Source organism: Micromonospora sp. NPDC007271 (assembly GCF_040634005.1).
Classification (GTDB): Bacteria; Actinomycetota; Actinomycetes; order Mycobacteriales; family Micromonosporaceae; genus Micromonospora.
Map to the genome: position 1 here is coordinate 1 of NZ_JBEYER010000067.1, position 41,803 is coordinate 41,803.

The 41,803-nt window shown below is 73.9% G+C and carries 31 protein-coding genes, 1 tRNA gene and 2 pseudogenes; 24 read left to right on the forward strand and 10 right to left on the reverse strand.

Features of this window, described 5'->3' with window-relative positions; translation table 11 throughout:
- Together ABZ570_RS22560 and erm are read left to right on the forward strand one after the other, a co-directional pair.
- Positions 1-246 (forward strand): annotated as a pseudogene (locus tag ABZ570_RS22560) (gfo/Idh/MocA family oxidoreductase); the annotation flags it as partial.
- Positions 247-585: 339 nt separating this feature from the next.
- Positions 586-1,371, forward strand: a pseudogene (gene erm, locus ABZ570_RS22565) (ErmE/ErmH/ErmO/ErmR family 23S rRNA (adenine(2058)-N(6))-methyltransferase); the annotation flags it as partial.
- A gap of 28 nt (positions 1,372-1,399) precedes the next feature.
- Here erm and ABZ570_RS22570 read toward each other — a convergent pair.
- Complete coding sequence (locus ABZ570_RS22570) at positions 1,400-1,591, reverse strand: DUF2795 domain-containing protein (protein WP_358066868.1); 192 nt, start codon at positions 1,589-1,591, stop codon at positions 1,400-1,402.
- A 128-nt stretch (positions 1,592-1,719) separates the two neighbouring features.
- Here ABZ570_RS22570 and ABZ570_RS22575 point away from each other — a divergent pair, with 128 nt between their 5' ends.
- Positions 1,720-2,976 carry an erythromycin esterase family protein gene (locus ABZ570_RS22575; protein ID WP_358066871.1) on the forward strand — a complete coding sequence of 419 codons (1,257 nt, stop codon included), beginning with the start codon at positions 1,720-1,722 and terminating at the stop codon, positions 2,974-2,976.
- Between the two features lie 10 nt (positions 2,977-2,986).
- Here the strand turns inward: ABZ570_RS22575 and ABZ570_RS22580 are convergent, their stop codons facing one another.
- From ABZ570_RS22580 to ABZ570_RS22590, 3 genes are all read right to left on the reverse strand, one after another.
- Entirely contained in the window at positions 2,987-5,155 is a 2,169-nt protein-coding gene (locus ABZ570_RS22580; protein ID WP_358066874.1) for an MMPL family transporter, read from the reverse strand.
- A gap of 34 nt (positions 5,156-5,189) precedes the next feature.
- The gene (locus ABZ570_RS22585; RefSeq protein WP_358066877.1) at positions 5,190-5,735 is read right to left on the reverse strand and encodes a TetR family transcriptional regulator; all 546 of its coding nucleotides are present in this window, start codon (positions 5,733-5,735) and stop codon (positions 5,190-5,192) included.
- 98 nt (positions 5,736-5,833) lie between these two features.
- Entirely contained in the window at positions 5,834-7,234 is a 1,401-nt protein-coding gene (locus tag ABZ570_RS22590) for a PLP-dependent aminotransferase family protein (RefSeq protein ID WP_358066880.1), read from the reverse strand.
- Between the two features lie 53 nt (positions 7,235-7,287).
- Between ABZ570_RS22590 and ABZ570_RS22595 the strand changes: the two genes are divergently transcribed.
- From ABZ570_RS22595 to ligD, 3 genes are read left to right on the forward strand one after another with little or no spacing between them, the layout of a single operon-like run.
- Entirely contained in the window at positions 7,288-8,076 is a 789-nt protein-coding gene (locus ABZ570_RS22595) for an isocitrate lyase/phosphoenolpyruvate mutase family protein (RefSeq protein ID WP_358066883.1), read from the forward strand.
- Positions 8,070-8,552: a cupin domain-containing protein gene (locus ABZ570_RS22600; protein ID WP_358066886.1), complete on the forward strand. Its 483-nt coding sequence runs from the start codon at positions 8,070-8,072 to the stop codon at positions 8,550-8,552. Before ABZ570_RS22595 ends, ABZ570_RS22600 begins: the two co-directional genes overlap by 7 nt.
- 57 nt (positions 8,553-8,609) lie before the next feature.
- Positions 8,610-9,590 (forward strand): non-homologous end-joining DNA ligase, encoded by a 981-nt coding sequence (ligD, locus tag ABZ570_RS22605; RefSeq protein ID WP_358066889.1) that lies wholly within the window; start codon positions 8,610-8,612, stop codon positions 9,588-9,590.
- 184 nt (positions 9,591-9,774) lie between these two features.
- Here the strand turns inward: ligD and ABZ570_RS22610 are convergent.
- The 4 genes from ABZ570_RS22610 to ABZ570_RS22625 all read right to left on the reverse strand — a co-directional run bounded on the left by ABZ570_RS22610 (position 9,775) and on the right by ABZ570_RS22625 (position 12,309).
- Positions 9,775-9,846, reverse strand: a tRNA-Arg gene (locus ABZ570_RS22610).
- 74 nt (positions 9,847-9,920) lie between these two features.
- Positions 9,921-10,616, reverse strand: a complete 696-nt coding sequence (locus ABZ570_RS22615; RefSeq protein WP_358066953.1) for a winged helix-turn-helix domain-containing protein — start codon at positions 10,614-10,616, stop codon at positions 9,921-9,923.
- 189 nt (positions 10,617-10,805) lie between these two features.
- The gene (locus tag ABZ570_RS22620; RefSeq protein WP_358066892.1) at positions 10,806-11,474 is read right to left on the reverse strand and encodes a DUF305 domain-containing protein; all 669 of its coding nucleotides are present in this window, start codon (positions 11,472-11,474) and stop codon (positions 10,806-10,808) included.
- 10 nt (positions 11,475-11,484) lie between these two features.
- Positions 11,485-12,309 (reverse strand): DUF3105 domain-containing protein, encoded by an 825-nt coding sequence (locus tag ABZ570_RS22625; RefSeq protein WP_358066895.1) that lies wholly within the window; start codon positions 12,307-12,309, stop codon positions 11,485-11,487.
- Between the two features lie 97 nt (positions 12,310-12,406).
- Between ABZ570_RS22625 and argS the strand changes: the two genes are divergently transcribed.
- The 10 genes from argS (at position 12,407) to ABZ570_RS22675 (ending at position 30,815) form a co-directional block, all read left to right on the forward strand.
- Entirely contained in the window at positions 12,407-14,071 is a 1,665-nt protein-coding gene (gene argS / locus ABZ570_RS22630; RefSeq protein WP_358066898.1) for an arginine--tRNA ligase, read from the forward strand.
- A gap of 6 nt (positions 14,072-14,077) precedes the next feature.
- Positions 14,078-15,487, forward strand: coding sequence for a diaminopimelate decarboxylase (gene lysA, locus ABZ570_RS22635; protein WP_358066900.1), 1,410 nt, complete (start codon positions 14,078-14,080; stop codon positions 15,485-15,487).
- A complete protein-coding gene (locus tag ABZ570_RS22640; RefSeq protein ID WP_358066903.1) occupies positions 15,484-16,794 on the forward strand; it encodes a homoserine dehydrogenase in 1,311 nt (436 codons plus the stop codon). Before lysA ends, ABZ570_RS22640 begins: the two co-directional genes overlap by 4 nt.
- A gap of 114 nt (positions 16,795-16,908) precedes the next feature.
- The gene (gene thrC, locus ABZ570_RS22645) at positions 16,909-17,958 is read left to right on the forward strand and encodes a threonine synthase (protein ID WP_358066907.1); all 1,050 of its coding nucleotides are present in this window, start codon (positions 16,909-16,911) and stop codon (positions 17,956-17,958) included.
- A 197-nt stretch (positions 17,959-18,155) separates the two neighbouring features.
- A complete protein-coding gene (locus ABZ570_RS22650; protein WP_358066910.1) occupies positions 18,156-21,455 on the forward strand; it encodes an efflux RND transporter permease subunit in 3,300 nt (1,099 codons plus the stop codon).
- 162 nt (positions 21,456-21,617) lie between these two features.
- Positions 21,618-22,427 (forward strand): polysaccharide deacetylase family protein, encoded by an 810-nt coding sequence (locus ABZ570_RS22655; RefSeq protein ID WP_358066913.1) that lies wholly within the window; start codon positions 21,618-21,620, stop codon positions 22,425-22,427.
- Between the two features lie 21 nt (positions 22,428-22,448).
- Positions 22,449-23,693 carry an MFS transporter gene (locus ABZ570_RS22660; RefSeq protein WP_358066916.1) on the forward strand — a complete coding sequence of 415 codons (1,245 nt, stop codon included), beginning with the start codon at positions 22,449-22,451 and terminating at the stop codon, positions 23,691-23,693.
- Between the two features lie 237 nt (positions 23,694-23,930).
- Entirely contained in the window at positions 23,931-24,869 is a 939-nt protein-coding gene (thrB, locus tag ABZ570_RS22665; RefSeq protein ID WP_358066956.1) for a homoserine kinase, read from the forward strand.
- Between the two features lie 296 nt (positions 24,870-25,165).
- On the forward strand, positions 25,166-27,208 hold the full coding sequence (gene rho / locus ABZ570_RS22670; RefSeq protein ID WP_358066919.1) for a transcription termination factor Rho: 2,043 nt from the start codon (positions 25,166-25,168) through the stop codon (positions 27,206-27,208).
- Positions 27,209-27,350: 142 nt separating this feature from the next.
- Positions 27,351-30,815: a phosphodiester glycosidase family protein gene (locus ABZ570_RS22675; protein WP_358066922.1), complete on the forward strand. Its 3,465-nt coding sequence runs from the start codon at positions 27,351-27,353 to the stop codon at positions 30,813-30,815.
- Positions 30,816-30,860: 45 nt separating this feature from the next.
- On the opposite strand, the gene ABZ570_RS22680 is transcribed toward ABZ570_RS22675, so the two are convergent.
- Complete coding sequence (locus ABZ570_RS22680; protein ID WP_358066925.1) at positions 30,861-31,766, reverse strand: AAA family ATPase; 906 nt, start codon at positions 31,764-31,766, stop codon at positions 30,861-30,863.
- A gap of 257 nt (positions 31,767-32,023) precedes the next feature.
- Between ABZ570_RS22680 and rpmE the strand changes: the two genes are divergently transcribed.
- Together rpmE and prfA are read left to right on the forward strand one after the other, a co-directional pair.
- Complete coding sequence (gene rpmE, locus ABZ570_RS22685; protein WP_358066929.1) at positions 32,024-32,248, forward strand: 50S ribosomal protein L31; 225 nt, start codon at positions 32,024-32,026, stop codon at positions 32,246-32,248.
- Between the two features lie 115 nt (positions 32,249-32,363).
- On the forward strand, positions 32,364-33,452 hold the full coding sequence (gene prfA, locus ABZ570_RS22690; RefSeq protein WP_358066932.1) for a peptide chain release factor 1: 1,089 nt from the start codon (positions 32,364-32,366) through the stop codon (positions 33,450-33,452).
- 66 nt (positions 33,453-33,518) lie between these two features.
- Here the strand turns inward: prfA and ABZ570_RS22695 are convergent, their stop codons facing one another.
- Positions 33,519-35,072, reverse strand: a complete 1,554-nt coding sequence (locus ABZ570_RS22695; protein WP_358066935.1) for a GGDEF domain-containing protein — start codon at positions 35,070-35,072, stop codon at positions 33,519-33,521.
- Between the two features lie 130 nt (positions 35,073-35,202).
- Between ABZ570_RS22695 and prmC the strand changes: the two genes are divergently transcribed.
- The 6 genes from prmC (at position 35,203) to ABZ570_RS22725 (ending at position 41,473) form a co-directional block, all read left to right on the forward strand.
- The gene (gene prmC, locus ABZ570_RS22700; RefSeq protein ID WP_358066938.1) at positions 35,203-36,093 is read left to right on the forward strand and encodes a peptide chain release factor N(5)-glutamine methyltransferase; all 891 of its coding nucleotides are present in this window, start codon (positions 35,203-35,205) and stop codon (positions 36,091-36,093) included.
- Positions 36,093-36,734: an L-threonylcarbamoyladenylate synthase gene (locus ABZ570_RS22705; protein ID WP_358066959.1), complete on the forward strand. Its 642-nt coding sequence runs from the start codon at positions 36,093-36,095 to the stop codon at positions 36,732-36,734. The genes prmC and ABZ570_RS22705 overlap by 1 nt, the downstream gene beginning before the upstream one ends.
- Positions 36,735-37,346: a phosphotyrosine protein phosphatase gene (locus ABZ570_RS22710; RefSeq protein WP_358066941.1), complete on the forward strand. Its 612-nt coding sequence runs from the start codon at positions 36,735-36,737 to the stop codon at positions 37,344-37,346.
- A 171-nt stretch (positions 37,347-37,517) separates the two neighbouring features.
- Positions 37,518-39,632 (forward strand): transglycosylase domain-containing protein, encoded by a 2,115-nt coding sequence (locus ABZ570_RS22715; protein WP_358066945.1) that lies wholly within the window; start codon positions 37,518-37,520, stop codon positions 39,630-39,632.
- 127 nt (positions 39,633-39,759) lie between these two features.
- On the forward strand, positions 39,760-41,049 hold the full coding sequence (gene glyA / locus ABZ570_RS22720; protein ID WP_358066947.1) for a serine hydroxymethyltransferase: 1,290 nt from the start codon (positions 39,760-39,762) through the stop codon (positions 41,047-41,049).
- The gene (locus ABZ570_RS22725; protein WP_358066950.1) at positions 41,042-41,473 is read left to right on the forward strand and encodes a hypothetical protein; all 432 of its coding nucleotides are present in this window, start codon (positions 41,042-41,044) and stop codon (positions 41,471-41,473) included. Before glyA ends, ABZ570_RS22725 begins: the two co-directional genes overlap by 8 nt.
- The last annotated feature ends 330 nt before the right edge of the window (positions 41,474-41,803 follow it).

Genomic DNA, 41,803 nt, shown 5'->3' on the forward strand with positions numbered 1-41,803 from the left:
CTGGACGCGCCGGCCGAGGCGGTCACCCGGGATTTCGTCTTCTTCGGCGAGAACGGCACCGAGACCGTCCCGCCCGGCGACGGCAGCGCGCTCCAGGCGTTCGGCACCGCGATCGACCAGCTGCTGGAGGAGGTCGAGGCGGGCACCCGGGACCACCGCTGCGACGTACGGTTCGGCCGGGAGGTGGTGGCGGTGCTCGACGCCGCCGAGCGGGCCCGGGCCGAGGGCCGCACGATCGACCTCTGATCCCCGGGGCCGCTCGCCCCGAAATCCGTCGCCGGGTGGCGGGGTGGGGCGCTAGCCTGGCCGGCATGTTCGCGCACGCCCTGATCGACGTGGCCGTCACGCCGGCCGCGCGGGGCCTCCTCCTGGTCCCCCGTCCGCGAGTCCGGCGTCCGGCCCTGGCCGGCCGGGACGCCCACCGCGCCTGACCTGACCGTCCGCACCGCCGGCCCGTGACCGGGCCGGCCGCCTTGGCGTTCCGCCGACTTCCAGGGTCGTCCGAGTCCCGATTCCGCCCGGACAGGCCCGCTCCGCGCTGCCTGTCCGTACCGTCGCCGTTCGGGCGACAGACAGGACGATCTCGTGGCGCCCCGCCGATTCCGTACCACCGCACGCGACCGGTCCCGTCGCGTACTGTCCCAGAACTTCCTCGCCGACCCGGCCGCCGTCGCGCGGATGGTCCGGGCGGCCCGCCCCGGCCCGGACGACCTGCTGCTGGAGGTGGGCGCCGGGGACGGCCGGCTGACCCGGCCGCTCGCCGCCCGCTGTGGCCGGTTGATCGCGTACGAGGTCGATCCGGCCGTCCTGCCGGGGCTGGCCGCGGTCTGCGCGGACCTGCCGCGGGTCCAGGTCCGGCCGGTCGACTTCCTCGCCACCGCCCCGCCCGACGAGCCGTTCGCCGTGGTCGGCAACATCCCCTGGTCGTTGACCGCCGCCGTGATCCGGTGGTGCCTCGCCGCGCCCGGCCTGCGGTCGGCGACCCTGCTCACCCAGCTCGCGTACGCGCGCAAGCGCACCGGTGACCACGGGCGGTGGAGCCGGCTCACCGTGCTCACCTGGCCCGAACACCACTGGCGGCTGGCCGGCCGGGTGCCGCGTGCCGCGTTCCGCCCGGTGCCCGCCGTGGACGGGGGCATCCTGCGCATCGAACGCCGCCCGGAGCCGCTGCTGCCCCCGGCGGCGCTGCCCGCGTACCGGAGGATGGTGGAGCTCGGCTTCGGCGGGGGCGGCGGCTCGCTCGCGGCGTCGCTGCGCACCGCCCATCCGCGCGGCCGGGTCGACGGCGCGTTGCGGGCCGCCCGGCTCGATCCGCACACTCCGGTCGGGCTGGTCTGGCCCGAGCAGTGGCTGGTGCTGTTCCGGTTGCTCCACGCGGTCCACCCGAGGGCGGCGCGGATCAGGCCAGGGTGTCCAGCGCCGCATCCAGCTCGGCGGGGGAGTCGAACTGCTCCGCCGGCAGCGCCTTGAGCATCTGCAGCAGCTCGGTGCTGCCGCCGTTCTCCTGCCACCGGCGGACCAGATCCTCCCGGGAGACCGGGTAGTCGAGCCCGGCCAGGAACTCCTCCAACTGCACCCCGGTGACCCTCATACCGGCCGGCTACCCGCTCCGCCCGCCGGTAAGCAGGGGCCCCTTGTTATCGCCTGGCGTTAACAAGGGGCCCTTCCTTGCGCCCCGGCGGGCGGTTTGCCGGCGGGGGTCCGGGGGTAGCCGCGGGCATGCTGGTTCAGCGACTCGGCGCGCCGAGCGACTTCGATCCGCTGCTGGAACGCGTCCGGGACGCCCGGATCGTGATGATCGGGGAGGCGACGCACGGCAGCTACGACTACTACCGGCTGCGCGAGCAACTGACCCGGCGGCTCATCGCCGAGCAGGGCTTCGACTTCGTCGCGGTGGAGGGGGACTGGCCGGACTGCGACCGGGTGCACCGCTCGGTGGTGGGCGCCCCGGGCGGGCCGGCCGATCCGCAGCTCGCGCTGGAGGCCTTCGAACGCTGGCCCACCTGGATGTGGGCCAACGCCGAGGTGGCCCGCTTCGGCCGGTGGCTGCGGGCCTGGAACCTGGAACGCCCCGAGGGGGAGCGGGCCGGCTTCCACGGGCTGGACGTGTACAGCCTGTGGGAGTCGATGCAGGCCATCTTCGACTACCTGGGCGAGGAGGATCCGGCCTCGCTGGAGGCGGCGCAGGAGGCGTACCGCTGCTTCGAGCCGTACGGCAGACGGATCGAGGAGTACGGCAGTGCCAGCCGGTTCGTCTCGGCCCGGTGCGAGGAGGAGGTGGTCCGGCTCCTGACGCGTACCCGGGAACAGGCTGCCGCGGACGGCCCGGGCTGCTTCTCGGCCCGGCAGAACGCGGAGGTGGTGGCCGGCGCGGAGCGCTACTACCGGGCGATGGTCGGCGGCGGGCCGGAGTCGTGGAACGTCCGGGACACCCACATGGCCGACACGCTGGACCGGCTGCTCGACCGGTACGGCCCGGAGTCCCGGGGCATCGTCTGGGCGCACAACACCCACGTCGGCGACGCCCGAGCCACCGACATGGCGGCGGACGGGATGGTCAACATCGGCCAGCTGGCCCGGCAGCGGCACGGCCCGGACGCGGTGGCGCTGATCGGCTTCGGCAGCTACCGGGGCACGGTGATCGCCGCGCCGCGCTGGGGCTCCCCGGCGGAGACCATGGTGGTGCCGCCGGCCCGGGAGGGCTCGGTGGAGCGCCGGCTGCACGAGCTGATGCCGGAGCGGGCGGTGCTGGTCTTCGGTGGCCCGGACCAGCCGGAGTGGGTCACCGGGCAGGCGGACCACCGGGCCATCGGGGTGGTCTACGACCCGAGCTTCGAGTCCTGGGGCAACTACGTGCCGACGCGGCTGGGCGAGCGCTACGACGGCTTCATCTGGTGCGACGAGTCCACCGCCCTGCACCCGTTGCCGGCGCGTACCGCCCCCGGCGAGATGGAGACCTACCCGGCCGGCGTGTGAGCCCCTCCTCTCACACGCCGGCGGGTTCGCGGGCGGTGAGGTGGGCGCGCAGGCCCTCACCCTCGACGTCCACGTTCGGCAGGATCCGGTCCAGCCAGCGGGGGATCCACCAGGCGGCCTTGTCGAGCAGCGACATCACCGCCGGGACGATGGTCATCCGGACCACGAAGGCGTCGATGGCGACGCCGACCGCGAGGGCGAAGCCCATCGACTTGATCACCGGGTCGTGGAGGAAGACGAAGCCGCCGAACACCGAGATCATGATCAGCGCGGCGGCGGTGACCACCCGCGCCCCGTGCCCCATTCCGTTGATGGTGGCCTTCCGGGCGGTGTCGCCGTGCACGAAGTCCTCCCGCATCCGGGAGACCAGGAAGACCTCGTAGTCCATGGCCAGGCCGAACAGGATGCCGATGAGCAGGATCGGCAGGAAGCTGACCAGCGGGCCCGGCGTGTCCAGCCCGATCAGGCCGGCCAGGTGGCCCTGCTGGAACACCGCGACCGTGATGCCGAAGGTGGCCGCGACGGTGAGCAGGAAGCCCAGCGCCGCCTTCACCGGCACCAGCACCGAGCGGAACACCAGCATCAGCAGCAGCACCGACAGGCCGACCACCAGCAGCAGGTAGACCGGGAGCGCGTCGGAGAGCTTCTCCGACACGTCGATACCGATCGCGGTCGCGCCGGTCAGCAGCACGTCGGCGTTCCGGATGCCGCCGACGTGGTCGCGGATGTCGTGCACCAGCGTCTCGGTGGCCGCGTCGGTCGGGCCGGTCTTGGGGATGACCCCGAGCAGCGCGGTCCGACCGGACGGGTCGAACTGCGGCGGGGCCACGGCGAGCACCCCGTCCGTCTTTTGGACCAGCGCGGTGACCTGCGGTACGGCGGCCTGGGTGGCCTGCGGCGAGTCGGCGGTCACGACCACCGCGAGCCGCCCGGTGAAGCCGGCGTCGAAGCCCTCCTGCACCAGGTCGTTGTTGACCCGGGCCGGGGTGCCCTCGGCCGCGGTGGCGGCGTCCGGCAGGGCCAGGCGCATGTCCTGGGCGGGGAGCGCGAGCAGGCCGAGGCCGACCAGGCCGACCAGGATGACCGGGATCCGCAGCTTCGCCACCCAGCGGGCCCAGCGGAACCCGAAGTCCGAGCGGTCCTCCGCGACCCGGCTCGCCTCGGGACGGCGCAGCCGGCGGGGGAGCACCTTCCGGCTGGCGAAGCCGAGCAGCGCGGGGGCCAGGGTGATCGCCACCAGGACGGCGACGGTCACCGTGCCGGCGGCGGCCAGACCCATCACGGTGAGGAACGGGATGTTCACCACCGCCAGGCCGGCGAGCGCGATGACCACGGTGGCGCCGGCGAAGACCACGGCGGAGCCGGCGGTGCCGACCGCCCGGCCCACGGCCTCCTCGGGCGAGAGCCCGTCGCGCAGGTTCTGCCGGTGCCGCGAGGTGATGAAGAGCGAGTAGTCGATGCCGACCGCCAGGCCGAGCATCAGGGCCAGGATCGGCGCGGTGCCGGTCAACTCGACCGCGCCGCTGAGCGCGTACAGGCCGGCCATGCCGACGCCGACCCCGATCAGCGCGTTCAGCATGGTCATCCCGGCCGCGACCAGCGAACCGAAGGTGACGATCAGGACGAGCGCCGCGACCAGCACGCCGAGCGCCTCGGTCGAGCCGACCTCCGGCTCGGCGTTGAGCACCTCGCCGCCGGGGGCGACCTGCCACCCCTGCGCCTCGGCCCGCGTGCCCACCTGCTCGTACGCGGCGCGCTGCGCGTCGGTCACCTCGTCCGCCCGGCCGGCGAACTGCACCTGGATCAGCGCGTACCGGCCGTCCGGGCTGAGCGCCTGCACCTGGTACGGGTCGACCGCGCCGACCACGCCGGGCAGCGTGGCCGCCTCCTGGGTGACCTGCTTGACCACGGCCTGGCCCTCGGGGGTGCCGAGCTGGCCGGGCTGGGGCGCCTTGACGGCGATGGTGCCGGTGGCCCCGCTGGCCGCCGGGAAACGCTCGGCGAGCAGGTCGATCGCGCGCTGCGACTCGGTGCCGGGCATGCTGAAGTTGCTCGCCGTCGGGCCCTTCAGGGTGAGCGCGGCGGCGCCGAGGCCGACGAGTACGACGAGCCAGACGACGGCGACGAGGCGCCGCCGGCGAAACGATGCCCGGCCGAGCCGGTAGAGCAGGGTCGCCATGGAGCTTCCTTAGTCCTCAGGTTCGCGAACGGGATCAGGTGATGGGTTCGACGGCCCGCCGAACGACGGCGAGCAGCGCGGGCCGCAGTTCCTCGTCGGGTATGTCGATGAACTCGGCGCAGGTCTCGGCGATGCCGGCCAGCACGACCAGCGCGGCGATCCGCGCGGACGGACGATCGGAGTGGCCGGCGAACGCCGCGACCAGTCGCTCGGAGATCTGCTGGATGTGCGCGAAGGCCGGCTGCTGGAGCAGATCGGGGAACTCGCCGCGGAGCAGTGCGATCTCCCGGCGGAAGCGCACCGCCAGGTCGACGAAGCCCGTGGCGGCGACCTCCTGCGCGGCGGCGCCGGTGTGCCCGGCGATCCGCGCGTCGAGCGCCTCCAGGACTGCGATGGCGGGTGCCATCAGCTTGCTGAGCAGGGCTTCCTTGTTGGCGAAGTGGTAGAGCACGGTGGCCTTGGCACAGCCGACCTCGCGAGCGATGTCCTGGAGCGAGGTGCCCTTGTAGCCGGTGACGGCGAAGCGTCGCGCCGCGGCGGCGAGAATCTCGTCGTGGGTCTCGGGAAGCGACCGTGCCATGTCCTCCAGCATGCCTGACCGATCGGTCAGCACCTGACCGATCGGTCAGACTGGTGGCGTGGCCTTCGCCACAGCGTCCACTCGTCCGGCGGGGCGGGTCAGGCGCCCAGGTCGGCGAGGACCCGGGCCAGGAGATCCACCGCCGCCGGGTACGCGTGGGACGGCGGGTGGGCATACCCGACCACCAGGCCGGGCGGCTGGCCCTGCGGGTGGTGCCGGTGCCCGCCCAGCCCGCCGAGGGCGAGCCCGCGCGCGGCGGCCGCCGCCAGCACCTCCGCCTCGGACGGGCCGTCCGGCGGCAGGTGGACGGTGGCGTGCAGGCCCGCCGAGATCCCGCCCAGGCCGCACCGCCGGCCCAGCCGGTCCAGCAGCAGGTCCCGCCGCTGCCGGTAGCGCCGCCGGACGGTCCGGACCTGCCGGTCGTAGCCGTGGGTGGTGATCAGGTCAGCGAGGGCGAGCTGGCCGATCGTCTCGGTGTGCAGATCGAGATGGCGTTTGGCGTCCACCACCGGATCCACCAGCCGGGCCGGCAGCACCAGCCAGGCCAGCCGCAACGCCGGGCCGAGGGTCTTCGCCGCCGTGCCCACGTACGCGACCTGCTCCGGGGCGGTGCCCTGGACCGCCCCGACGGGCTGCCGGTCGTACCGGAACTCACCGTCGTAGTCGTCCTCGACGACCAGGCCGCCGGTGCTCCGGGCCCAGTCGGTCAGCGCGTGCCGGCGGGCCGGGTGCAGCGTGACCCCGGTCGGGAACTGGTGCGCCGGGGTGACCACCGCGGCACCCACCCCGGCGAGGCTCCCGGTGCCGAGCAGATCGGTGCGGGCGCCCCGGTCGTCCACCGGCAGCGGCAGTACGCGCCCACCGTGCCGGCGGACCACCTCGCGATGGAAGGCGAGCCCCGGATCCTCCATCGCCAGGCTCGGCGTACCCGCGTCCCGCAGCACGGTGGTGAGCAGCACCAGCGCCTGGACGTACCCGGTGGTGACGACGATCCGTTCCGGGTCGGCGAGCACACCCCGGGCCCGCCCCAGGTAGCCGGCGAGCGCGCTGCGCAGCTCGGGGCGGCCGCGCGGGTCGCCGTAGCCGTACGCCTCGGCGGGGGCGACGGCGAGCGCCCGCCGGGTGGCCCGCAGCCAGGCGGTGACCGGGAAGAGTCCGACGTCGGGGCTGCCGGGGCGCAGGTCGTACCGGAAGGGTGGCGGCCCGGGCGGCGGTGCGGCCGGCGGCGGCGCGACCCGGCGCAGCGGGCTGACCTCGGTGCCGGCGCCGACCCGGGCCACCAGCCAGCCCTCGGCGACCAGCTGGTCGTAGGCGGCGCTGACCGTGCCCCGGGACAGGCCCAGCTCGGCGGCGAGGGCGCGGGTGGCGGGCAACCGGGTCGACGGCGGCAGCCGGCCGTCGCGGACGGCGTCCCGCAGCGCCCGCTCCAGCCCGGCCCGCCGGCCGCCCCTCGCGTCCAGCTCCAGGTGCAGGTCGACGCCGAAATCGGCCCAGTCCATCGGCACGGAATTGGAGCTTAGGGCCGGACACCCCGCGCGGCGAGAATCGCCGGATGAGCGAACTGAGCCAGCAGGCCACCGCGCTGCGCGCGCTGCACCGCCCCGGAGATCCGCTGATCCTGCCCAACGCCTGGGATCCCGGGTCGGCTCGCGCCGTGGTCGCCGCCGGCTTCCCGGCCGTCGCGACCAGCAGCAGCGCGGTCGCCGCGGCGCTCGGCCACGCCGACGGCGAGGTCACCCCGGCGGCCGAGATGTTCGCCGCGGTCGCCCGGATCGCCGCCGCCGTGCCGGTCCCGGTCACCGCCGACCTGGAACGGGGGTACGGGTTGCGCCCGGCCGAGCTGGTCGACCGGCTGCTGGCCACCGGCGCGGTGGGGTGCAACATCGAGGACTCCGACCCGCGTACCCGCGAGCTGTGCGACGTGGAGGAACAGGCCGACCTGCTGGCTGCGATCCGGGCGGCGGCCCGCGAGGCCGGGGTGGACCTGGTGCTCAACGCCCGGGTGGACGTCCACCTGCGGGCGTACGGGCCGCCGGAGGGGCGGCTCGCCGAGGCGGTCCGCCGGGCCCGCCGCTACCGGGCGGCCGGGGCGGACTGCGTGTATCCGATCGTGCTGGCCGACCCGGCGGCGATCCGGGCCCTGGTGGCCGAGGTGGACGCCCCGGTCAACGTGTTCGCACGCCCAGGCGCGCCCGGCGTGGCCGATGTGACCGCCCTCGGTGTGGCCCGGATCAGCTTCGGCTCGGGGCTGTACGTGGCGGCCCGAGCCCGTACCGTCGAGATGCTCGCCGCGATCCGAGCGGGCGACGACGTGTTTCCGAACGGGCAGGAGGCATGGTGACCTACCCACCGCCGCGCTACTCCGGCGACCAGGGCGAGCAGACCGCCACCTACCGGCCGGCCGACCATCCCCCGGAGCTGGTCTATCCCACCGGCGGCTCGGCGCACTACCTGGCCACCGGTGCGTCGACAAACGGGCAGTTCGGGCTCTACCGCTGGGAGATGGGGCCGCAGCCGAGCGGGCCGGCACCGCACTTCCACCGGTCCATCTCGGAGTCGTTCTTCATCCTCTCCGGGACGGTGCGCATCTACGACGGCCGGCGATGGATCGACACCAGGCCCGGCGACTTCGTGCACGTCCCGGAGGGCGGCGTCCACGCGTTCCGCAACGAGTCCGGCGAACCGGCCTCGATGCTGCTGCACTTCGCCCCCGGCGCGCCCAGGGAGGGCTACTTCGAGGGCCTGCTGGACCTGGCCGGCAAGGCCGAGGAGGAACGGACGGAGTTCTTCCTGCGACACGACACGTTCTGGGTGTGACCCCGTGGCGGTCGTGTCGGGGTTGCCGGCGCCGCCCCGGCACGGGAAGGTGGGCTGATGGGTGCCGCTGACGAGACCCGGGCCGGAGTGTCCCTGACCAACCTGGACCAGCCGCTGTTCGACGGGGCCGGGGCCACCAAGCGCGACCTGGTCGACTACCTGGACGCCGTCCACGAGCGGATCCTCCCGGAGTTGCGGGACCGTCCGCTGTCCGTGGTCCGGGTGCGGCCCGGGCAGGACCCGTTCATGCAGAAGAACCTGCCGAAGTACACCCCGGACTGGGTGCGCCGCACCTCGGTCTGGGCGGAGGCGTCGCGCCGGCGGATCTCGTACGCCCTCTGCGACGACCGGCGGACGCTGCTCTGGTTCGCCAATCAGCGGGCGGTGGAGTTCCATCCGACGCTGGGTCGGGCGGGCCGGCCGGAGCACCCCACCCACCTGGTGCTCGACCTCGACCCGCCACCGGGCGACTCGTTCGGCCTGGCCGTCCGGGCCGCGCTGCTGGTCCGGCAGGCGCTCGCCGACGCCGGGCTGGCCGGGGCGGTGAAGACCAGCGGCGCCAAGGGCGTGCACGTGATCGTGCCGGTGGCGGCCGGGACCACCGCCGAGGAGGCGGCCGCCGCGACCCGGGCCCTGGCCGCCCACGCCGAACGGCTCGACCCGGCGCTGGCCACCACCGCCTTCATCGTGGAGGACCGGGGCGGCCGGGTGTTCGTCGACTCGACCCGGGCGTACGGGGCGACGGTGGTGGCCGCGTACAGCCCCCGGGTGCGGCCCGGCACGCCGGTGTCGTACCCGGTGGGCTGGGACGACCTGGAGTCGGTGACGCCCGCCGACTTCACGGTGCGGACGGTGCCCGCGCTGGTCGCCGACCGGGACCCGTGGGGGGCGGCGCTGCCCGACCCGCAGCGGCTCCCGGCCGACCTGGTCGCCGAGGGGCGGACCATCCCGGTGGCCCGGGTGCAGGCGATGCACGAGGGCAAACGCCGCGCGAAGGCCCGCCGCGAGGCCGGCCCCGAGCCGAGCCACCCGCGGTGACGGTCTCCAGCACGGCCGCGCCGCCATCCCCCACCGACCCGAGCACGCCGACGTCGGAGCCGACGCTCACGGCGCCGCCGACGATGGACACGCTGCGAGCGCTGCGGCGAGGCCGGCTGCACGATTAAGGCCGCTGACCGGGTTCTCCCTGGTCAGCGGCCTTACGTGTTGCTTATCGGTGGTGTGCCCCCGGCAGGATTCGAACCTGCGCCCCCGCCTCCGGAGGGCGGTGCTCTATCCCCTGAGCTACGGGGGCTCAGCGACCCGAGAAGAGTAGCAAACCCGCCTCCGGATCACCCAATCGGCACCCCGTGCCGATCCTCGCGCCGCTCAGGCGGCGGTCAGCGGACGGCCGCAGCTGGGGAGCGGATGCAGCACCATACGCCGGGGGAGGCGGCGCGGCCACTCGTTGCGGGGCCACGAGCCGTCGACGATCAGGTGCACGGTACGTTCCTCGGCGCCGCTGAGCCGGAGGACGAAGTCGCGGGGCAGGGGCGGGTCCACCGAGGGCGTGGTGATCATGAAGCGCACCCGACCCCGGGACGAGACCGCCGAGATCGCGTCGGCCGCCGGCATGGTGCCGCGCAGGCGGACCCGGCCGATCCAGTAGACCTCCGCGGCGTGCTCCTGCGCGGCCCGCGTGATCGAGGGGTACTCGGTGCGTACCCAGCGTTCGACCGCGCCCACGCAGAGCCCGCAGGCCCGCTCCCGGGGCTCCCGCGGGCCCAACCCCCAGGCCCGCAGGTACGCCCCGACCGCGCCGGCGTCCATCGTCAGGCCGAACCGGCGCTGGATGAGGGTGGTCAGGCTCTGTCGCGTCCAGAGCTCCTCGTCCAGGCCGAACTCGTCGGGGTGGACGCCCCGCAGCACGTCGATCAGTTCGAGTTCCTGTTCGCGGCTGAGCGCTCCCGGCTCGCCCGGCCGCTGTCCGCGACGGGCGGCTGCCACCGCCCCGTCACCGCCGATGGTGTGGCGTCGGCACCAACTGGTCACCGACCGCCCTGCGTCTCTGAGTGCAACCCCCACGTCCTGCGCAACGAGCCCGAATCGCAACTGGTCACGATATGTGGGGAGAAAAGTCTCCAAGTAACGCAATGGGTCGAATGCCCACCAAGCGCTCTTAAGCTGCATAACGGACATGGGTTGGTCCGACATGCGGATGGGCCCGCGTCGTACCCGACGCGGGCCCATCCGGAGCAGGTGCGCTCTGCCGGCTCAGCCGCCCAGGCGCTTGAGCGCGGCCTGGAGGTTGGCCAGGTCGTTCTGCTGGGTGTTCTTCATGATCTGGGCGACCGCCAGCACGTCCTTGTCATGCCCCTCGTCGAGCACTCCCCGGATCATGTGGACCCCGCCGAGGTGGTGCCGGATCATCAGCTGGAGGAAGAGCACGTCGAACTCGCGGCCCGTGGCGGCCCGCAGCTTCTTCATCTCCTCCGGCGTGGCCATGCCCGGCATCAGGCCGTTCTTGATCGACTGCGCGCCGTCCGACATCCAGGCCATCGGCGGCTGGTCACCGGTCGGGTCCAACTTCCACAGCCGCAGCCAGGTCTGCATGGTGCCGATCTCGCCCTGCTGGCCGGTGGCGATGTCGGCGCCGATCTGGCGTACCTCCGGGTCCTGGCCCTGCTGGAAGGCCAGCAGCCCCATCGCCACCGCCTGGGCGTGGTGGGTGGTCATGTCCCGGGCGAAGCCGGCCTCCACGGAGTTGTTCCCGGGGCGGGTGAAGGTCGGGGTGAGCAGGCCGCCCGCGTACCCGAGCAGGAGACCGACCACGACGGCGGCGGCCACGGCGAGGGTGCCGAAGCGGCGCATCGCCCCCCGGCCACCGTCGTCGGCTGCCGGGACCTCGTCGAGCTCGGTGTCCGTCGTCACGGCAGCGGTCATCGCGGCGTCCTCACTGGGTCGGCTGCTCGGGCATCTGGCTGCCGCCCCGGTCGCGCGGCGTGGTGCCGGTGGCGGTGATGCCCTGGTCGCAGAGCGCCGTCGGCCCCTCGACGGAGGCGTTCACCCGCAGCGTCTTGATGAACTCGTCGATCCGGCTGTCGTCGGCGTTGTCGACCTTGAGCTGGAAGCCCCAGGCCTGCAGCGAGATCGGCTTGTCCAGCCCCTCGAACGGGCTGAGCATCATCTTCTCCTGGCCCTGCACCCTGGCCTTGAGCTTCGCCACCTGGTCGGCCGGCAGGTCCGGGCGGTAGGTGATCCACACCGTGCCGTGCTCCAGGCTGTGCACCGCGTGCTCGTTGGCGATCGGGGCGTCGTAGACGTCGCCCATGCAGTTCTGCCAGGAGTCGTTGTGCGGGCCGGCCACCGGCGGGAGGATGTCGTACTTGATCGGGCCCGGCTGGTGCCGGCCGCCCGTGACCAGCTCCTTGTCCTTCTTGCGGTAGTCGACCACGCCCTTGATCGCGTCGGCCCGCTTCTGCCACGGCTGGGAGCCCCGGTAGACCGCCCACGCGCCGACGCCGATGATGCCGACGGCCAGCACACCGACCGCGACGAAGAGCGCGATCGGACCCCACGACCGACCCTGGCTCACCTTCACCGGGGCGACCGGCTTGCGGCCCTTGCCGCCGGCGCTCGGCCGGGGGGTTCCCTTGCCGGCCCCGGCCTTGCCGTCGGCAGGCTTGTCGGCAGCGGCCGGCCGGCCGGCGGCCGGCTTCTTACCGGTGCTGACCACGGTCGGGCGGCGCTCCGGGCCGCCCGGGGTGCTGATGCTCATCGTGCCTCGTCAGGTCGGTCGGTCAGGGGAGCCGCGGACCGGGTCACATGCTGGTCGCCGCCGCGGTGCCCGAGTCTACCCCCGATAACATGGATCAGTGACTCCCGCAGAACTCGCCGAGGTCGTCCTCTCCGCTGCCCACGCCGTCTTCGAAGACCGGGGCCTGGATCGCTCCGCGCTGCCCGCGCAGACCACCGTCGAGCGACCCCGTAACCCCGAGCACGGCGACTACGCCTCGACGCTGGCGCTGCAGCTCAGCAAGAAGGTGGGCGTACCCCCGCGGGAGCTGGCCGCCGCCCTGGCCGAGCAGCTCGGGCGGGCGCCGGGGATCAAGTCGGTGGAGATCGCCGGCCCGGGCTTCCTGAACATCCGGCTCGACGCGGCCGCCGCCGGCCAGCTCGCCAAGGTCATCGTCGAGGCCGGCCCGGCGTACGGCCGCAGCGACACCCTCGCCGGCCAGAAGATCAACCTGGAGTTCGTCTCGGCGAACCCGACCGGGCCGGTGCACATCGGCGGGGTCCGCTGGGCGGCCGTCGGCGACGCGCTCAGCCGGCTGCTGCGCGCCACCGGCGCCGAGGTCGGCACGGAGTACTACTTCAACGACGCCGGCTCGCAGATCGACCGGTTCGCCCGCTCGCTGCTCGCCGCGGCCCGGGGTGAGCCGGCCCCCGAGGACGGCTACGGCGGCGCGTACATCGCGGAGATCGCGACCGAGGTGGTCGAGCGCCGGCCGGAGGTTCGGGAGCTGGCCGACGCCGCCGCCCAGGAGGTGTTCCGGGTCGAGGGCGTCGAGCTGATGTTCGCCGAGATCAAGTCGTCGCTGCGCGACTTCGGCGTCGAGTTCGACACCTACTTCAACGAGAAGGACCTGCACGACCGGGGCGAGCTGGACAAGGCCCTCGCGCGGCTGCGTGAGCAGGGGCACCTCTTCGAGTCCGAGGGCGCGACCTGGCTGCGCACCACCGACTTCGGCGACGACAAGGACCGGGTGCTGCGCAAGTCCAACGGCGAGTGGACCTACTTCGCCGCCGACTGCGCCTACTACCTCGACAAGCGCGAGCGCGGCTTCGAGCGCGTGGTGATCATGCTGGGCGCCGACCACCACGGCTACATCGGCCGGATGAAGGCGATGGCCGCCTGCTTCGGCGACGACCCGGAGCGCAACCTCGAGATCCTCATCGGCCAGCTGGTCAACCTGGTCCGCGACGGCGCCCCGGTGCGGATGAGCAAGCGGGCCGGCACCGTGGTCACCCTCGAGGACCTGGTCGACGCGATCGGCGTGGACGCCTCCCGCTACGCGCTGGCCCGCTACTCCAGCGACTCGCCGATCGACATCGACGTGGAGCTGTGGACCCGGGCCACCCGCGACAACCCGGTCTACTACGTGCAGTACGTCGCCGCCCGCACCGCCAGCGTCGGGCGCAACGCCGCCGAGGTCGGGCTGACCCGGGGCGACGCCGCCGGCTTCCACGCCGAGCTGCTCTCCCACGAGAAGGAGAACGAGCTGCTCAAGGCGCTCGCCGAGTTCCCCGCCGTGGTCTCCTCGGCGGCCGAGCTGCGTGGGCCGCACCTGGTCGCCCGCTACCTCGAGCGGCTGGCCGGGGCGTACCACCGGTTCTACGACAACTGCCGGATCCTGCCGCGCGGCGACGAGGAGGTCACCGACCTGCACCGGGCCCGGCTCTGGCTCAACGACGCGACCCGGGTGGTCATCGCCAACGGGCTGCACCTGCTCGGCGTCTCCGCCCCGGAAAGGATGTAACGACCGATGCGCGCGCACGAGGCCGGTGCCCTGCACGGCGACATCGGCAACCGGGGGCCGGCCTGGCTGCGTACCCCGGTCGACGTCAACTCCCTGGTGCCGCAGCTGTGGCCGCGGCACGTGGTGCGCGCCGCGAGCGGCGCGCTGGAGGTCGCCGGCCTGGACGTCCGCGACCTGGCCGCCGAGTTCGGCACCCCGGTGTACGTGCTGGACGAGGACGACCTGCGCTCGCGCTGCCGCGAGTTCCGGGCCGCGTTCCCGGACGTCGACGTCTACTACGCCGGCAAGGCTTTCCTGTGCCGCGCGGTGGTCCGCATGATCGCCGAGGAGGGCATGTTCCTCGACGTCTGCACCGGCGGCGAACTGGCCACCGCGCTGTCGGCGGGGATGCCGCCGGAGCGGATCGGCTTCCACGGCAACAACAAGTCGGTGGCCGAGCTGACCCGGGCGGTCGACGCCGGGGTGGGCCGGATCATCGTCGACTCGTTCGCCGAGATCGACCGGCTCACCGCGCTGGCCCGCGAGCGCGGGGTACGCCCGAAGGTGCTGGTCCGGGTCACCGTCGGGGTGGAGGCGCACACCCACGAGTTCATCGCCACCGCGCACGAGGACCAGAAGTTCGGCTTCTCGCTCGCCGGCGGGGCGGCCGCGGCGGCGGCCTTCAAGATCCTCGACGAGGGCGTGCTGGAGCTGCGCGGGCTGCACTCGCACATCGGCTCGCAGATCTTCGACGCCAGCGGCTTCGAGGTCTCCGCCCGGCGGGTGCTCGGCCTGCAGGCGCAGATCCGCGACGCCCGCGGGGTGGAGTTGCCCGAGCTGGACCTGGGCGGCGGCTTCGGCATCGCGTACACCACGCAGGACGACCCGGCCGCGCCGCACGAGCTGGCCAAGCGGCTGCGCAAGATCGTCGACGGGGAGTGCGCGGTCGAGAAGCTGGCCGTGCCGCACCTGTCCATCGAGCCGGGGCGGGCCATCGTCGGGCCGGCCGTGTTCACCCTCTACGAGGTCGGCACGGTCAAGTCCGTGCCGTTAGGCACTGGTGGCAGCGCAGCCGATGGTCGTGCTTATGTCAGCGTGGACGGCGGGATGAGCGACAACATCCGCACCGCGCTCTACGACGCGTCGTACTCGGCGACGGTGGCCAACCGGGCCTCGGCGGCGGAACCGCTGCTCGCCCGCGTGGTGGGAAAGCACTGTGAGTCCGGGGACATCGTGGTGAAGGATGAATTCCTGCCCGCCGACGTGCAGCCCGGAGATCTTGTCGCGGTGCCCGGCACCGGGGCGTACTGCCGGAGCATGGCCAGCAACTACAACCATGTCCCGCGGCCCCCGGTCGTCGCCGTCCGCGACGGTCGGGCCCGGCTGATCGTCCGCCGGGAGACCGAAGAGGACCTGCTCGCATTGGATGTCGGATGACCTCACCCGTTCGGTTGGCGCTGCTCGGCTGCGGCACGGTCGGCAGCGAGGTGGTGCGGCTGCTGCACGAGCAGTCGGCCGACCTCGCCGCCCGGATCGGCGCCCCGCTGGAGATCGCCGGGATCGCCGTACGCCGGCTCGGCCGGGACCGCGGCGACCTGCCGGTCGACCCGGCCCTGTTCACCACCGACCCGCTCGGGCTGATCAAGCGGGACGACGTGGACGTGGTGGTGGAGGTGGTCGGTGGCATCGAGCCGGCCCGCGGCTGGCTGGTCGAGGCGCTGCGCACGGGCAAGAGCGTGGTCACCGCCAACAAGGCGCTGCTCGCCGAGGACGGCGGCACGTTGCACGACGCCGCCGCCGAGGGCGGCGCCGACCTCTACTACGAGGCGAGCGTCGCCGGGGCCATCCCGCTGCTGCGCCCGCTGCGCGAGTCCCTGCACGGCGACCGGATCAACCGGGTCACCGGGATCGTCAACGGCACCACCAACTTCATCCTCTCCGCGATGGACGCCACCGGTGCCGGCTTCACCGAGGCCCTCGAGGAGGCCACCGAGCTGGGGTACGCCGAGGCCGACCCGACGGCCGACGTGGAGGGCTTCGACGCCGCCGCCAAGGCCGCCATCCTCGCCTCGCTGGCGTTCCACACCCGGGTCACCGCCGCCGACGTGCACCGCGAGGGCATCACCGAGGTGACCGCCGCCGACGTGGCCAGCGCCAAGGCGATGGGCTGCACCATCAAGCTGCTTTGCATCGCCGCCCGGGGCACCGACGCGGCGGGCCGCGAGACGGTCAGCGTCCGGGTGCACCCCGCGATGATCCCGCGGAGCCACCCCCTGGCCGGCGTCGGTGACGCGTTCAACGCGGTCTTCGTCGAGGCCGAGGCGGCCGGGCAGCTGATGTTCTACGGCCGGGGCGCCGGCGGGGCGCCGACCGCCAGCGCCGTCCTCGGCGACGTGGTGGCGGTGGCCCGCAACCGCCTCGCCGGGGTGCGCGCGGCCAGCGAGTCGGCGTACGCGGACCTGGCGGTGCGGCCGATGGGGGAGGCGCTCACCCGCTACCACATCAGCCTCGACGTGGCCGACCGGCCGGGCGTGCTGGCGGCGGTGGCCGGGGTCTTCGCCCGGCACGAGGTCTCCATCGCCACCGTCCGGCAGGGCCCGGCGGGCGGCGGCGCGGACGCGGAGCTGGTGATCGTGACCCACGTCGCGCCGGACGCCGCGCTCGCGGCCACCGTCCGGGAGCTGCGCGGGCTGGCGATCGTCCGCTCGGTGACCAGCGTGTTGCGCGTCGAGGGCGAGGCGTGACGCGGCGTCCCGCCTGATGGTTAGTGGTGGGCGTGCCGGCGGCCGGTCCGACCGGGTGGCTCACGCTGGTAGGGCCCCGATGTGCGGCGGGGCGGTCGAGCCGAGGAGGGCGACATGTGGCGTGGTCTGATCGAGACGTACCGGGACCGGCTGCCGGTCACCGATGCCACCCCGGTCGTCACCCTGCACGAGGGGAACACCCCGCTGCTGCCGGCGCCGGTGCTCGCCGCCCGGCTCGGCGCCGACGTGTGGCTGAAGGTGGAGGGAGCCAACCCGACCGGCTCGTTCAAGGACCGGGGCATGACGGTGGCCGTCTCCAAGGCCGTCGAGGCCGGCAACAAGGCGATCATCTGCGCCTCCACCGGTAACACCAGCGCCTCCGCGGCGGCGTACGCGGCCCGCGCCGGGATCACCTGCGCGGTGCTGGTGCCGCAGGGCAAGATCGCGCTGGGCAAGCTGGCGCAGGCGCTGGTGCACGGGGCCAAGCTGCTCCAGGTGCAGGGCAACTTCGACGACTGCCTCGCGCTGGCCGGCAAGCTCGCGCAGGACTACCCGGTCGCCCTGGTCAACTCGGTGAACGTGGACCGGCTGCACGGCCAGAAGACCGCCGCCTTCGAGATCGTCGAGGCGCTCGGCGACGCCCCCGACGTCCACTGCCTGCCGGTCGGCAACGCCGGCAACATCTCCGCCTACTGGATGGGCTACTCGGAGGACCTGGCCACCGGCCGGGCCACGAAGACCCCGAAGATGTACGGCTTCCAGGCGGCCGGCGCCGCCCCCATCGTCACCGGGCGGGTGGTGCCGGAGCCGTCCACCATCGCCACCGCCATCCGGATCGGCAACCCGGCGAGCTGGACCAGGGCGATCGACGCCCGGGACGCCTCCGGCGGGCTGATCTCGGCGGTCACCGACCGGGAGATCCTGGCGGCGTACCGGCTGCTGGCCCGCGAGGTGGGGGTCTTCGTCGAGCTGGGTAGCGCGGCCAGCGTGGCCGGCCTGCTCCAGCAGGCCGATGCCGGCCGGGTGCCGGCCGGGTCGAGGGTGGTCTGCACGGTCACCGGCCACGGCCTCAAGGACCCCGAGTGGGCCATCTCCACCGCTCCCGCCCCGCTGACCATCGCCAACGACCCCCAGGCCGCCGCCCGCGCCCTCGACCTCGCCTAACCAACCAACCCCACCCCACCCCCGGGGACCGGGCTCGGTGCGTTGATCAAGGAGTTTGGGTCAGGATCGGCCCGATCTCCGACGCAAACTCCTTGATCAACAGGGTCTCCGACGGGGTGGGTGGGTGCGGGGCGGGGGAGTCGGTGGGGCAGACTTTGTGGACCCCGCAGACCCCTTTCCAGGAGTGAGCCAGGCCGATGTCGCTGCTCGCCAGATTCAGTCTCGCCAACCGGGGCCTGATCGCCCTCATCGCGCTGGTGACAACGGCGTTCGGGGCGTTCGCCGTACCGTCGCTGAAGCAGCAGCTCCTGCCGTCGCTGGAGTTTCCCGCGGCGTTCATCGTGGCGGCCTACCCGGGCGCCGCGCCGGAGATCGTCGAGTCCCAGGTCACCGAGCCGATCGAGAACAGCCTCCAGGGCATCCCGGGGCTGGAGAAGATCACCTCCACCTCGCGTGAGGGCTCCACCACGGTCCAGGTGCGGTACGCGTTCGGCACCGACCTGGACGACGTGGTCAACAAGATGCAGGCCGCGCTGAACCGGATCGACGCGCAGCTCCCCGAGGGAGTCGACCCGCAGGTCATCGTCGGCAGCACCGACGACCTGCCCGTCGTGGTGCTCGCCGCGACCGGCGGCGACGACGAGCAGGCCCTGGCGGAGAAGCTGCGCCGCGACGTCGTACCCGAGCTGGAGGCCGTGGACGGTGTCCGCACCGTCGCGGTGACCGGCACCCGCGACCCGGTCGTGATGATCATCCCCGACCCGGCACGGCTGGCCGCGGCCCGGCTGGCCCCCACCGCGATCGCCCAGGCGCTCAAGACCAATGGTGTCGCGCTGCCGGCCGGCGCGGTCACCGACGGCAGCCGGTCGCTGCCGGTGCAGGTCGGCACCCCGGTCCGGACCATGGACGAGCTGCGCGGCATCGTGCTCACCACGGCTCCCGCCGCCCCGGTACGCCTCGGCGACGTGGCCCGGGTGGAACAGCAGCTCGCCCCGGCCACCGGCTTCACCCGGACCAACGGCAAGCCCAGCCTGGGCATCTCCGTCACCGCCGCGCCCGACGGCAACGCCGTCCGCATCTCGCACGGCATCCGGGACCGGCTCGACGAGCTGACGGCCGCCTCCGGCGCCGACCTGACGGTCGTCCTCGACCAGGCTCCGTTCGTCGAGCGCTCCATCGAGAGCCTCACCACCGAGGGCCTGCTCGGTCTGCTGATGGCGGTGGTGGTGATCCTGGTCTTCCTGCTCTCGATCCGCTCCACGGTGGTCACCGCGGTCTCCATCCCGCTGTCGATGCTGGTCGCGTTGATCGTGCTCTGGGGCCAGGGCTACTCGCTCAACCTGCTCACCCTCGGCGCGCTGACCATCGCCGTCGGGCGGGTCGTCGACGACTCCATCGTGGTGCTGGAGAACATCAAGCGACACCTGGAGTACGGCGAGCCGAAGCGGGACGCCATCCTGGTCGCGGTGCGGGAGGTGGCCGGTGCGGTGACCGCCTCGACGCTCACCACGGTCGCCGTGTTCGCGCCGATCGCGCTGGTGGGGGGCTTCGTCGGGCAGCTCTTCGCACCGTTCGCGGTCACCGTGACGGTGGCCCTGCTCGCCTCGCTGCTGGTGTCGCTGACCGTGATCCCGGTGCTCGCGTACTGGTTCCTCAAGCCGCGCCCGACCGGCGCGGACGAGGCCGCGGTCCGGCGCGCCGCGGAGGAGAAGGAGCTGCGCAGCCGGCTGCAGCGGACGTACCTGCCCGTCGTCGGCTTCGCCACCCGGTCCCGGGCCACCCGCTGGGCGACCGTGGGACTGGGCCTGCTGGTGCTGCTGGGCACGTTCGGCCTGGCCCAGAAGCTGGAGACCAACTTCCTGGACGACTCGGGCCAGGACACCCTCTCGATCCGTCAGGAGCTGCCGGCGGGCACCAGCCTGACCGGCACCGACCAGGCCGCCGGTCGGGTCGAGGAGGTGCTCCGGCGTACGCCGGGGGTGAAGACCTACCAGGTCACGGCGGGCGGCGGCGGCACCATGCCGTGGGCGCGCGGCACCGGCAACACGGCCTCCTTCTCGGTCGCGCTCACGGAGGACACCGACGCCGCGACGGTCCGGCGGGTGCTGCGCGAGGAGTTCGACGCCCTCGGCCCCGAGGTGGGCGAGCTGAGCTTCTCCGGCGGGCAGAACGCCACCTCCGCGAACCAGCTCGAGGTGGTCGTGCGGGCCGCCGACCCGGACACGCTGACCCGGGCCGCCGACGCCGTCCGGGACGCGGTGGCCGGTACGCCGGGCGTCGAGGACGTCGACACCAGCCTCGCCGCCCGGGTGCCCCGGGTCGAGGTGACCGTGGACCGGGTCGCCGCGGCCCGGGCCGGGCTGACCGAGGCGGCCGTCGGGCAGCTCGTCGCGCAGGTGTACCGGGGCACCCCGCTGGGGCAGGTCACGCTGGACGGCACGCCGCAGAGCGTGGTGCTCGGCACCGGGCTCCGGCCCCCGTTGAGCGTGGCGGAGCTGCGGGCGCTGCCGGTGGGCCCGGTCAAGCTGGACGACATCGCCGACGTCGACCAGGTCGAGGGCCCGCAGCAGGTGACCCGGATCGACGGCGAGCGCAGCGTCTCGGTCACCGGTACGGTCACCGGCTCCGATCTCGGCAGCACCACCCAGGAGCTGCAGAAGCGGCTGGACGCGCTGGACGTGCCGGGCGCGACGTTCACCATCGGCGGGGTCAGCGCCCAGCAGAAGGACGCCTTCGCCGACCTGAAGCTGGCCGTGCTGGCCGCGATCGCGATCGTCTTCCTGATCATGGTGGCCACCTTCCGGAGCCTGACCCAGGCGCTGATCCTGCTGATCTCGGTCCCGTTCGCGGCCACCGGCGCGATCGCGCTGCTGCTGGCCACCGGGACGCCGCTGGGCGTGCCGGCGCTGATCGGCGTGCTCATGCTGGTCGGCATCGTGGTGACGAACGCGATCGTCCTGCTCGACCTGGTCAATCAGTACCGGGCGCGGGGGATGGGGGTGACCGAGGCGGTGGTCGAGGGTGGCCGGCGGCGACTGCGACCGATCCTGATGACCGCGCTGGCCACCGTGTTCGCCCTGCTGCCGATGGCGTTCGGGCTCACCGGCGAGGGCGGCTTCATCTCCCGGCCGCTGGCGATCGTGGTGATCGGCGGCCTGATCAGCTCGACGTTGCTGACGCTGATCCTGGTGCCGACGCTCTACACGTTGGTGGAGCACACCAAGGAGTCGCTGCGCGAGCGCCGGGCCGGCCGCCGCGAACCGGAACCCCCGCGCGTGCCGGACCGGGACAGGCCGACACCGGTGACGCCGCCGGCCCCCGCCCCGGTTCCGGTGGCGGTCGGCGGCGGCGCGGCTCCGGCTGAGGCCGCCGAGCCTTCGGCCGCCCCGCCGCCGGCCCGGCCGGCTCCGTCGGCCGCGCTGCTGGACGGCACGGACCAGTTCGAGGTGCTGCGCCTGCCGAAGAGCCGTCACTCCCCCCTGCCGTCCACCGACTGACCCCGACCGCGCCACGCGCCGTCATCCCGGCCGGCGGAGAGGCGACGGGGGTGGCGCGAAGGCGACAGTGGGTGGCGACGGCAGGCGGTACCGTGAGTGAGTTGACGCCTACTGCAGGTGTCGGTCCGTCGAGCGGCGACCGGCCGGAGTGGGAGCGGGGCCATGGCGGACGGCGCGGGCCGGTGGAGCAGGCGAACCCTGCTGCGTCGTACCGCGCTGCTGGCCGGGGGCGTGGCGCTGGGCGCCGCCGGCACCGCGCAGACCACCTGGATCGCCGACCGCCGGCTGCCGATCGCCGGCGGGCCGGCCAGCGCCACCCTGGGCAGCCGCTACCAGCAGGTCGGCACCGGCGCGGTCGAGGTCGTCTGGGGCGTACGCACCGCCGAACGCCTGCTCGCGCTCACCTTCGACGACGGGCCGCGGCCACAGTGGACCCCGATGGTGCTGGACACCCTGGAGCGGTACGACGTCCCGGCCACCTTCTTCATGGTCGGTGGCCGAGCCCGGGAACACGCGGCGCTCGTCCGCGGCCGGCTGGGCCGGCACGAGGTGGGCAACCACAGCTGGGCCCACCACGACCTGGCCCGGATGGATGCCCAGACCGCGTACGACGACCTGCGGCGCAGCCACGAGGCCATCGCCGAGGCCACCGGGTCGGCACCCCGTCTGCTCCGCCCGCCCTGGGGCCATCTGGGCGGGGCGGTGCTGCACGCCGCGGCCCGGCTGGACTACCGGCTGGTGCTCTGGACGTTGCAGATGGTCGAGGGCGAGTTCCCGCACGACCCGGCCGGCCACGCCAAGCGGATCGTGGCCGACGTCCAGCCCGGCACCATCCTGCTCGGCCACGACGTCGGCACCGAGCAGCGGCTGGTCGCGCTCCGCGGCCTGCCCGACATGATCACCGGGCTGCGCGAGCGCGGCTACACCTTCGTGACCGTCTCCCAGCTGCTCCGCCACGGCGTCGCCGTCTGAGCGGCCGGGTAGGGTTCCCGCGTGTCACCCACCCTCTCGGTCGTCGTCCGCAACCGCGACTTCCGCAACCTCTTCCTCGCCGAGCTGGTCGTGTTCGGCTCGGACTGGTTCGTCATGGTGCCGCTGCTGGTGCTGCTGCCGCAGCTGACCGGCAGCGGGGTCTGGGGCGCGCTGGTGCTCGCCGTGGACACCGGCATGACGGCCCTGCTGCTGCCGTACACCGGCACGGTCGCGGACCGGTTCGACCGGCGGAAGGTCATGATCGCGGCGAACCTGGCAGCGCTGGTCGGCATCCTGCTGCTGCTCGGGGTACGGAGCGCGGGGACGGCGTGGCTGGCCCTGGTCGCCATCGCGGCGGTGGCGGTGGCGAAGGCGTTCTACTCGCCCGCCGCCCAGGCCGCCCTGCCCAACGTGCTCGACCCGGCGGACCTGGCCGCCGGCAACGCCGTCGCCGGCTCCGCCTGGGGCACGATGACCGTGGTCGGCGCCTCGCTCGGCGGCATGCTCAGCTCCGTCGCCGGCCCGTACGTCAGCTTCTGGGTGGCGGCGGGCGGCCTGGCCGTGGCCGCCGGCCTGGCCACGCGGATCCGCCGCCCGTTGCAGGCTCCCCGCGACCCCGAGCTGGCGGCGCCACGCACCTGGCCGGCGATCCGCGAGGCGCTGGGCTACATCGCGCACCGGCCGCGGGTGCTGGCGCTGGTCACCGTGAAGTCGGCGGTCGGCCTCGGCAACGGCGTGCTCACCGTCTTCCCGCTGCTCGCCGCGGTGTACGGGGCCGGCCCGATCGGCACCGGCCTGCTCTTCGCCTTCCGGGGCGCGGGCGCCCTGGTCGGCCCCATCCTGATGCGGCGGGTGCTCACCAACCGGGCCTGGCTGCTCACCGGCCTGGCCCTGTCCATGTCCCTCTACGGCCTGGCCTACGTCGGCGCGTCGGTGGTCGGCTGGTTCCCGCTGGTGCTGGTGCTGGTCCTCCTGGCCCACCTCGGCGGCGGCAGCAACTGGGTGCTGTCGAACTACGCGCTCCAGGGCGAGGTGCCGGACCGGCTACGCGGCCGTGTCTTCGCCACCGACATGATGCTGGCGACGCTGGCCATCTCGGTCAGCCAGCTCGTGGTGGCGCTGGTCGTGGACCAGGTGAGCGAGCGGACCGTGCTGGCCGGCTGCGGCCTGGTCACGGTGGTCTACGCGCTGGGCTGGCGGCTCGCCACCCGGCGGCTGTCGCTCGCCGACCCGGCGGAGGAGCCGGAGCCCAGCCGCGCCGCCTGAGCCGAGTCGCCGGCTCGGTCGCGCCTGAGGCCGAGTCGGCGGGTCGGTCGCGGCGGCCGGGGGCGGGTGAGGCCGCGTTGCCCGGACCCCACTGGGCGGGGGCCGGCGTGGCGGACAACTCCCGACACAACTCCTGATAGCCCGTCAGCGGAGCATCCTGGCGGCGACGCCGCCATTCCCACGCTCCGGGTGAATCGGCGCGCTGTCGGGGTCGGGTCCTAGCATGAACCGGTGCCGATGACATTCGCCTCCGGTCCGGTGCGGGTCCGGGTGCCCGCCACCAGCGCCAACCTCGGGCCTGGGTTCGACGCCCTCGGCCTGGCCCTGGGGCTCTACGACGACGTGGCGGCCGAGGTGACCACCGGCGGTGTCCGGGTGACGGTCACCGGCGAGGGCGCCGGTGAGCTGCCGGACGGTGACCGGCACCTGGTGGTGAGGTCCATGCGCGCCGCCTTCGACGTGCTCGGCGCGCAGCCACCCGGGCTGGCCCTGGAGTGCGTCAACCGGATCCCGCAGGCTCGGGGCCTCGGTTCGTCCTCGGCGGCCATCGTCGCCGGGGTGCTGCTGGCCCGGGCGCTGGTCGACGACGGCGCGGCGCGGCTGGACGACGTCGGCGCGCTCCGGCTGGCCGCCCAGATCGAGGGGCACCCGGACAATGTCGCGCCCTGCCTGCTCGGCGGGTTCACGGTCGCCTGGACGGAGCCGGCCGGGGCCCGGGCGGTCTCCCTGGCCGTCGCGCAGGCCGTCCGCCCCACCGTGTTCGTGCCCGGCGAGCGGGGCCTGACCGCCACCGCCCGGGCCGCGCTGCCCGCCACCGTGCCGCACGCCGACGCGGCGCTGACCGCCGGTCGGGCGGCGCTGCTGGTGCACGCCCTGACCGCCGACCCGGCGCTGCTGCTGCCGGCCACCGTCGACCGGCTGCACCAGGACTATCGCGCCGGGGGGATGCCGGCGACGGCTGCCCTGGTCGCTGGGCTCCGTGAGGCCGGTGTGGCGGCCGTGGTCAGTGGGGCGGGCCCGACCGTGCTGGCGTTGACCGAGGTGCCCGCGGGATTCGCGCCGGGAACAGATTGGCAGCGCTGGGAGTTGCCCGTAGATGTCAGCGGCGCCCGGGTCACCCGGGGTAGACTTGGACACGCCGAGCGGGGCCCTGTTGCCGCAGGTCGGAAGAGTTGATTACGCTCTAGACTCAGCACAGCCGCGAAGCATGCGATCTTCCTGCGGGGCGGCGCACCCCCGAAGCTCTCGGCGGTCAGCCCGTCACCCCTGCCAAAGGCCCACGCCGCACCGCAGTTTCCACAGGTCGCCGCAGGCGGCGAGACCTGCTCACCGACGCTGGTGAGTCGGGAAACCGACCGGCTGCTGTGTCACAGACTCCCGCGACGCGTCCATGCGAGGCGGGTGCACCGAGGCCGCCCGGCCACCTGGTTTACGACTCCGGGCAGTCCCGGCCTATCGAGGGAAGGAATCCATTGAGCGACACCACCGACGTGACGTCGGATGTTTCCAACGTCGCTGGCGAAGCCACCACCGCCGCCCCCACGCGCCGCCGGCGTAGCGGTACCGGCCTGTCGGCGATGCTGCTGCCAGAGCTGCAGAGCCTGGCCGCGTCGCTCGGCATCTCCGGCACGGCTCGCATGCGTAAGGGCGAGCTGATCGCTGCGATCACCGAGCGGCAGGGCGGCGCCGCCGCCGGCACCCCTCGACCACGGGCCGAGGTCGCGGCCGCAGCCGCGCCCGCCCGGGACGAGGTGCACGCCGAGGTACGCGAGGAGCGGGCCGAGACCGAGCGCCGGCCGGCCGAGCAGGCGCCGGCCGCCGAGCCGACCGAGGGTCGCACCCGGAGCCGGCGGAGCCGGGCCGCCGCGGCTGCCGCTCCCGTCGAGGCCCAGCCGGCCGAGACGCGCACCGAGGCGGCCACCGCCGAGACCGGCGAGCGGGCCGAGCGCGGTGAGCGCGGCGAGGGCCGGGGCCGGGAACGCGGCGAGCGGGCCGAGCGGGCCGAGCGGGGCGGTGACCGCGGCGAGCGGGCCGAGCGCGGCGAGCGGGCCGAGCGGGCCGAGCGCGGCGAGCGCGGCGAGCGGGCCGAGCGCGGTGAGCGGGCCGAGCGCGGCGAGCGTGGCGAGCGTGGCGAGCGGGCTGAGCGCGGCGAGCGTGGCGAGCGGGCCGAGCGCGGCGAGCGTGGCGAGCGGGCTGAGCGCGGCGGCGAGCGGGCCGAGCGCAACGACCGCGGCCAGCGCGCCGAGCGGGACCACGACGGCGACGAGGACGGCGAGGGCGGCGGCCGGCGCGGCCGGCGCAGCCGGTTCCGGGACCGCCGGCGCGGCCGCGGCGAGCGGGCCGAGGGCGGCGAGGGCGGCCGCGAGCCGCAGGTCGGCGAGGACGACGTGCTCGTCCCGGTCGCCGGCATCATCGACGTGCTCGACAACTACGCCTTCGTCCGGACCACCGGCTACCTGGCCGGCCCGAACGACGTGTACGTCTCGATGTCCCAGATCAAGAAGTACGGCCTGCGTCGCGGCGACGCGATCACCGGTGCCGTGCGGGCCGCCCGCGAGGGCGAGCAGCGGCGCGACAAGTACAACCCGCTGGTCCGGCTCGACACCATCAACGGGATGGAGCCGGACGAGGCGAAGCGCCGGCCGGAGTTCTACAAGCTCACTCCGCTGTACCCGCAGGAGCGGCTGCGGCTGGAGACCGAGCCGCACATCCTGACCACCCGCGTGATCGACCTGGTGATGCCGATCGGCAAGGGCCAGCGGGCGCTGATCGTCTCGCCGCCGAAGGCCGGTAAGACGATGGTGCTGCAGGCGATCGCGAACGCGATCACCCGCAACAACCCGGAGTGCCACCTGATGGTGGTGCTGGTCGACGAGCGGCCGGAAGAGGTCACCGACATGCAGCGGTCGGTGAAGGGCGAGGTCATCGCGGCCACGTTCGACCGCCCGCCGCAGGACCACACCACGGTGGCGGAGCTGGCGATCGAGCGGGCGAAGCGCCTGGTCGAGCTGGGGCACGACGTCGTCGTGCTGCTCGACTCGGTGACCCGCCTCGGTCGGTCGTACAACCTGGCGGCGCCGGCCAGCGGCCGGATCATGTCGGGTGGTATCGACTCCACCGCGCTCTACCCGCCGAAGCGCTTCCTGGGCGCGGCGCGGAACATCGAGAACGGCGGCTCCCTGACCATCCTCGCCACCGCGCTGGTGGAGACCGGTTCCATGGCGGACACGGTCATCTTCGAGGAGTTCAAGGGCACCGGTAACGCGGAGCTGAAGCTGGACCGGAAGATCGCCGACAAGCGGGTCTTCCCGGCGATCGACATCAACCCCTCCGGTACGCGCAAGGAGGAGGTCCTGCTCGCGCCGGAGGAGCTGGCGATCATCCACAAGCTCCGGAAGGTGCTGCACTCGCTGGACTCGCAGGCGGCGCTCGACCTCCTGCTGGACCGGCTCAAGCAGTCCCGCACGAACATCGAGTTCCTGATGCAGATCGCGAAGTCCACGCCGGGCGAGTGATCCGGTAGGAGCCACGCGGGCGAGGGGCACGACCGTCTGGTCGTGCCCCTCGTCGCGTACGGGGCGGGCGCGGGCTGAAGTTTTTCTACGGTTCAGCCGAGGGGTATTGAAACTTCTGTTCAGTGTCGGTTGACTGTCGTCCATGCGTACCCGCAGTCGATCCGCCCGTCTCGCTGGCGTCCTGCTGCTGACGCCGCTGCTCACCCTCGCCGGGCCCGTGCCGCCCGGCGTCGCGGCGCCCGCAGGCGAGCCGCGTACCCCGGCCGAGGACGCCCCGGCCGCCTCCTCCCGCCCCGACTCGTCGGTCGCCCTGGCCGGTCCGGCCGCCGCCGTCGCCGGCGGCCTGGAGCCGGCCGGTGGCCTGGAGACCTCCAAGACCACCCGTCCGGTCGCCCCCGGACTCGACCTGACCTCCTTCGACCGGTACGACGCCGATGGCTGGCTGCGCGCGGACGCGCTCACCGCCGACCTCTCCGGCGGCGTCACCGTGGACTACGTCAACTCCGGCGAGGTGACCCGGGACGAGCCGCTGCGTGCCGCGGTGGACCGCTCCCGAGCGGTGGCCGCCGTCAACGGCGACTTCTTCGACATCAACAACTCCGGTGCCGCCCAGGGCATCGGCATCCGCTCCGGTGAGCTGATCCAGTCGCCGATCGCCGGGCACCCCAACGCCGCCGCGATCAGCGCCGAGGGGCTGGGCCGGGTCATCCAGGTCGGCTTCGAGGGCGCCGCCGCACTGCCGCCCGGGCCGGTGTCGCTGACCCAGTTCAACAACATGGTGCAGCGCGACGGCGTCGGCGTCTTCACCCCGCTCTGGGGGACGTACTCCCGCCGGCGGGCCGTGGAGGGCGCGGCGCGGGTGGCCGAGGTGACGGTGACCGGCGGGAAGGTCGCGTCGGTGGCCACCGCGCCGGGGGAGGGGCCGATCCCGGCCGGTACGACCGTGCTGCTCGGCCGCGAGGCCGGCGCGGACGCCCTCGCGAAGCTGCGCCCCGGCGATCCGGTCGACCTGACCTGGCGCCCGAGGGCGTCCGACGGTGGCGGCCTGCGCGCCGCGGTCGGCGGTGGCAACGTGCTGGTCCGCGACGGCGTGGTGCAGGACATCGCCGACCAGAGCCTCGCCCCGCGCACCTCCGTCGGCTTCTCCGCCGACGGGCGGAAAATGATCATGTTGACCGTGGACGGCCGGCAGGTGGACAGCCGCGGCGTGACCCAGACCGAGCTGGGCCGGATGATGCGCGAGCTGGGCGCGTGGACCGCGCTGAACCTCGACGGCGGCGGCTCCTCGACGCTGCTGGCCCGTGAGCCCGGCGCGGCCACCGTCCAGGTGGAGAACAGCCCGTCGGACGGCAGCGAGCGCCCGGTCCCCAACGGTCTGGCGATCTACGCGCCGCCGGGCAGCGGCCGGCTCACCGGCTACTGGCTGGAGACCGCCAGCGACCCGACCAGCGCGCCGGGCGTCGCCCCGATCCGCGGCGGCCGGCCGGACCGGGTCTTCCCCGGGCTCACCCGCCGGCTCACCGCCGCCGGCTACGACGAGACGTACGGGCCGGCGGCCGGCGCACCGCACTGGCGGGCCAACCCGGCCGCCCAGGGCACGGTGGACGACGAGGGTGTCTTCCGGGCCGACCGGCCCGGCCGCAGCACCGTCACCGCGTGGCGGGAGGAGGCCCGCGGCACCCTGGACCTGACCGTGCTCGGTCCGCTGGAGCGGATCGACTCCACGGTGGACCGGCTCGGCCTCAACCGGCAGGGCGACACCGGGCTCTTCGGCGTGGTGGGCTACGACGCCGAGGGCAACACCGCCCCGATCGAGCCGGCCGACCTGCGCCTGGAGTACGACCACGACCTGCTCGCGGTCACCCCGACCGACGACGGCAACCTTTCCGTGCGGGCCCTCGGTGACGGCTCCGCCCTGATCACCGTCCACGTCGGAGCGAAGACCACCGTGCTGCCGGTGACCGTCGGGCTGGCCGACGTGCCGGTGGCCGGCTTCGACGACGCCGCCGCCTGGAAGTTCAGCCAGGCCCGGGCCAGCGGCTCCGTCGCCCCGGCGCCGGGCCACACCGGCACCGGCCTGCGGATGTCGTACGACTTCAGCCAGTCCACCGGCACCCGGGCGGCGTACGCCGACCCGCCCGCCTGGATCGAGGTGCCCGGCCAGCCACAGGCGTTCGGCATGTGGATCCACGCCAACGGCAAGGGGGAGTGGCCCAGCCTGCACCTGCACGACGCCCAGGACACCCAGTTCGTGCTGCGCGGCCCCTACCTCACCTGGACCGGCTGGCGGTACGTCGAGTTCGAGGTACCGGCCGGCGTGCAGTACCCGGTCCGGGTGCGGCGGTTCTACGTGGCCGAGACCGACCCGGCCAAGCAGTACACCAGCGAGGTCGTGATCGACGACCTGGTGGCGCGCGTGCCGCCGACGGTGCAGGCGCCGGACGAGGAGAACCGCACCGATCGGGTGGTGCTGCGCGACGGCACGGTGGACGGCGCGCCCTGGCGGTTCGCGGTGCTGTCCGACGCGCAGTTCGTCGCCGCCGACCCGGACAGCGAACTGGTCGCCCAGGCCCGCCGTACGCTGCGCGAGATCCGGGCGGCGAAGCCCGACTTCGTGATCATCGACGGTGACTTCGTGGACACCGCGTACCCGGCGGACTTCGCGCTGGCCAAGCGGATCCTCGACGAGGAACTCGGCGGCCGGTTGCCCTACCACTACGTCCCGGGCAACCACGAGATCATGGGCGCCCCGATCGGCAACTTCAAGGCCGTCTTCGGCGACACCTCGCGGGTCTTCGACCACCAGGGCACCCGGTTCGTCACGCTGGACACCTCCACCGGCTCGCTGCGCGGCGGCGGCTTCGACCAGGTGAAGCTGCTCCGGGACACGCTCGACACGGCGGCGGCCGACCCGGCCGTCGGCTCGGTCGCGGTGTTCTTCCACCACCCGCCCCGCGACCCCACCCCGGCCAAGGCCAGCCAGCTCGGCGACCGGAAGGAGGCCGCCCTGGTGGAGCAGTGGCTGGCGGACTTCCAGCACCGCACCGGCAAGGGCGCGCTGATGGTCAACGGGCACGTCGGCACGTTCCACGCCGGGCGGGTGGACGGCGTCCCGTACGTGATCAACGGCAACTCGGGCAAGAACCCCGCCACCCCACCCCAGCTCGGCGGCTTCACCGGCTGGACCGAGTTCGGCATCGACCCGGTGACCCCGCAGGAGGCCGAGCGGGCCCGGCGTGCCCCGCTCGTCGCGGGACCGCGCTGGATCGAGGCGGAGTTCCACGCCCACGTCGACCGGCTCGCCCTGGCCGCGCCCGCCAGCGTCGTGGTCGGCGCACCGGCGGCCGTCACCGCCACGCTCACCCAGCCCGGCGGCCGTACCGTGCCGGTCGCCGCTCCGGTCAGCGCCGACTGGTCCGGCTCGCCCAACCTGCACATCGGCTCGCCCGACGGGGTGAAGCCGTGGCACGTGGCCCGGTTCGACCCGGCGACCGGGCAGCTCACCGCGCTGCGTTCCGGCGGGCAGGTGCTGCTCGCGGTGACCGTCAACGGGGTACGCGCCCAGGCGACGGTCACCCTGACCGCGGCGCAGGCACCCGCCGCCTGAGTCCCGAGGAAGGGCCCCTGTTCACGCAGGGGCCCTTCTTGCGCCTCAGAAGTCGCCTTCGGCGACCTGGAAGACGGTGAGGCCGAGGGAGCGCCACATGCGGACCACCTGCTGCCGGTCGTCGAAGACGCCCACCACCCGGTACCGGTCCCGGATCTCCCGCTCGTAGATCTCCTGCTTCACCACCGCGTCCTTGCGGTGGTCGCCGATGGCGCGCAGGTGCAGCGCCAGGTAGGGCACCCGGACGTGCCGGTCCAGCCAGGCCACCGTGTCGGGCCGGGCCGAGGCGTCCCGGCCGGAGCAGAAGACCACCCCGTGCCCGGCCGCGTGCATCGCCCGGACCGCCGCGATCACCGCCTCGTTCGGCACGTCCTCCCCGACCCGGGTCATGTCGTACGGGCTGCGCGACACGTTCAACGCGACCGTGCCGTCGATGTCGACCAGCACGATGTCGGGCCGTTCGGTCCGGGCCGGTTCCACCCGGGCCGGGCCGCCCGTGCGTACGGTCGGGACCGGCAGCGGCAGCGGACGGTTGGCCAGGTAACGCTCGTGCAGCCGGCGGATCGCGGCCTCGCCGACCCGGTCCACCTCGGGGCGGGCGGCGTCCCGGCGCAGGCACTCCTCCAGCGGCACGTCGGTGAAGTCGTGCACCTCGAACGCGGCACCGAACCGCTCGGCCAGTTCCGCCCAGTCGCGCAGCGTACGGGAGCGCAGGTTGGTGTCGTCCACGCAGACGCTCACCCGGGCGGCCAGCAGCGCCTCCACCTGGGCCCGCTGGACCCGGGTGACCTGCCCCTCGGCCCGCTGGGTGAAGAGCCGCTCGCCGTGCATCATCCGGCGCAGGTCGTCCCGGTTGACCCGGACCACGTCGGGCTGGAGCCGGCGAGCGAAGGTGGTCTTGCCGGAGGCGGGCAGCCCACGGGTCGCGATCAGGCGGAAGATCCCGCTCACCCCCCTCCGTCCGGTCCCGGTCCGGGCCGGGGCCCACCGTACGCCCGACGGGAATGCCCGCACACCCGGCGGGAATGCGTGCCGCGAGGTGGGCGTTGCGCCTGCCGGACCCGCTGTGCGGCCCGCTCGTCGGGCCGGCGTACGCCCGTGGCACACTGGTCAATCGGCCACCGGTTCCGGTTCACGCCCGAGCCCGTCGCAGACGACGGGGAACACGACGGCGACCCGGCGACCACCGACGAAAGGACCGAGGCGACATGAAGCAGAACATCCACCCGGAGTACGTGACCACCGAGGTCCGCTGCTCCTGCGGCAACACCTTCACCACCCGCAGCACCGCCAAGGGCGGTCAGATCAGCGTCGAGACCTGCAGCGCCTGCCACCCGTTCTACACCGGCAAGCAGCGCGTCCTCGACACCGCAGGTCGGGTCGCGAAGTTCCAGCAGAAGTACGCCAAGGTTCAGGCCAAGAAGGCCAAGTAGCCGCTTCGACGACGCCCGTGTCCGGCCTCGCGCCGGGCGCGGGCGTTCGTCCGTTTCCGCCCTGTCGTTCCCGCCCGCCCCCGGGTTCCGTCGTCGTCGAAGGAGCATCCGCAGCATGAGCAGTGAGCGTCTGGCCGCCCTCCTCGACGAGTACGCCGAACTGGAGAAGCGGCTGGCCGACCCGGCCATCCACGCCGATCAGGGCACCGCCCGGCGGGTCGGCCGGCGCTACGCCGAGCTGGTCCCGCTGCACAAGGCCGCCGGCGAGCTGGAGCAGGCCCGGGCCGACCTGGCCGCCGCCCGCGAGCTGGCCGCCGAGGATCCGGCCTTCGCCGCCGAGGCCGAGGCGATCGCCGGGTCCCTGCCGGCGCTGGAGGAGCGGCTGGCGGAGCTGCTGATCCCGCGTGACCCGCACGACGCCAAGGACGTCATCGTCGAGATCAAGGCCGGCGAGGGCGGCGAGGAGTCGGCGCTGTTCGCCGGCGACCTGCTGCGGATGTACACCCGGTACGCCGAGCGGCGCGGCTGGGTCACCGAGGTGATCGACGCGCAGGAGTCCGACCTCGGCGGGGTCAAGGACGTCTCGCTGGCGATCAAGACCAAGGGCGTGCCGGAGGGCGGCAACGGGGTCTGGTCCCGGCTCAAGTGGGAGGGCGGCGTGCACCGGGTGCAGCGCGTCCCGGTCACCGAGTCGCAGGGCCGGATCCACACCAGCGCGGCCGGCGTGCTGGTGCTGCCGGAGGCCGAGGACGTCGACGTCACCATCGACCCGAACGACCTGCGGATCGACGTCTTTCGCTCGTCCGGGCCGGGCGGGCAGTCGGTCAACACCACCGACTCGGCGGTCCGGATCACCCACGTGCCGACCGGCATCGTGGTCTCCTGTCAGAACGAGAAGTCGCAGCTGCAGAACCGGGAGCAGGCGATGCGGATCCTGCGGGCCCGGCTGCTGGCCGTGGCCCAGGAGCAGGCCGACGCGGCCGCCTCGGACGCCCGGAGGGCGCAGGTCCGCACCGTGGACCGGTCGGAGCGGATCCGCACGTACAACTTCCCGCAGAACCGGATCACCGACCACCGGATCGGCTACACCGCGTACAACCTCGACCTGGCCCTGGCCGGCGAGCTGGACGGCGTGCTGGACGCCCTCGCCGAGGCCGACCGCACCGCCCGCCTGGCCGGCGAGACGGAGCTGTCCCGCCGCTGACCCGACGCGACCCCGCCGCCCAGGCCGGACCCACGCGAGCGGGTCCGGGCGGGGCGGCGGGCGGCGTCAGGAGGCGCGGGAGCGGTCCTTGGCCCGCAGCATCTCCCGGTCGGCGAGCTCGAACGCGGTGCCCAGCGCCTCCCGGATACTCACCCCGGAGCCGCCGCTGACCTCGGCGAAGCCGATGCTCACCCCGACCGGGGTGCCGGGGACCAGTGTCTCCCAGTCCTCGGTGCGTACGGCGGCCTGGATCCGGCGGGCCACGTCGGCCGCCTCGGGCATCCCCGTCTCGGGCAGCACCACCACGAACTCGTCACCGCCGTAGCGGGCCACGAAGTCGCCGCGCCGCATCACCCGGTTGATCACCCCGGCGATCCGTTGCAGCACCAGGTCGCCGGAGTGGTGGCCGTGCCGGGTGTTCACCGCCTTGAAGCCGTCCAGGTCGCAAACGCCGATCACCACCCGCTCGCCCCGGGCCACCACCGCCCCGATGTAGCGCTCCAGGCGCCGCCGGTTGGGCAGCCCGGTCAGCGGGTCGGTGAGCGCCTCACCCTCGTACCGGGCGGCCTCGCGGCGCATCTCCTCGTGGTCGATCCGGGCGGCGATGCCGTCGATGTAGACGTCCCGCAGCCGGTCGCTGCGCTGCGCCGCCAGCCGGAACGCGTGCCGGTCGGCCCGGTGCGCGCCGGCGTGGTCGCCGGCCCGGGCCAGCGCGATGCTGCGCAGCCGGGGCGGCTCGGCCGCGCCCAGGGTCTCGTTGGAGACCCGCGTGGTGTCCAGCCGGGCCACCGCCTCGATCGGCCGGCCGTCCGCGACGGCCAGGCAGACCTGGCCGAGCTGGCGCAGGTCACGGGCACGGGCGCTGTCCGCGCCGTGGCCGAGCAACCGGGCGGGATCGCCGTCGCCGCCGAACTCCACCCGGTCGCCGAGCGCGGCCCGGCGGGCGGCGGCGTACCCGTACGCGGCCAGGCTGCTGGGCCGGATGTTGCCGGCCCGCCCCTGCCGCAGGAAGCGGCTGAAGTCGCCGGCCACGTCGCGCAGCACCCGCAGGCAGCCGTCGCTGTCGCCGTGATGGTCCAGGGCGACCGCGTTGCGCAGCCGGATGCCGGGGGCGGCGAACGTCTCCTCCGGGATGCCGGCGGTGAGCCCCACCTGGCGGGCCCGCTCGATCGCGCCGAGCGCGTGGCCGTGGAAGCTGAGGTACGAGTAGGCCATCGCCAGGTCGTGCCAGCCCCAGGCGGTGTCCCGGTCCGGGTCGTCTTCGGCGGTCAGCGCCCGGGCCGCCTTCACCAGGTGGGTGACGCAGCGGTCGAGCGCCCCCTGGTGGTGCGCGGCGAGCGCTGCCAGGGCGTTGAGGTGCCCGTGCAGGTACGGCTCGGCCAGGTCCCGGACGGCGGCGGACGCCTCCTCGATGGCCCGGGTGAACTCGGCCGTCCGACCGAGATTGATCAGCGCGGAGAGGCGTTGGACCAGTGCGTCGGCCCGCGTGTACGGGTCGGCAGTGGTGCGGATCACCCGGTCGAGGACGGTGCAGGCCTCCGCCGAGCGGCTCGCCTCCTGCAACGCCCGGGCGCGCCGGAGGGCGTCAACCTGGTCCTCGACCCGGTCGAGCCAGCCCACTCCGACCTCCCTGTCACTGTGCGTCCGGGCGCACCCGCTCGTGCGGCGACCCGCGACGCTTCATGATTATGTCGTGACCTCCCTCCCGCAACACCCGTCCAAAGGGACAGAACGTGAGCGTTCCTCACTGATGGTCGCCTGGGCGGCCCAGGCCCTGGCGGCGGCCGGGATCGAGGCGCCGCGCGCGGAGGCCGAGCAGCTCGCCGCGTACGTGCTGGACGTGCCGCGCGGCCGGCTGGCGCTGGCCGACGGGTTCACCCCGGATCAGCGCGCCCGGCTCGACGAGCTGGTGACGCGGCGGGCGGCCCGGGAACCCCTCCAGCACCTCACCGGCTCCGCCGGTTTCCGGCATCTGGAGCTGGCGGTCGGCCCGGGGGTGTTCGTGCCCCGTCCGGAGACCGAGCTGCTCACCGGCTGGGGCGTCGAGCAGGGGCGACGGTCCGGCTCCCCGCTGGTGGTGGACCTGTGCAGCGGCTCCGGCGCGATCGCCCTGGCGGTGGCCCAGGAGCTGCCCGACGCCCGGGTGGTGGCGGTGGAACGGTCCCCGGCGGCGCTGGCCTGGCTGCGGCGCAACGCCGCGGACCGGGCCGCCGCGGGGGACACCCCGGTCGAGGTGGTGGCGGCCGACGTCACCGACCCGCGGCTCCTCGCCGACCTGGTGGGGCGGGTCGACGTGCTGCTCTGCAACCCGCCGTACGTGCCACGCGCGGTGGTGGTGTCGCCGGACGTGGCCGGGCACGACCCGGACGAGGCGGTCTTCGGCGGCGCGGACGGGCTGGACGTGATCCGGCCGGTGGTCGCCCGGGCGGCCGAGCTGCTCCGCCCCGGTGGTGTGCTCGCCGTCGAGCACGACGACACCCACGGGACGGCGGTGCCCGCGCTGCTCGCTTCGGACGGCCGGTACGAGCGCATCGAGGAGCACCGCGACCTGGTGGGGCGCCCCCGGTTCGCCACCGCGTCCCGGCGGGCGGACGGCCCGCACGCCGAGCCCGGCCCGGCGTGGCAGACTGGCTCCTCGTGATGCTCTACGACTGTCGGTCGCCCGCCGACCGGGACCGCGGCATCGCCGCTGCCATCGAGGCGGTCAAGAACGGGGAGCTCGTCGTCCTGCCGACCGACACGGTCTACGGCATCGGCGCCGACGCCTTCACCCCGTACGCGGTGAAGGCCCTCGCGGACGCCAAGGGCTCCCGGCAGGCGCCGCCGGTGCTGATCGGTTCCCGGCACACCCTCGACGGCCTGGTCTTCTCGCTGCCCCGCGCGGCCCGCGACCTGGTCGAGGCGTTCTGGCCGGGTGCGTTGACCATCGTGCTGGAGCACTCGCCGAGCCTGTCGTGGGATCTGGGCGACTCCAGCGGCACGGTGGCGGTGCGGATGCCGCTGCACCCGGTGGCGCTGGAGGTGCTGCGGGAGACCGGCCCGATGGCGGTGGCCTCGGCCAACAAGATCGGGCAGCCCGCGGCGCTCACCGCCGAGGAGGCCCGCGAGCAGCTCGGCTACGGCGTCCGCGCCTACCTGGAGGCCGGGCCGGCCCTGGATCCGGTGCCCAGCACCATCGTCGACCTCACCGGCGACGTGCCCCGGCTGCTGCGCCAGGGCGCGGTGTCGCTGGCGAAGCTGCGCGACGTGGTGCCGGACATCCTCGACGAACAGGGGGTCTGAGTGCCGCCGTTCACCGTCCTGCACGTCTGCATGGGCAACATCTGCCGGTCGCCGATGGCCGAGCGGCTGCTGGTGCTCGCCGTCGGGGAGCGGCTGCGCCGCCTCGGCGTCGAGCCGGCCGCCGTCGACGAGCTGGTGCACAGCCACAGCGCCGGCACCGGCGGCTGGCACGCCGGCGAGCAGATGAACCCGCCGGCCGCCCGGCAGGTCACCTCCCGGGGCGGTGACGTGGTGGGGTTCGCGGCCCGAAAGCTGCGCTCCGACCTCATCGACGCCGCCGACCTGGTGCTCACGGCCACGGCCGACCAGCAGGAGTACGTGGTGGCGCTGCGCCCGGACGCCGCGTCCCGCACGTTCGTGCTCGGCGAGTTCGGCCGGCTGCTGGGCGGGGTGGACCGGTCCGGCCTGCCCCCGGTCGAGGCCACCCCGGCCGCGGTGTACGCCCGGGGGGTGGCCCTGGTGGCCGCGGTGGACGCGGCCCGGCAGGGTGCCACCCCGCTGCCCACCGACGATCTCGACGACCCCTGGGGTCGGGGCGACCAGTGCTTCACCCGGGTGGCCGACGAGATCGAGGAGACGGTGCACCCGCTGGCCGCCGCGTTGCTGTCCTGAGGCGCGGCCCCGACGGGCGCATGGGGAGTCCGGCGGGGCGTGTGGGGCGTTCTGTCCAGCTTCATCCTTCCTCGCGAAATTCCTGCGTGTTTTGGGGAAGATGGCCGCGAAACGGGCGATTCAGGTCATTCTGAACGGGTCTCGTATAGCCGGCTCCTGCGGGGAGAGCTGATGAACCGGGCCCATCTCGACAAGCTGTTCACCGTCCTGCTCGCCGGCGTGCTCGCCGGGCTGGTCCTGGCGGCGGCCGCGCTGCCGGCCGCACTGGTCTTCGGGCTCGGCTTCAAGGGGCTGATGCCCTACGCCGAGCTGCCGGAGTCGCTGCGCGAGCCGCAGCCGGCCCAGCGCTCCAACCTCTACGCCAACGACGGCCGCACCCTGATCACCTCGTTCTACGTGGAGGACCGGGTGGACGTGCCGGTCACCGAGGTGGCGCCGGTGATGCGGCAGGCCATCGTGGCCGCCGAGGACGTCCGCTTCTACCAGCACCACGGCGTCGACGTACGCGGCGTGCTGCGGGCCTTCACCGTCAACCGGCGGGAGGGCGGGACCCGGCAGGGCGCCTCCACGCTGACCATGCAGTACGTGCGCAACGCCCTGGCCAGCGATCCCCGGCTGACCGAGGAGCAGCGGGCCAGGGCCACCGAGATCAGCACCGGCCGCAAGATCCGCGAGGCGCGGTACGCGCTGGCCCTCGAACGCGAGGTGAGCAAGGACGAGATCCTCGGCCGCTACCTGAACATCGCCTACTTCGGCGCCGGGGCGTACGGCATCGCCGCGGCCAGCAAGCGCTACTTCTCCACCACCCCGCCGAAGCTGACCCTGGCCCAGGCGGCGCTGCTGGCCGGGCTGGTCCGCTCGCCCGACAGCGACGACCCGATCAACGGCAACGCCGACGCGGCCCTGGACCGCCGGGCGTACGTGCTGGACCGGATGGTGGAGACCGGGCAGGTCACCGCCGAGGACGGTGCCCGGGCCAAGGCCGCGAAGCTGGACCTGCGGCCCAGCGCCACGCCGAACGACTGCACCTCGGTGACCGCCGAGCACAACGACTGGGGCTTCTTCTGCGACTGGTTCACCCAGTGGTGGAACGCCCAGCCCGCCTTCGGCAAGTCGCCGGAGGAGCGGCAGCGGACGCTGCGTCGCGGTGGCTGGTCGGTCGTCTCCTCGCTCGACCCGGACGTGCAGCGCAAGACCGTCGAGCAGGTGCTGGGGATCTACGCGGCGACCAACAAGCGGGCCGCGCCTACCGCGGTGGTGCAGCCGGGCACCGGCCGGGTGCTGGCCATGGCGGTGAACCGGAACTACAGCGTCGCCCCGAATCCGGACGGGCAGGAGAACTACCCGAACACGGTCAACCAGCTCATCGCCGGGGGCGGCGGCATCGTCGGCTACCAGGCCGGCTCGACCTTCAAGCTCTTCACGATGCTGGCCGCGCTGGAGGCCGGGCTGCCGCTGGACACCGAGTACGACGCCCCGGCCACGCTCGTCACCGACTACGCGACCGGGTCGGGGCCGGCCGGCTGCGGCGGGCACTGGTGCCCGTCCAACGCCAACCCGACCTGGATGGACGGCCTCCGCACCATGTGGAGCGCGTTCGGCCGCTCGGTGAACACCTACTACGCCTGGCTGATCCAGCAGGTGGGCGCGGACCGGGTGGTGGAGATGGCCGAGCGGCTGGGCATCGTGCTGCGCGCTCCCGACGACGCCCGGCTGGCCCGCGAGGGGGCGAAGAGCTGGGGACCGTTCACCCTCGGCGTCGTCGCCACCACCCCACTCGACCTGGCCGGGGCGTATGCGACGGTGGCCGCCGAGGGGATCTGGTGCCGGCCCACCCCGGTGATTGCCATCAGCGACTCCTCGGGCCGGAAGGTGGCCGCCGGCAACCCGGACTGCCGGCAGGCGCTCGACACCGACGTGGCCCGGGCGGCGGCGGACGCCGCCCGCTGCCCGGTCGGCGACCAGTCCATGTACCGGCGCTGCGACGGCGGCACCGCCGAGGAACTCCAGCCGGGGCTGCGGCGCCCGCTCGGCGGCAAGACCGGCAGCTCGGACGGGAACGAGACGGAGACGGTGGTCGCCTTCACCCCGCAGCTCGCCGTCGCCACCATCGCCGCGAACCCGGACAACCCCCGGGACGCCGTCGGCGGCGGCGTGCAGACCCGGCAGATCGCCGCCGTGGGCCGGCTGCTGGCGTACGCGCTGCGCGACCAGCCGGTGCTCGACTTCGTGCCGCCCAGCCAGTCCGTCGCCTTCCAACAAACCGCCCCCCGCACCACCAACTAACCCCCGCTCCCCGCCCCCGCCCCCCGCCGATCTTGCACCTGCTGCCCTGGCGAAAGGGACAGAAGCCGCGAACCGTAGGCCGAAAGTGCAAGATCGCGCGGCGGGGGGACGCCGTAGACTCGGTGCTGTGGAGAACGTGGGGGAGAGGTTCTGGGGGCCGGACTTTCAGGAGCTCAGCGCCGTCGACCCGGAGATCGCCGGGGTGGTGCTGGGGGAGTTGGCGCGGCTGCGCGGCGGTCTGCAGCTGATCGCCAGCGAGAACCTCACGTCGCCGGCCGTGCTGGCCGCGCTCGGCTCCACGCTGACCAACAAGTACGCCGAGGGCTACCCGGGCCGGCGGTACTACGGCGGTTGCGCCGAGGTGGACCGGGCCGAGGAGATCGGCGTCGCCCGGGCGAAGGAACTCTTCGGCGCCGAGCACGCCAACCTCCAGCCGCACTCGGGCGCCAGCGCCAACCTGGCCGCGTACGCCGCGCTGGTGCAGCCGGGCGACACCGTGCTGGCGATGGACCTGCCGCACGGCGGCCACCTCACCCACGGCAGCCGGGTGAACTTCTCCGGCAAGTGGTTCCACGCCGTCGGCTACCGGGTCCGGCCGGACACCGAGCTGATCGACTATGACGAGGTACGCGACCTGGCCCGGGCGCACCGGCCCAAAATGATCATCTGCGGGGCGACGGCGTACCCGCGGCTGATCGACTTCGCCCGCTTCCGGGAGATCGCCGACGAGGTCGACGCGTACCTGATGGTGGACGCGGCGCACTTCATCGGGCTGGTCGCCGGTGGGGCGATCCCGTCCCCGGTGCCGTACGCCGACGTGGTCTGCGCCACCACCCACAAGGTGTTGCGCGGCCCGCGCGGCGGCATGATCCTCTGCCGGGAGGCGCTGGCCGCCCGGATCGACAAGGCGGTCTTCCCGTTCACCCAGGGCGGTCCGCTGATGCACGCGGTCGCCGCGAAGGCGGTCGCGCTACGCGAGGCCGGGCAGCCCGAGTTCCGCGCGTACGCTGCCCAGGTGATCAGCAACGCGCAGGCGCTCGCCGAGGGACTGGCCGCGGAGGGCATGCGGCCGATCTCCGGCGGCACCGACACCCACCTGGCCCTGGTCGACCTGCGCGCGCTCGGAGTGACCGGGGCGGACGCGGAGGGGCGCTGCGACGCCGCCCGCATCACGCTCAACAAGAACGCCATCCCGTACGACCCGCAGAAGCCGATGGTCGCCTCGGGGATCCGGGTGGGCACGCCGAGCGTCACCACCCAGGGCATGCGGGAGGGCGAGATGCGCGCGATCGCCGCGCTGATCGCCCGCGCGGTCCGCACCGACCCGGCGGCCCCGGGAGGCGCCGACGAGCTGGCCCGGCTCGCCGCCGACGTGACCGAGCTGGTCACCGCCTTTCCGGCGTACCCCCGTGGGTGAGCCCGGGACGCGCGCGGCGGAGGCGACCGCGGACCGCGGGTGGCGGCTGCGTCATCTACCGGTGCTGCTGATCGCGTCGGCGGTGCTGGCCGCGGCGGCGGCGGTGGTCGGCGGGGCGACCAGGGGAGGGACCGGCGCGCTCGGCGCGGCGGTCGGGGTCGCCGTCACCGCGCTCAGCTACACGCTCACCACCGTCGTGCTGGCCTGGGCCGACGCCCGCGACCCGCAGCTCGTGCTGCCCTTCGGGGTCGGCGTGTACGTGGCCAAGATGACCCTGCTCGGGGCGGTGATGGTGCTGGTGGCCTCGACCGGCTGGCCGGGACTGATCCCGCTCTGCCTGGGCATCGCGGCGGGCGTCGCGGTCTGGACCGGGGTGCACATCTGGTGGCTGACCACCGTCCACGCCCGACGCGCCGGGCGCTGACCGGCCGCCGTCCCGGCGTTGCGGGTCCAGCCGTCCCCGTCCCAGCTTTCGGACGGCGCACCGGTGCGTCCGCGATCGGTCATTCTCTCAGTGGCGGGAGGGGAGTAGCGTGCCTTCAGACGACTTCGCCCGCCCGTGTCCCACACAACCAGGTTGTGCGGGGGGTGTGGCACAGCCTTGTCTTCTCGACTGATATCGTTCGCCCCGTCATGGCCGGTGACCAGAAACCCCCCAGCACTGGCGGCCCGGAGGACGTTCCGTCCGGTGCCGGTCAGGGCTGGACCGCGCTCAGCTATCTGATCGCGGGCATGCTCGTGTGGGGCTTCATCG

Excerpts from the sequence above, each read along its gene's own strand:
- thrC (WP_358066907.1), top strand. The coding sequence starts at position 16,909 with ATGTGGCGTGGTCTGATCGAGACGTACCGGGACCGGCTGCCGGTCACC.
- ABZ570_RS22590 (WP_358066880.1), bottom strand. The coding sequence starts at position 7,234 with ATGGACTGGGCCGATTTCGGCGTCGACCTGCACCTGGAGCTGGACGCG.
- ABZ570_RS22705 (WP_358066959.1), top strand. The coding sequence starts at position 36,093 with ATGCTCTACGACTGTCGGTCGCCCGCCGACCGGGACCGCGGCATCGCC.
- ABZ570_RS22620 (WP_358066892.1), bottom strand. The coding sequence starts at position 11,474 with ATGACCGCTGCCGTGACGACGGACACCGAGCTCGACGAGGTCCCGGCA.
- rpmE (WP_358066929.1), top strand. The coding sequence starts at position 32,024 with ATGAAGCAGAACATCCACCCGGAGTACGTGACCACCGAGGTCCGCTGC.
- ABZ570_RS22570 (WP_358066868.1), bottom strand. The coding sequence starts at position 1,591 with ATGAGGGTCACCGGGGTGCAGTTGGAGGAGTTCCTGGCCGGGCTCGAC.
- ABZ570_RS22580 (WP_358066874.1), bottom strand. The coding sequence starts at position 5,155 with ATGGCGACCCTGCTCTACCGGCTCGGCCGGGCATCGTTTCGCCGGCGG.
- ABZ570_RS22655 (WP_358066913.1), top strand. The coding sequence starts at position 21,618 with ATGGCGGACGGCGCGGGCCGGTGGAGCAGGCGAACCCTGCTGCGTCGT.
- lysA (WP_358066900.1), top strand. The coding sequence starts at position 14,078 with ATGCGCGCGCACGAGGCCGGTGCCCTGCACGGCGACATCGGCAACCGG.
- ABZ570_RS22600 (WP_358066886.1), top strand. The coding sequence starts at position 8,070 with ATGGTGACCTACCCACCGCCGCGCTACTCCGGCGACCAGGGCGAGCAG.
- prmC (WP_358066938.1), top strand. The coding sequence starts at position 35,203 with ATGGTCGCCTGGGCGGCCCAGGCCCTGGCGGCGGCCGGGATCGAGGCG.
- ABZ570_RS22575 (WP_358066871.1), top strand. The coding sequence starts at position 1,720 with ATGCTGGTTCAGCGACTCGGCGCGCCGAGCGACTTCGATCCGCTGCTG.
- ABZ570_RS22625 (WP_358066895.1), bottom strand. The coding sequence starts at position 12,309 with ATGAGCATCAGCACCCCGGGCGGCCCGGAGCGCCGCCCGACCGTGGTC.
- thrB (WP_358066956.1), top strand. The coding sequence starts at position 23,931 with ATGACATTCGCCTCCGGTCCGGTGCGGGTCCGGGTGCCCGCCACCAGC.
- ABZ570_RS22650 (WP_358066910.1), top strand. The coding sequence starts at position 18,156 with ATGTCGCTGCTCGCCAGATTCAGTCTCGCCAACCGGGGCCTGATCGCC.
- prfA (WP_358066932.1), top strand. The coding sequence starts at position 32,364 with ATGAGCAGTGAGCGTCTGGCCGCCCTCCTCGACGAGTACGCCGAACTG.
- ABZ570_RS22585 (WP_358066877.1), bottom strand. The coding sequence starts at position 5,735 with ATGGCACGGTCGCTTCCCGAGACCCACGACGAGATTCTCGCCGCCGCG.
- ABZ570_RS22640 (WP_358066903.1), top strand. The coding sequence starts at position 15,484 with ATGACCTCACCCGTTCGGTTGGCGCTGCTCGGCTGCGGCACGGTCGGC.
- ABZ570_RS22675 (WP_358066922.1), top strand. The coding sequence starts at position 27,351 with ATGCGTACCCGCAGTCGATCCGCCCGTCTCGCTGGCGTCCTGCTGCTG.
- ABZ570_RS22595 (WP_358066883.1), top strand. The coding sequence starts at position 7,288 with ATGAGCGAACTGAGCCAGCAGGCCACCGCGCTGCGCGCGCTGCACCGC.
- ABZ570_RS22715 (WP_358066945.1), top strand. The coding sequence starts at position 37,518 with ATGAACCGGGCCCATCTCGACAAGCTGTTCACCGTCCTGCTCGCCGGC.
- ligD (WP_358066889.1), top strand. The coding sequence starts at position 8,610 with ATGGGTGCCGCTGACGAGACCCGGGCCGGAGTGTCCCTGACCAACCTG.